At 60.9% G+C, this 57,232-nt stretch carries 52 protein-coding genes and 1 tRNA gene (2 of these 53 cut by a window edge); 22 read left to right on the top strand and 31 right to left on the bottom strand.

The features are described from left to right. Nucleotides 1–3,127 carry the 3' portion of an error-prone DNA polymerase gene (locus EUU22_RS21445; protein ID WP_129334007.1) on the top strand. The gene continues 185 nt to the left of window position 1, outside the view, so the window shows 3,127 of its 3,312 coding nt (coding positions 186–3,312); the start codon falls outside the window, past its left edge; the stop codon is at nucleotides 3,125–3,127. Nucleotides 3,128–3,182: 55 nt separating this feature from the next. Here the strand turns inward: EUU22_RS21445 and EUU22_RS26300 are convergent, their stop codons facing one another. Next, nucleotides 3,183–3,527, bottom strand: a complete 345-nt coding sequence (locus EUU22_RS26300) for a hypothetical protein (RefSeq protein WP_245485214.1) — start codon at nucleotides 3,525–3,527, stop codon at nucleotides 3,183–3,185. Here EUU22_RS26300 and bfr point away from each other — a divergent pair. Continuing rightward, entirely contained in the window at nucleotides 3,505–3,990 is a 486-nt protein-coding gene (gene bfr / locus EUU22_RS21435) for a bacterioferritin (RefSeq protein WP_129334005.1), read from the top strand. The two genes, EUU22_RS26300 and bfr, sit on opposite strands and share 23 nt — an antisense overlap. A 30-nt stretch (nucleotides 3,991–4,020) precedes the next feature. Here bfr and EUU22_RS21430 read toward each other — a convergent pair whose 3' ends face one another. The 14 genes from EUU22_RS21430 to rplU form a co-directional block, all read right to left on the bottom strand. After that, on the bottom strand, nucleotides 4,021–4,545 hold the full coding sequence (locus EUU22_RS21430; RefSeq protein ID WP_129334004.1) for an RNA pyrophosphohydrolase: 525 nt from the start codon (nucleotides 4,543–4,545) through the stop codon (nucleotides 4,021–4,023). A gap of 18 nt (nucleotides 4,546–4,563) precedes the next feature. Then, entirely contained in the window at nucleotides 4,564–5,751 is a 1,188-nt protein-coding gene (locus EUU22_RS21425; RefSeq protein ID WP_129334003.1) for a divergent polysaccharide deacetylase family protein, read from the bottom strand. Between the two features lie 64 nt (nucleotides 5,752–5,815). Continuing rightward, nucleotides 5,816–7,138 carry a S41 family peptidase gene (locus EUU22_RS21420; protein ID WP_129334002.1) on the bottom strand — a complete coding sequence of 441 codons (1,323 nt, stop codon included), beginning with the start codon at nucleotides 7,136–7,138 and terminating at the stop codon, nucleotides 5,816–5,818. Next, nucleotides 7,128–8,537, bottom strand: a complete 1,410-nt coding sequence (locus EUU22_RS21415; protein ID WP_129334145.1) for a murein hydrolase activator EnvC family protein — start codon at nucleotides 8,535–8,537, stop codon at nucleotides 7,128–7,130. The genes EUU22_RS21420 and EUU22_RS21415 overlap by 11 nt, the downstream gene beginning before the upstream one ends. Before the next feature lie 126 nt (nucleotides 8,538–8,663). Next, on the bottom strand, nucleotides 8,664–9,146 hold the full coding sequence (gene rlmH / locus EUU22_RS21410) for a 23S rRNA (pseudouridine(1915)-N(3))-methyltransferase RlmH (RefSeq protein ID WP_129334001.1): 483 nt from the start codon (nucleotides 9,144–9,146) through the stop codon (nucleotides 8,664–8,666). 95 nt (nucleotides 9,147–9,241) lie between these two features. Next, entirely contained in the window at nucleotides 9,242–9,709 is a 468-nt protein-coding gene (gene rsfS / locus EUU22_RS21405; RefSeq protein ID WP_129334000.1) for a ribosome silencing factor, read from the bottom strand. Between the two features lie 54 nt (nucleotides 9,710–9,763). Beyond that, entirely contained in the window at nucleotides 9,764–10,351 is a 588-nt protein-coding gene (locus EUU22_RS21400) for a nicotinate-nucleotide adenylyltransferase (protein WP_129334143.1), read from the bottom strand. A gap of 37 nt (nucleotides 10,352–10,388) precedes the next feature. Next, nucleotides 10,389–11,672 carry a glutamate-5-semialdehyde dehydrogenase gene (locus EUU22_RS21395; protein WP_205687947.1) on the bottom strand — a complete coding sequence of 428 codons (1,284 nt, stop codon included), beginning with the start codon at nucleotides 11,670–11,672 and terminating at the stop codon, nucleotides 10,389–10,391. Next, nucleotides 11,665–12,843 (bottom strand): glutamate 5-kinase, encoded by a 1,179-nt coding sequence (gene proB, locus EUU22_RS21390; RefSeq protein ID WP_129333999.1) that lies wholly within the window; start codon nucleotides 12,841–12,843, stop codon nucleotides 11,665–11,667. The genes EUU22_RS21395 and proB overlap by 8 nt, the downstream gene beginning before the upstream one ends. Next, the gene (gene obgE, locus EUU22_RS21385; protein WP_129333998.1) at nucleotides 12,840–13,907 is read right to left on the bottom strand and encodes a GTPase ObgE; all 1,068 of its coding nucleotides are present in this window, start codon (nucleotides 13,905–13,907) and stop codon (nucleotides 12,840–12,842) included. The genes proB and obgE overlap by 4 nt, the downstream gene beginning before the upstream one ends. Nucleotides 13,908–14,136: 229 nt before the next feature. Beyond that, nucleotides 14,137–14,715: a GNAT family N-acetyltransferase gene (locus tag EUU22_RS21380; protein WP_129333997.1), complete on the bottom strand. Its 579-nt coding sequence runs from the start codon at nucleotides 14,713–14,715 to the stop codon at nucleotides 14,137–14,139. Beyond that, nucleotides 14,712–15,347: a GNAT family N-acetyltransferase gene (locus EUU22_RS21375; protein ID WP_129333996.1), complete on the bottom strand. Its 636-nt coding sequence runs from the start codon at nucleotides 15,345–15,347 to the stop codon at nucleotides 14,712–14,714. The genes EUU22_RS21380 and EUU22_RS21375 overlap by 4 nt, the downstream gene beginning before the upstream one ends. Before the next feature lie 138 nt (nucleotides 15,348–15,485). After that, a complete protein-coding gene (gene rpmA / locus EUU22_RS21370; RefSeq protein WP_112690668.1) occupies nucleotides 15,486–15,758 on the bottom strand; it encodes a 50S ribosomal protein L27 in 273 nt (90 codons plus the stop codon). A 37-nt stretch (nucleotides 15,759–15,795) separates the two neighbouring features. Next, nucleotides 15,796–16,110 (bottom strand): 50S ribosomal protein L21, encoded by a 315-nt coding sequence (gene rplU, locus EUU22_RS21365; RefSeq protein WP_129333995.1) that lies wholly within the window; start codon nucleotides 16,108–16,110, stop codon nucleotides 15,796–15,798. Between the two features lie 299 nt (nucleotides 16,111–16,409). Here rplU and EUU22_RS21360 point away from each other — a divergent pair. From EUU22_RS21360 to EUU22_RS21340, 5 genes are all read left to right on the top strand, one after another. Then, a tRNA-Ser gene (locus EUU22_RS21360) sits at nucleotides 16,410–16,499 on the top strand. A 227-nt stretch (nucleotides 16,500–16,726) separates the two neighbouring features. Beyond that, complete coding sequence (abc-f, locus tag EUU22_RS21355) at nucleotides 16,727–18,349, top strand: ribosomal protection-like ABC-F family protein (protein WP_129333994.1); 1,623 nt, start codon at nucleotides 16,727–16,729, stop codon at nucleotides 18,347–18,349. A gap of 169 nt (nucleotides 18,350–18,518) precedes the next feature. Beyond that, nucleotides 18,519–19,052, top strand: coding sequence for a DUF992 domain-containing protein (locus EUU22_RS21350; RefSeq protein WP_129333993.1), 534 nt, complete (start codon nucleotides 18,519–18,521; stop codon nucleotides 19,050–19,052). Nucleotides 19,053–19,219: 167 nt separating this feature from the next. Beyond that, nucleotides 19,220–19,834 (top strand): GNAT family N-acetyltransferase, encoded by a 615-nt coding sequence (locus EUU22_RS21345; protein ID WP_129333992.1) that lies wholly within the window; start codon nucleotides 19,220–19,222, stop codon nucleotides 19,832–19,834. Nucleotides 19,835–19,872: 38 nt separating this feature from the next. Further along, nucleotides 19,873–20,331 carry an OsmC family protein gene (locus tag EUU22_RS21340; RefSeq protein ID WP_129333991.1) on the top strand — a complete coding sequence of 153 codons (459 nt, stop codon included), beginning with the start codon at nucleotides 19,873–19,875 and terminating at the stop codon, nucleotides 20,329–20,331. Here the strand turns inward: EUU22_RS21340 and EUU22_RS21335 are convergent. Then, a complete protein-coding gene (locus tag EUU22_RS21335; RefSeq protein WP_129333990.1) occupies nucleotides 20,288–20,482 on the bottom strand; it encodes a hypothetical protein in 195 nt (64 codons plus the stop codon). The two genes, EUU22_RS21340 and EUU22_RS21335, sit on opposite strands and share 44 nt — an antisense overlap. A gap of 159 nt (nucleotides 20,483–20,641) precedes the next feature. On the opposite strand from EUU22_RS21335, the gene EUU22_RS25375 reads away from it, so the two are divergent. After that, nucleotides 20,642–20,803, top strand: coding sequence for a hypothetical protein (locus tag EUU22_RS25375; RefSeq protein WP_165351253.1), 162 nt, complete (start codon nucleotides 20,642–20,644; stop codon nucleotides 20,801–20,803). 226 nt (nucleotides 20,804–21,029) lie between these two features. Further along, entirely contained in the window at nucleotides 21,030–22,067 is a 1,038-nt protein-coding gene (gene ftsZ, locus EUU22_RS21330; protein ID WP_129333989.1) for a cell division protein FtsZ, read from the top strand. A 21-nt stretch (nucleotides 22,068–22,088) separates the two neighbouring features. On the opposite strand, the gene EUU22_RS21325 is transcribed toward ftsZ, so the two are convergent. Continuing rightward, a complete protein-coding gene (locus tag EUU22_RS21325) occupies nucleotides 22,089–22,676 on the bottom strand; it encodes an IMPACT family protein (RefSeq protein ID WP_129333988.1) in 588 nt (195 codons plus the stop codon). 499 nt (nucleotides 22,677–23,175) lie between these two features. Here EUU22_RS21325 and EUU22_RS21320 point away from each other — a divergent pair, with 499 nt between their 5' ends. The 5 genes from EUU22_RS21320 (at nucleotide 23,176) to EUU22_RS21300 (ending at nucleotide 28,587) form a co-directional block, all read left to right on the top strand. Then, the gene (locus tag EUU22_RS21320) at nucleotides 23,176–24,771 is read left to right on the top strand and encodes an ABC transporter substrate-binding protein (RefSeq protein WP_129333987.1); all 1,596 of its coding nucleotides are present in this window, start codon (nucleotides 23,176–23,178) and stop codon (nucleotides 24,769–24,771) included. 163 nt (nucleotides 24,772–24,934) lie between these two features. Further along, nucleotides 24,935–25,939: an ABC transporter permease subunit gene (locus tag EUU22_RS21315; RefSeq protein ID WP_129333986.1), complete on the top strand. Its 1,005-nt coding sequence runs from the start codon at nucleotides 24,935–24,937 to the stop codon at nucleotides 25,937–25,939. A gap of 14 nt (nucleotides 25,940–25,953) precedes the next feature. Continuing rightward, nucleotides 25,954–26,877, top strand: coding sequence for an ABC transporter permease subunit (locus EUU22_RS21310; RefSeq protein WP_129333985.1), 924 nt, complete (start codon nucleotides 25,954–25,956; stop codon nucleotides 26,875–26,877). A gap of 1 nt (nucleotide 26,878) precedes the next feature. Continuing rightward, nucleotides 26,879–27,730, top strand: a complete 852-nt coding sequence (locus EUU22_RS21305) for an ABC transporter ATP-binding protein (protein WP_129333984.1) — start codon at nucleotides 26,879–26,881, stop codon at nucleotides 27,728–27,730. Next, nucleotides 27,727–28,587: a dipeptide ABC transporter ATP-binding protein gene (locus EUU22_RS21300; RefSeq protein ID WP_205687946.1), complete on the top strand. Its 861-nt coding sequence runs from the start codon at nucleotides 27,727–27,729 to the stop codon at nucleotides 28,585–28,587. The genes EUU22_RS21305 and EUU22_RS21300 overlap by 4 nt, the downstream gene beginning before the upstream one ends. 47 nt (nucleotides 28,588–28,634) lie before the next feature. Here the strand turns inward: EUU22_RS21300 and EUU22_RS21295 are convergent, their stop codons facing one another. From EUU22_RS21295 to EUU22_RS21275, 5 genes are all read right to left on the bottom strand, one after another. Next, entirely contained in the window at nucleotides 28,635–29,606 is a 972-nt protein-coding gene (locus tag EUU22_RS21295) for an ABC transporter ATP-binding protein (protein WP_129333983.1), read from the bottom strand. Next, nucleotides 29,603–30,589, bottom strand: coding sequence for an ABC transporter ATP-binding protein (locus EUU22_RS21290; protein WP_129333982.1), 987 nt, complete (start codon nucleotides 30,587–30,589; stop codon nucleotides 29,603–29,605). The genes EUU22_RS21295 and EUU22_RS21290 overlap by 4 nt, the downstream gene beginning before the upstream one ends. After that, nucleotides 30,586–31,404, bottom strand: a complete 819-nt coding sequence (locus EUU22_RS21285) for an ABC transporter permease (RefSeq protein ID WP_129334141.1) — start codon at nucleotides 31,402–31,404, stop codon at nucleotides 30,586–30,588. Before EUU22_RS21285 ends, EUU22_RS21290 begins: the two co-directional genes overlap by 4 nt. A 53-nt stretch (nucleotides 31,405–31,457) precedes the next feature. Then, complete coding sequence (locus EUU22_RS21280; protein ID WP_129333981.1) at nucleotides 31,458–32,408, bottom strand: ABC transporter permease; 951 nt, start codon at nucleotides 32,406–32,408, stop codon at nucleotides 31,458–31,460. 115 nt (nucleotides 32,409–32,523) lie between these two features. Then, nucleotides 32,524–34,053, bottom strand: a complete 1,530-nt coding sequence (locus EUU22_RS21275) for an ABC transporter substrate-binding protein (protein WP_129333980.1) — start codon at nucleotides 34,051–34,053, stop codon at nucleotides 32,524–32,526. A 374-nt stretch (nucleotides 34,054–34,427) separates the two neighbouring features. Here EUU22_RS21275 and EUU22_RS21270 point away from each other — a divergent pair, with 374 nt between their 5' ends. From EUU22_RS21270 to EUU22_RS21260, 3 genes are all read left to right on the top strand, one after another. Next, nucleotides 34,428–35,090 carry a FadR/GntR family transcriptional regulator gene (locus EUU22_RS21270; protein ID WP_129334140.1) on the top strand — a complete coding sequence of 221 codons (663 nt, stop codon included), beginning with the start codon at nucleotides 34,428–34,430 and terminating at the stop codon, nucleotides 35,088–35,090. Between the two features lie 10 nt (nucleotides 35,091–35,100). Further along, nucleotides 35,101–36,303, top strand: a complete 1,203-nt coding sequence (locus EUU22_RS21265) for a mandelate racemase/muconate lactonizing enzyme family protein (protein ID WP_129333979.1) — start codon at nucleotides 35,101–35,103, stop codon at nucleotides 36,301–36,303. Between the two features lie 95 nt (nucleotides 36,304–36,398). Beyond that, nucleotides 36,399–37,256, top strand: a complete 858-nt coding sequence (locus tag EUU22_RS21260; RefSeq protein ID WP_129333978.1) for a DMT family transporter — start codon at nucleotides 36,399–36,401, stop codon at nucleotides 37,254–37,256. 64 nt (nucleotides 37,257–37,320) lie between these two features. On the opposite strand, the gene EUU22_RS21255 is transcribed toward EUU22_RS21260, so the two are convergent. The 6 genes from EUU22_RS21255 to EUU22_RS21230 all read right to left on the bottom strand — a co-directional run bounded on the left by EUU22_RS21255 (nucleotide 37,321) and on the right by EUU22_RS21230 (nucleotide 43,765). Then, nucleotides 37,321–38,328 (bottom strand): TRAP transporter substrate-binding protein, encoded by a 1,008-nt coding sequence (locus tag EUU22_RS21255; protein WP_129333977.1) that lies wholly within the window; start codon nucleotides 38,326–38,328, stop codon nucleotides 37,321–37,323. 46 nt (nucleotides 38,329–38,374) lie between these two features. Further along, nucleotides 38,375–39,652 (bottom strand): TRAP transporter large permease, encoded by a 1,278-nt coding sequence (locus tag EUU22_RS21250; RefSeq protein WP_129333976.1) that lies wholly within the window; start codon nucleotides 39,650–39,652, stop codon nucleotides 38,375–38,377. After that, on the bottom strand, nucleotides 39,652–40,185 hold the full coding sequence (locus EUU22_RS21245; RefSeq protein WP_129333975.1) for a TRAP transporter small permease: 534 nt from the start codon (nucleotides 40,183–40,185) through the stop codon (nucleotides 39,652–39,654). The genes EUU22_RS21250 and EUU22_RS21245 overlap by 1 nt, the downstream gene beginning before the upstream one ends. A gap of 5 nt (nucleotides 40,186–40,190) precedes the next feature. Next, nucleotides 40,191–41,357, bottom strand: a complete 1,167-nt coding sequence (locus tag EUU22_RS21240; protein WP_129333974.1) for a fumarylacetoacetate hydrolase family protein — start codon at nucleotides 41,355–41,357, stop codon at nucleotides 40,191–40,193. A gap of 216 nt (nucleotides 41,358–41,573) precedes the next feature. Beyond that, nucleotides 41,574–42,290: a FadR/GntR family transcriptional regulator gene (locus EUU22_RS21235; RefSeq protein ID WP_129333973.1), complete on the bottom strand. Its 717-nt coding sequence runs from the start codon at nucleotides 42,288–42,290 to the stop codon at nucleotides 41,574–41,576. 35 nt (nucleotides 42,291–42,325) lie between these two features. Beyond that, nucleotides 42,326–43,765: an FAD-binding oxidoreductase gene (locus EUU22_RS21230; RefSeq protein WP_129333972.1), complete on the bottom strand. Its 1,440-nt coding sequence runs from the start codon at nucleotides 43,763–43,765 to the stop codon at nucleotides 42,326–42,328. Between the two features lie 135 nt (nucleotides 43,766–43,900). On the opposite strand from EUU22_RS21230, the gene denD reads away from it, so the two are divergent. Genes denD through EUU22_RS21215 form a run of 3 tightly spaced genes read left to right on the top strand, consistent with a single transcriptional unit; the run spans nucleotide 43,901 to nucleotide 47,576 of the window. Then, nucleotides 43,901–44,884 carry a D-erythronate dehydrogenase gene (gene denD / locus EUU22_RS21225; protein ID WP_129333971.1) on the top strand — a complete coding sequence of 328 codons (984 nt, stop codon included), beginning with the start codon at nucleotides 43,901–43,903 and terminating at the stop codon, nucleotides 44,882–44,884. Beyond that, nucleotides 44,881–45,786, top strand: coding sequence for an NAD(P)-dependent oxidoreductase (locus EUU22_RS21220; protein ID WP_280956510.1), 906 nt, complete (start codon nucleotides 44,881–44,883; stop codon nucleotides 45,784–45,786). Before denD ends, EUU22_RS21220 begins: the two co-directional genes overlap by 4 nt. Before the next feature lie 5 nt (nucleotides 45,787–45,791). After that, complete coding sequence (locus tag EUU22_RS21215) at nucleotides 45,792–47,576, top strand: IlvD/Edd family dehydratase (RefSeq protein WP_129333970.1); 1,785 nt, start codon at nucleotides 45,792–45,794, stop codon at nucleotides 47,574–47,576. A gap of 36 nt (nucleotides 47,577–47,612) precedes the next feature. Here the strand turns inward: EUU22_RS21215 and EUU22_RS21210 are convergent, their stop codons facing one another. Further along, entirely contained in the window at nucleotides 47,613–48,380 is a 768-nt protein-coding gene (locus EUU22_RS21210; RefSeq protein ID WP_245485209.1) for an SDR family oxidoreductase, read from the bottom strand. 59 nt (nucleotides 48,381–48,439) lie between these two features. Then, nucleotides 48,440–50,179 (bottom strand): glucan ABC transporter ATP-binding protein/ permease, encoded by a 1,740-nt coding sequence (locus EUU22_RS21205; protein ID WP_129333968.1) that lies wholly within the window; start codon nucleotides 50,177–50,179, stop codon nucleotides 48,440–48,442. A 329-nt stretch (nucleotides 50,180–50,508) separates the two neighbouring features. Between EUU22_RS21205 and EUU22_RS21200 the strand changes: the two genes are divergently transcribed. Together EUU22_RS21200 and pyc are read left to right on the top strand one after the other, a co-directional pair. Beyond that, nucleotides 50,509–51,237, top strand: a complete 729-nt coding sequence (locus tag EUU22_RS21200; protein WP_129333967.1) for a LuxR family transcriptional regulator — start codon at nucleotides 50,509–50,511, stop codon at nucleotides 51,235–51,237. A 111-nt stretch (nucleotides 51,238–51,348) separates the two neighbouring features. Beyond that, nucleotides 51,349–54,810, top strand: coding sequence for a pyruvate carboxylase (gene pyc, locus EUU22_RS21195; protein ID WP_129333966.1), 3,462 nt, complete (start codon nucleotides 51,349–51,351; stop codon nucleotides 54,808–54,810). A gap of 104 nt (nucleotides 54,811–54,914) precedes the next feature. Here pyc and EUU22_RS21190 read toward each other — a convergent pair whose 3' ends face one another. Beyond that, a protein-coding gene (locus EUU22_RS21190) for a GH36-type glycosyl hydrolase domain-containing protein (RefSeq protein ID WP_129333965.1) crosses the window boundary here: on the bottom strand, nucleotides 54,915–57,232 show its 3' portion. 6,184 nt of this gene lie beyond the right edge of the window; only the last 2,318 of its 8,502 coding nucleotides appear in the window; its start codon lies beyond the right edge, outside the window; its stop codon occupies nucleotides 54,915–54,917.

Here is a 57,232-nt window from a genome sequence, read left to right as displayed (position 1 = left end):
CTTCCGGTTCCAGCCGGGGGCACGGCTAGTCTTCGCCGACGGTACGCCGGATATCCTTGCCTATCCGCAAAACCGCCACGGATGGGGAAATCTCTGCCGGCTGCTCAGTTCCGGCAATCTCAGGGGAGAAAAGGGCGTTTGCATTCTCCATGAGGAGGATCTGATTGAATGGGGAGAGGATTTGCTGATTGCGGTGGCACCGACGACGGAGCAGGCCACTGGCGACAGCGATTTGCCTGGCTTGCTTCGACGCTTGGTCTCCCGGTTTGGCAATCGGGCATACTTGGCGCTTGTTCCACGTTATGACGGTCTCGATCGGGTTGCCTTTGCCATACTCGCGTCCATGGCCGAGACGGTGGGACTTGCCCTGATCGCCAGCAATGAGCCGCTTTATCACGAGGCAGCGCGCCGTCCGCTCGCTGATATCGTCACCGCTATCCGTACCCATGTCCCCATCGCCGAAGCCGGTTTCCGTCTGGCCGCGAATGCGGAACGGTATCTGAAAACCGGGGCGGAAATGGCCCAGCTCTTCCGGCATTATCCGCAGGCGATCGCCAATACGCAGCAGTTCTTTAGCCGGCTCTCTTTTTCTCTGGACGAGTTGCGCTACCAGTATCCCGATGAGAGCCTTACCGGTGAAACACCGTCTGAGACGCTCGAGAGATTGGCTCGCTCTGGTGCGGCAAGGCGTTATCCCGAAGGGGTGCCCGGAAAGATCTCAACGCAGATCGACTATGAACTCGCTCTCATTCGCGAGAAGCAATACGAGCCCTATTTTCTGACGGTGCGCAACATCATCGAGTTTGCCCGGAGTGAGGGCATTCTCTGTCAGGGGCGAGGTTCGGCGGCCAATTCCGTCGTCTGCTACTGTCTCGGCATTACCGAAGTCGATCCGGAGAGGACAACGCTGCTCTTCGAGCGGTTCATCTCGACGGAACGCGACGAGCCTCCGGATATCGACGTCGATTTCGAGCATGAGAAGCGAGAAGTCGTCATCCAGCATATCTATGAACGTTACGGGCGCGAGCATGCCGGATTGGCAGCGGCGGTGAGTTGCTATCGGGCGCGCTCGGCAGGTCGTGAGGTCGCCAAAGCTTTCGGACTGTCGGAGGATGTGCAATCGGCGCTCGCAAGCAATGTCTGGGGATGGTCGGCTGCCAATCTTTCCAAGCGCGAGGCCAAGGCGGCGGGTCTGGACATGAGCAATCTGACGACACAACGTGTCCTCACCTATGCTTCCAAGCTCATCGGGTTTCCGCGTCACTTGACCCAGCATGTCGGCGGCTTCGTCATCACGCGCGACAGGCTGGACGAGGTGGTTCCGATCATGAAAACGGCGATGGATGGTCGCTACATGGTCGAATGGGACAAGGATGATCTCGATACACTCGGCATCCTCAAGATCGACATTCTGGCGCTTGGTATGCTGACGTGCCTTGCCAGAGCCTTCAAGCTTCTGGAAAGCCATTACGGCAAGCGTATTACACTCGCCGATCTGTGCCGGGACCATCGGCCGGCGGTTTATGACATGATTTGCCGGGCCGACACGATCGGCGTTTTTCAGATCGAGAGCCGGGCCCAGATGAGCATGCTGCCACGTCTCAGGCCTCTGGAATTCTACGATCTGGTGATCGAGGTGGCGATCGTCAGGCCCGGCCCCATTCAGGGCAACATGGTGCATCCCTATCTGAAACGACGGGAGGACAAACGTGCCGGCCGAGCGGTTAAATATCCGAGCCTTGAACTGGAGGGAGTGCTGGAGCGAACACTCGGCGTTCCACTTTTTCAGGAACAGGTCATGCAAATCGCTATCACCGCTGCGGGCTTCACACCAGGTGAGGCTGACCGTCTCAGACGGGCGATGGCGACGTTCAAAAGAACCGGAACGATCCATACCTTCCGGAAGAAGATGGTCGAAGGCATGGTCAAGAATGGTTATGATGCCGAATTCGCCGAGAGTTGTTTCCGGCAGATCGAGGGTTTCGGCGAGTATGGCTTTCCGGAGAGCCACGCCGCATCCTTTGCCCTTCTGGTCTATGCGTCCAGCTGGCTCAAGGCGTATTATCCAGATGTTTTCTGTGTCGCCATTCTCAATTCACAACCGATGGGATTCTACACTTCGGCGCAATTGGTGCGGGATGCACGGGAACACGGGGTCGTGGTGCGGCCAGTCGATATCAACGAATCCGATTGGGATGCGACCTTGGAAGACGGAGCTTTCGAACGAGATTGCATCCATCCCCGACATGTTTCGATGCAAGGCGTGATTCTAGCGCGGAAGGCGGTTCGGCTCGGATTCCGGCAGATCAAGGGACTGACACGGAAGGATGTTGACCGGCTCCTCGCTTGCCGAGGCAACGGTTACGGTTCCGTCCGGGATCTCTGGTTGCGGACCGGTCTTCCCCGTTCCGTCATCGAACGGCTCGCAGACGCGGATGTCTTTCGCTCGATCAAGCTCGACCGCCGAGCTGCCTTGTGGGAGGCAAAGGCCATCGAGGAAGGACGCGCCGTTGAACATCTGCCGCTCTTTACCGATCATGGCGACCTTCAGTTGGAACCTGAAACGCCGCTTCCACAGATGCGGGACAGCGAGCAGGTGGTCAATGATTATCGCTATCTCTCTCTGTCCCTGAAGGCGCATCCCGTCTCTTTTCTCCGCGAGCAACTGGACGCACTCCAAATACGCCGATGCCGAGATTTGGAGATCGTGGAGAATGGACGGAAGACTACCATCGCCGGGCTGGTGCTGGTGCGCCAACGACCCGGCTCGGCGAACGGGATTATCTTCATGACCATCGAGGACGAGACCGGAATTGCCAATATCATTGTCTGGTCGAAGACCTTCGAGCGTTTCCGGCCGGTGGTCATGGTGGCGCGCTTCGTAAAGGTCCACGGACGAGTACAAAAGGCCGACGGAGTCATTCACGTGATCGCGGAGGAGATCGAGGATTGGTCATCCGCTCTTGGTCTTCTGGAGAGCGATTGCAATGACGGATCGGGCAATGTTGGCGCGACTTCCCATTCGACTATCGAGCAGATGTTCAGGAAGTCCGAACCTCCAAGAGGCATTTCCCCATCCGTCGGGTCCGCGCAGGACGCCATGCCGAAAGGCCGTAACTTCCATTGACTCACGTAGCGATTGTCGCACGTACCAGAAATTTTCTTGACACTAAATCTCTTCTTTAGCAAAAGGAAGGACGAGTACGAGTTCCCGGACAGGCCGCACTATGCTTGTTTGCAGCTGCAACTATATCACCGACACCGAAATCAAGGACGTGATCAATCAGCTTCTCGATGAGGACTGCTGGCAGCTCATTGTGCCTGCAAAGGTTTATCATGCAATGGCCAAGCGTGGCCGTTGCTGCGGCTGCTTCCCAACGGTTGTCGATCTGATTATCAGCACAACCGAAGAATATCATGCCCGTCGCCACTCGACGCAGGCCGACGTTGTTGATTTCATTACACGCCTGAAGACTTTCCACGAAGAAAGAAGGAGAGCGGACCTTGAAAGGCGACACAGGAGTCATCGAGCGGCTTAACGAAGCCCTCTTCCTCGAACTCGGCGCGGTCAACCAATATTGGCTTCACTACCGTCTTCTCGAAGACTGGGGCTACACGAAGCTCGCGAAAAAGGAGCGCGCCGAATCCATCGAGGAAATGCATCATGCGGACAAGCTGGTTGCCCGCATCATTTTTCTCGAAGGCCATCCGAACCTGCAGTCGGTTGCTCCGTTAAGGATCGGGCAAACCGTCAGGGAAGTCCTGGAGGCAGACCTCGCCGGCGAGTATGACGCCCGCACTTCCTACAAAAAGTCTCGCGATATCTGTCATCAGGCGGGCGACTACGTCACCATGGCGCTCTTCGAGGAGCTCCTTGCTGACGAGGAGGGCCATATCGACTTTCTCGAAACCCAGCTGGATCTCCTGAGCAAGCTGGGAGAGGAGCGCTACGGACTCCTGAACTCGAATTCAGCCGACTCGGCGGAGTGACACTGACAAACGCCCGCAAATATGCGGGCGTCATCCTCCGTCAGCGAGATGGCGAAATTCCGCGATCACCTGATCATAGACCGCCCGTTTGAAGGGAACGATCAGGTCCGGTAATTCTTGCATGGGTTTCCATGCCCAGGCATCGAATTCAGCGTGATGGCCGCCCGGGGGTGGGTTGATGGCGATCTCATGCTCATCTCCTTCGAACCGGAAGGCGAACCACCGCTGTGTCTGGCCGCGGTATTTTCCCCTGAGCGCGACGCCAATCAATTGCGGCGGCAGTTCGTAATTGATCCAGCGGCCGGCTTCCGCCAACAGGGACACGGATCTCATTCCGGTCTCCTCGTAGAGCTCCCGCACCGCGGCACTCAGGGCATCCTCTCCGTCGTCGATTCCCCCCTGTGGCATCTGCCAAAGCTTCGGCGAGCCGTCGAACTCTGAATTCTCCGCCGGAATGCGACGTCCGACCCAGACTAGTCCCTCCCGATTGAGAACCATGACTCCGACGCAGGGACGATAAGGCAGATCTTCGGCCCGGACTGTCCGTTCACTCATATGAGGCATGTCGATCCTTCACGGCTGAGGGTTTTCCGCCAGCGCCGAGATCGCTACGATCTCGATGCCGCGACGCGATGCTTCTTCGCTCCACTTGCGAACGGCGTCAATTGTCTCGTCGAAGGCCGAGCCGGCACCGGTTGCACTTCCCTTTCGTAGAGCAATGCGCTCCAGTTCGTCCAGACGGCGCAGGATCGCCTGTTGGTCGAGTTGCCCGTCGATCTGTACATCCGCGAAAGCCTGAGGCATCCCCATAGCCTTTGCCATCTGACCGCTCAGCGACCGAGCGGATGATCCGTCGTCGAAGAACAGCAAACCACGTTTACTGATATCGCGCATTACAGGCTCGAGTGCATTGGCGTCCGCAAGGAACTTGCCGCCCATATAGTTCATGATCCCCGTGTAGTTGGTGATGCTTGCCATCGCCTCGTGAAGATTGGCCATGTTGGTGTCCGCTCCGGCCGTGGTCAGAAGCGTCCCGGGTCCAGGGTCGTTGCTCGGGTAATCGAAAGGTTCGAGGGGGACCTGTAGCAGAATCTCGTGACCGTCCCGCCGTGCTTCCTGCATCCACCGCTGAAGACTGTTGCCAGTCGCCGCGAAGGCAAGCGTAATCTCCCCCGGAAGCTCACGAATAGCTCGCTGCGTGCCCGTCTGGCTGAGTCCCAGGCCTCCGACGACGATGGCGATCCGCGTGCCCCTGGCACCTGACCATGGCCGTGCATACTGATCAATTGGCCGGAGCCCGTCGGGTCCGACCGTCGGCAGCCGGCCCTGGGGACTGTCTTCAAGAAGGAGTTCATTCGGCGTTCCCGCCATGCGCGGATCCTGCCCGATGCGCGGCGTGTCGATCAGTAACGGTCCGCTGTTACCGCGCGCCTTCGGGCTGTACTTTGTGACAACCGTTCCGTTGTCGGTCACCGTCCGCTCGACATCGGCGCCGGCAGCCGGTCGCGTCGCCGTCAACCCGGCGCCAATCGGTGGCTGCTCCGGGATCTCGCCTGTCGCATCTGGGCCAGACGCTCTAGAAGACGGCAGGTTCGGCGTTGAATCGTGCAGCGGCAGTGGCGTCAGGGTGGAAAACAGAGAGAGACCAAGTACAACCGAGACGCCCGCGAAACTTCCAATTGCTCGCCAAGAAACGCGTAATGTTTTGCGGGGACGCCGCCGCTCGCCCTGTCCCAGCGCTTTGTGCAGGTCAGCCCCCAATGCCTTATTCCGTCCCCTCAAGCGGCAGCAAAACGGGCGCCGGAGAACTCCGGCGCCCGCTCATTTACTTGGCAACGACCGCCTTCTCGGGATCGGCCGGGAAGGACGGGTCCGTCTTCTTGCCGCGCAGCAGGTCCAGAGCATAGTTCAACTGAACGTCGTCCTTAGCTTCCGGCGGCACATAGGCAAAGGAGCCGGAACCTTCGTTGGTCTCGTTCTGTCCCTGGATATGTCCAGGCAATGCCGATTCACCTTCCGCCCGGACGCGTCCCTTCAGATCTTCCGGCAAGGGTTGATCGACCTTGATGTCGGGTTCGATACCGGTACCCTGGATCGACTTGCCCGATGGGGTGTAATAGAGCGCCGTCGTCAAGCGCAAGGCACCCTTCTCGCCCATGGGAATGATCGTTTGCACGGAACCCTTGCCGAACGAGCGAGTTCCGAGAACGGTGGCACGCTTCAGATCCTGCAGCGCGCCGGCCACGATCTCCGACGCCGACGCAGAGCCGCCATTCACCAGTACGATAACCGGCTTGCCGTCGGTGAGGTCGCCTGCGCTGGCATTGAAGCGGCGCGTATCGTCGGCGTTGCGGCTGCGCGTGGAGACCACTTCTCCCTTTTCGAGGAAGGCGTCGGAGACGTAGATCGCCTGATCCAGAAGACCACCCGGATTCAGTCGGAGGTCCAGGACATAGCCCTTCAGCTTGTCGGCCGGGACTTCCTTCTTGATTTTCGTGATCGCCGCTTCGAGGTCGTCATAGGTTTTTTCCGTGAAGGAGATCACCCGAAGATAGCCGACGTCTCCTTCGACGCGCGACTTGACCGCCTTGACTGCGATGATCTCGCGCACAATGTTGAACTCGAGAGGCTTGTCGGCGCCCTTGCGCAGGACCGTCAGCTTGATGGGCGTATTGACCGCGCCCCGCATCTTTTCGACGGCTTCTTCAAGCTTCAAACCACGCACCGGTTCGCCGTTGATTTCGGAGATCAGATCGCCGGCCAGAATGCCGGCGCGGGCGCCCGGGGTGTCGTCGATCGGCGTGATGACCTTTACGAGCTCATCTTCCATGGTGACTTCGATGCCGATGCCGCCGAACTCGCCCTTCGTCTGGGTCTGCATATCGGCCGCATCCTTGGCATTCATGTAGCTCGAATGTGGATCGAGCGAGCTCAGCATGCCGTTGATGGCGTTCTCCACCAGCTTTTCTTCATCCGGCGGCGTCACGTATTGCGCGCGGACGCGCTCGAAGACGTCGCCGAAAATCGCCAGTTCCTTGTAGGTGGAGGGCCCGGCGGCCTGCGCGGGAACGCCGGCCGAGTAAATGACGCCCATCGCCGTCGCGCCCATCAACGCGCCGACGAGAAGAAGTGAAACCCTACGTACCATTCTGTGCCTTTCCAGAGTCCTGACCAGTCCACCAGGGACGGGAATCAACAGGTTTTCCATCTTTCCTGAATTCAATGTAAAGCGTCGGACGATCGGTTTCCAGCGTCAATGCCGTGGCGCTTGCTAGTCTCTTCTCACCCATCGTTCCGATGGGCTCGCCGGAGAGAACGAACTTGCCTTGACTGGTACTGACCTCGTCCATCCCGGAGAGGACGACATGATAACCGTCGCCCGTATTCAGAATGATCATCTGTCCGTAGCTTCTGAACTCGCCGGCAAACACGACCCAACCGTCCGACGGCGCCGTCACTAACGATCCCGAGGTTGCGGCGATCGTCACGCCCATTGCAGTGTGGCCGGTACCGTCCGGATCGCCGAAACGGCGCAGGATCTCGCCCGCCACCGGTAGCTCGAGTTTGTTCTTCAGTTCGGAAAACGGATATGCCGGGGCAATACGGTTTTTGTCGGGCAGGCTTTCGGCCAGTTCTCGTGCCTTTTGTCGCTGTTCCTCCGTCTGCTGACGGCGGCGCTCCTCCTCCTGCCTTGCCTTCTCGGCGGCCTCGCGGACGGACGTGATCTCGCCCTCGAGAGAGGCGATGAGTTGTTCGAGATTGGAGGCCTTCTCAGCCAGTTGTTCGGAACGCTGGCGTTCTGCCGCAAGCTCGTCTGCGCGGGAGAGCGAGAGCCGTTCGTTCGCGATCAGGAGCAGGTCCATCCGGCGCTCCTCTTCCTGCCGACTTGCCATGGTGGTAGCCAGCGCTTCCTTTTCCGCACCGATCCTTCTCTTTAGATCCGCCAACTCCTGCAGATCCGTCGCCAGTTCCTCCGTCTCCTTGCGGATGCCCGGAACGACAGCGCCGAGCAGGATTGCGGTTCGCACCGAGGCAAGGGCATCTTCCGGACTGACCAGCAGGGCGGGGGGTGGATTCCGCCCCATTCGCTGCAGGGCGGCCAGCACCTCGGCGAGGACCGCGCGCCGCTCACGGAACGAGCGACGAATTTCGTCTTCCCGAACTCCGAACCCGGCGAGCTTCGCCTCACTGTCGTTGATCTTTCTCTCCAGCTCCTTGCGCCGTTCCGCAGATTCGATCAATGCGGATCGCAAGTCGACCGCATCCTTCTTGAGCGCGGTGATGTCGGCTTCGAGCTCGGCAGCTTTCTCTTCCGAGAGATGGATGGTCCGGGAGAGGTCTTGCAACTCCCGGCTGACCTCGTCTCGCTTCTGGCGCAGGGCAAGATCGGGCGCAGTTTCTGACGCATCACCGGCGGGTGAAGAAGCGGCGTCTCCGGCCGTGTCCTGTGCGAGTGCGCGACCATCATCGCGGATGGGGCATAGGGCAAGGACCAACGCGACGGCACAGGCCGGGAGAAGCGCGTAACGGCTTCCGGCCGGGTCGATGGCGGCAGACTCTGTCTGGATTCTGTGCAGCAAATCGCTTTCCCGATGTTGCCCGGAAAATAAGCTGATTTGTCTAAATGCGCAAAGGCGCAACTACAATCGGACTTTACGTCCGGAGGCAGCGGTTCATGCCCGGTGGTAGGGGTGGCCGGAAAGGATCGTGACCGCACGGTAGAGTTGCTCGGCGATGAGGATACGCACGAGCTGATGCGGCCAGGTCATACGACCGAGATTGAGAACGGCATCAGCCTTTCCGTGAAGATCAGGATCGACGCCATCGGCTCCGCCGATCAGGATCACCAGATCTCGTTGGCCGCGATCTCGATACTTCCCTAGAAAATCTGCGAACTGCTCGCTGTCGAGCGCCTTGCCGTGCTCATCGAGTACGACCAACAGCGACCCGGCCGGCATCGCCTTGATGAGCTCTGCGGCTTCCTCGCGTTTGCGTGTCGCGGCGTTCGACGCACGACTTTCAGCAATCTCCACGGTGCGGGCGAACTCTAGCCCGGTGGCGGGACCCGCCTTGGCAAAGCGCTCGATATAACGGGAAGCAAGTTCCTTCTCCGGGCCGGCTTTCAGTCGCCCGACGGCAAAGATACCAATGCGCATGTCCCTATTCCATTGATTGGCCACAAGGACCAATAGTGGCAACCTTGGCCGTTGCCACTTCAATCGGCACAGCGGATACCGGTGTTATCCGTCTGTTAGTGCAGCTTGCCTTCCTCCATCTCCGGAGCCGCCCACATCTTCTCGATGTTGTAGAACTCGCGGATTTCTGGACGGAAGACATGTACGATGACATCACCAGCGTCAATGAGCACCCAGTCGCCCGTGTCGAGCCCTTCCACACGGGGGCTACCGAAGCCCTCGTCCTTCAGGTCCGAAATGAGATGCTCGCAGATCGCGACGACATGCCGGGTCGAACGCCCGGAGGCGATGACCATGTAATCGCCGAGCGCTGACTTTCCAGCAATGTTGATGGTGACGATGTCTTCTGCTTTCGAGTCCTCGAGACTTGCGAGGACCTGCTCGAGAGCGCGGGCCACGGCAAATGCGCCACGTTCCGTGCTCTTTGGGACGACAACCGGTGTGCGTCCCTTGGTGTGTACTGTTGTCAGAGTCTTTCCTTTCCTTGAAGAACAGCACGTTGCTTTCTGCCAGACTCGGCAGATGCCCTAAAAAGGTGGCATCAAATCCGCGATCTTTCAAGGGTTGTGCCGCAAATGCTATCCCTCAGCCGCCTCTCGCAGCGCTGTGGAACTGAGAGAAGAGCGTGGCCCGTGAATGAACGTCCAGGCTGGCGGCTCCTTCTTCCAGAGGACGGCCGCGTCGTCCTCGTCGATGCGTGTGCGCGAAAAAGTCCGGGCCATCTTGGAGGAGAGATAGGAAAGGGTCGCTCCCGGCCGATCGATCACGGCGATCGGGAACGTCGTTGCGATTCGGCGCCAATGCTGCCAGCGGTGAAAGCTCTTCAGATTGTCCGCGCCCATGATCCAGACAAAGTTCACTTGTGGATTGCGACGCTTTACAAAACTCAACGTCTCCGCCGTGTAGGGTGTCCCGAGTGTCTGCTCGAACGCGGTAACCTTGATGCGGGGATCCCGTACTAATGCCTCGCAGAGTTTCAGCCGGTGGCTCAACGGGGGGAGTGCACTGCGGCTCTTCAGGGGATTGCCGGGGGTGACAATCCACCACAATTGGTCGAGACCGAGGCGCCGAAGCGCGATTTCCGCCACCAACAGATGACCGTCGTGCGGGGGATTGAACGATCCGCCGAACAGTCCGATGGCCATGCCGCGCTCCACGTGTGGCATGAACCGGTAGCGATGGGCGATCGCCTCTTCTCGCACGTCAGGGCCTGACCTGTCCGGTGCCGTGAACCCGATACTTGAACGAGGTCAGTTGTTCCACGCCGACGGGACCTCGAGCGTGCATCTTTCCGGTGGCAATCCCGATCTCCGCTCCCATTCCGAACTCGCCGCCGTCGGCAAACTGCGTGGACGCGTTATGCAGGAGGATCGCGGAATCGACTTCGTTGAAGAACCGCTCGACCGCCTTCGGATCTTCGGCGATGATGGCCTCCGTATGATTGGATGAATACTGGGCGATGTGCTCAATCGCGCCAGACACGCCGTCCACGAACGTGACCGCGATCACGGCGTCGAGATATTCCGTCCGCCAATCCTCTTCCGTAGCCGGCGTCGCAGCCGGAAATAGAGCTCGCACCTCCGGTGAGGCGCGAAGCTCGCAGCCGGCCTGTGCCAGCGTTTCCAGAATCGGAGCGAGGTGGGTGCCGGCGGCGGCACGGTCGACCAGAAGGGTTTCGGCGGCGCCACAGACGCCGGTACGTCGCATCTTCGCGTTGAGCACGATCTTCCTGGCCATTTCCAGATCGGCGGAACGATCGACGTAGACGTGGCAGAGGCCTTCCAGGTGCGCGAAGACGGGCACGCGTGCTTCCGACTGGACGCGAGCCACTAGGCTCTTGCCGCCCCGCGGCACGATCACATCGATCGCGCCGCCAAGGCCGGTCAGCATGGCGCCGACCGCGGCACGATCGGTGACCGGCACCAGCTGGATCGCATCTTCCGGAAGACTCGCCGAGCGGAGGCCTGTAGCGAGGCAGGCATGGATGGCTCGCGAGGAATGGGCTGAATCGGAGCCACCCCTTAGGATCACGGCATTGCCGGCCTTGAGGCAGAGTGCTCCGGCATCGGCCGTGACGTTCGGGCGGCTTTCATAAATGACGCCGATGACGCCGAGGGGCGTGCGCACGCGCTCGATATGAAGGCCGTTGGGGCGATCCCACGCCGCAATGACCTCGCCCACGGGATCCTTGAGCGCCGCGACTTCACGTATGCCTTGGGCGATCGCCGCGACCCGGCTGGCATCAAGCGTCAGGCGATCCATGAAAGAACCTGTCAGGCCAGAAGCCTTGCCATTCTCGACATCGATGGCATTGGCGGCGAGAATCAGCTCCGTGCTGTCGACGATCGCCTGCGCCATCGAGTGCAATGCGCGGTTCTTCTGTTCGGTCGTCGCGATTGCAAGCGGCCGGGCTGCCGCTTTGGCGCGAGAACCAATATCGAGCATCAGCGCTTGAATGTCGTCAGAAGTGGCAACTGCATCAAGCATTGGCTTTGTCCTTGTTTTTCGCGGAGGCGTCAGCGCTCTTGCGTGCGGCATCAGTCATCACGAGATCGTCGCGGTGGATCATCGCGGCACGCCCGGCATAGCCGAGGATCTCCTCGATCTCTCCGGACTTTCTGCCCGTGATCTTGCGAGCCTCGTCAGCGTCGTAGGATACCAGCCCGCGAGCGATCTCCCGGCCCTGTTCTCCGATGACGCTTACGGTGTCGCCGCGGCTGAACTGGCCGACGACCTTCCTTACGCCTGCCGGCAGAAGGCTCTTGCCGGCGCGCAGTGCGGCTTGCGCTCCGGCATCGACATGGAGTTCGCCCGCAGCCTGCAATTGTCCTGCAATCCAGGTCTTGCGTGCCGTGACGGGGGCCGGGGACGGGGCGAACCACGAGTGGCGCGCGCCTTCCACGATCCCGCGGATCGGATTATCGGTCTTGCCGGACGCGATGATCATCGCACAACCCGCCGCAGTGGCGATCTTGCCTGCATCGATCTTTGTGCGCATGCCGCCTCGCGAGAGTTCCGAGGCAGCGCCACCGGCCATCGCCTCGATCTCAGGTGTAATCTCGGCAACGGTTTCGAGAAAGAGCGCATTCGCGTCGAGATGCGGTGGTGCTGTGTAAAGGCCGTCGATATCAGAGAGCAGGATCAGGAGATCGGCGCCTGCCATGGTGGCAACGCGTGCGGCCAACCGGTCGTTGTCGCCGTAGCGGATTTCGGTGGTCGCAACCGTGTCGTTCTCGTTGATGATCGGTACCGCACCGATTTTTAGAAGCTGATTGATGGTGGCGCGGGCGTTGAGATAGCGCCGTCGCTCCTCGGTGTCGCCGAGCGTCAGCAGGATCTGGCCGGCGACGATCGAGAAGTGCGACAGGCTCTCCGACCACGCGCGTGCGAGAGCAATCTGTCCCACGGCTGCGGCCGCCTGGCTCTCCTCGAGCTTCAACGCGCCGGACGGCAGGTCGAGAACGGTTCGGCCGAGCGCAATGGCGCCGGAAGAAACGACGAGTACGTCCACTCCCTTCGTCTTTAGATCGGCGATGTCCTGGCAAATCGCGTCGAGCCATGAAGATTTGAGACCGCTCTTGCGGTCGACGAGCAAAGCCGAGCCTATCTTGATGACGACACGGCGGTAACGTGACAGGGATCTTTCGCCGGTTGTCATTGATTGTCGTCCTCGATCACCTCGTCGTGTTTACGCTTCTTGTGGCTACGCTCGGGGATTTCCGCTTCGGACTCGCTGTCGCCCGTGACGACGTCTCGCAGGGCGCGCAGTGCCTCGGTCATCCCCTTGCCGGTCACTGCCGAAAGCAGCAATGGCGTCTTGCCCGAGGCGCGCTTGAGCGCTGCCGCCTTCTTCTTCAACTCCGCATTGTCGAGCACGTCGATCTGCGAAAGTGCGACGATCTCCTGTTTCTCGACGAGGCCGCCGCCATAGGCTTCGAGCTCGTGCTTCACCGTCTTGTAAGCCTTGCCGACGTTCTCTTCCTGCGCCGACACGAGATGCAGGAGTACGCGGGTACGTTCGACATGGCCGAGGAAGCGGTCGCCGATGCCGACGCCCTCGTGCGCGCCCTCGATCAGGCCCGGAATGTCGGCGAGGACGAATTCCCGTCCGTCGACAGTTGCCACACCGAGGTTCGGATGAAGTGTTGTGAACGGATAGTTGGCAATCTTCGGCCGAGCGCGCGTGCAGGTCGCCAGGAATGTGGATTTGCCGGCGTTCGGAAGTCCAACAAGGCCTACGTCGGCGATGAGCTTCAGCCGCAGCCAGATCGTCTTTTCCTCGCCCTCGAGACCCGGATTGGCCCAGTTGGGGGCCTGGTTGGTCGACGATTTGAAGTGCGCGTTGCCGAATCCGCCATTGCCGCCGGCGGCTAGCCGGAAGCGCTGACCTTCACGCACCATGTCGACGATCAGCGTTTCGTTGTCTTCCTCGAAGATCTGCGTTCCGACCGGCACTTTCAGGGTAACGTCGCCGCCGTTGGCGCCAGTCCGGTTGCGGCCCATGCCGTGCTGGCCAGTCTTCGCCTTGAAATGCTGCTGGAACCGGAAGTCGATCAGCGTGTTGAGACCGTTCACGGCTTCCACCCAGACGTCGCCGCCACGGCCGCCGTCGCCGCCGTCCGGGCCACCGAACTCGATGAACTTCTCACGCCGGAAAGAAACGCTGCCGGCACCGCCGTCACCGGATCGAATGTAGACTTTTGCTTCGTCGAGAAATTTCATCGCACTGCCATGGATCAACTGTCGGAATGGGCGGATTTTGCGGGCCATCGATATAGGCCGTTTATCCGAAGGTCAAAGAGTATCGCGAACTTCGCGACTTACAACATTCAGTTTGGCATCGCCGTCGGTATGAAATTCGATCCGGCTGGAAAGGCATGATCGTTTTCTGCTTCGGCTTGATGTTGCCGGACGGCACCCGACCGTCCGGCAAAGGCCCCTGTCCGCCAATCTACAGGCATGCCGGGCGACGGAAACTCGCCGGGGCAAGCCTGGTTTCGATATGGGGTGTCATTGCTCCCCGTGCGCGGCTGTAGAGGTCGTCACAGCGCATGATCGAGAAGCCGAGCTTCTCCTGAATTTTGAGCGATGCCGTGTTGTCCGCGAACGCACCGGAATGGATGATCGCCTCGGGCATGCGCCGATAGAAGCGATCAATCCCGGCCGCGACCGCCTCGCTCATGAAGCCTCTTCCCCAGAAGTAACGGTTCAGCCAGTAGCCGAGATGCCATCGCCCGTTTCTAAGCTCGATGGCAACCGCCCCGATATGGACATCGTCGCCCGTGGTGATGGCGAATGACCAGTCGGGTGTCGCAATGGCTCCGGTGCGGTTCAGCCAGTCGGTGGCGTCTTGCAGGTCGAACGGCACGGGGATCCGCGCCAGCATGCGTGCGACCTGAAAATCGCCAAGGGATTCGGCAATCGCGGGGGCGTCGCTCATCTTGTGCGGGCGCAGCACCAGCTGCCCGGTGCGAACGACCGGGCAGGGGCCGGGAAGCGAGGCTGCTTCTCTGGGGAGTAGCGCGTTCATCGCATTTCCCCCCAGCTCTTCAGGGACATCCAGGTCTTCCGATCCAGCCGGTACCACTCGACCGGTACCATGCCACCGAGCGCAAGGCTGCCGACCATTCCGGATCCCTGGAACTGGAAGCCGCACTTCTGGATCACGCGCCGGGATGGGATATTCGTCACGCGGCAGCGGGCGTCGATGAAACGGATCTCCCGGGTACGGAATGCCATGTCGATGAGCGCATGTGCTGCTTCGGTCGCATAACCCTGGTTCCAATAAGGCTGACCGAGCCAGTAGCCGATCTCGAGTGTCTCGGGATCGCTTTGATGCGGTTCCAGCCCGCAGCAGCCCAGAAACGCGCCGTTCTCCGTCTTCGTAATCGCGTAGACGCACTTGCCGATCTCGCCGAGATTGGAGCGTCGCACGAAGTCGGCGGCGTCTTTTGCCGTGTAGGGATGAGGCATCCGCGACACCATGGTCGCGACGGCGGCGTTGTTGGCGAGATGAGAAAGGGCGTCGATGTCTTCTTCGTGGGGCGCGCGCATGACGAGCCTCTGTGACAACAGGACAGGACAATCGCTCCTTAACCGATCCGGCCTCAGCCGGTCCTTGGGCGACCGGTACTGGTCGTCCCGTAACAGCTCACTTTGCATGGTTCAGTCCTCCTTCGAGTAAAAAGCGCAAAAGAAAAGGGGAGTTGGGTGGCGCCCCATCTCCCCTTCTGGCTTTTTCTGAACCTGCTAAGTCCAGCCGGGTCGATGCGACGCCGGCTGTTTTAGAGCGTTGCCGGCTTATTCCGCTGCTTCTGCCGTTTTCGGCATTACCGACACGTACACGCGGCCATTGGCCTTCGTACGGTAGGCGACATTACCGGCGGCGAGTGCAAAGAGGGTGTGGTCCTTGCCCATGCCGACGTTGGCGCCGGGATGCCACTGCGTGCCACGCTGACGAACGATAATGTTGCCCGGAATGACGACTTCGCCGCCGAACTTCTTTACGCCAAGGCGCTTGGATTCGGAATCGCGACCGTTGCGCGAGGAACCGCCAGCTTTTTTGTGTGCCATTGGACTTCTCCTTTAAACCTTAAGTACCCGTGAACCGTTAAGCCGCAACGATGTCGGTGATGCGGACGACCGTGTGGTGCTGGCGATGGCCGCGCGAACGCTTGGAGTTCTGGCGACGGCGCTTCTTGAAGGCGATGACCTTCTTGTCGCGGTTATGCTCAACAACTTCCGCCTTGACGCTGGCGCCCTTTACGAAGGGAGCGCCGATCTTGGCGTCGGCGCCTTCGCCGATCACGAGGACTTCGGTAAATTCGATCTTGTCGCCAGCGGCGGCTTCCAGCTTTTCGATGGTCAGCACGTCATTGGCTGCAACGCGGTACTGCTTACCGCCGGTCTTGATGACTGCGAACATTTTTTATCCTTTCATGTTCGTTCCGGCTCTGCCCCTGCGGGACGGCCGTCTTTTTGCCAGTCGGGTGGAGCAGGCTTGTTCGGCTCACGAAGAACCGTTCATACCTGCCGGCGAACTCTGTCCAAAGGGCCAGAGAAATCAAGGCACAGTTAGCCCATGCCTAATTCACCGTCCGCATACGTGAGGCGCAAAAAACTGTCAAGACAAAAGCTCTGGGCGATTTGATATTCACCCTTGTCAGGCCGGACTTTCGTCGCTATGAGACAGCCCGCGCACAAATCGCGCCGACCAATGTGACCGGAGAGGTGGCTGAGTGGTCGAAAGCACCGCACTCGAAATGCGGCATACGGGCAACCGTATCGTGGGTTCGAATCCCACCCTCTCCGCCATCGGCCAACAAGCCAGTAGGCGCGGTTCTTCGAACTGTGTTCCGATTCTGGTTGGTTCTCCCAGATCTACCAAGTATTACGTTTGACTCGCCTGACACGTACCTAGTGACTGATGATCTCGCCCGACGCTATCGCCGCGACAGTGATCAGGTTGCGTCCGTCTGCGTGACAGTTGCGTCTGCCCATGCCATACGGGTGCCCGCAACCAAACAGGCCCGTTCTCCCCAATGATCCGCATCGACAATATCAGCAAATCCAACAGCCACCGCATCCTCTACATCGAAGCCTCGGCAGCGTTGAACCGGGGCGAGAAAATCGGTCTTGTCGGGCCGAACGGGGCGGGGAAGACGACGCTCTTTCGGATGATCACCGGCGAGGAACTGCCTGACGAGGGGCAGGTCTCCGTCGAGAAGGGTGTGACGATCGGCTATTTCGACCAGGATGTCGGCGAGATGACTGGGCGGTCGGCCGTCGCCGAGGTGATAGAAGGGGCAGGGCCGGTCAGCGCCGTGGCTTCGGAGCTTCGCCAGTTGGAGGCGGCGATGTCGGATCCGGACCGCATGGATGAAATGGACGCGATCATCGAACGCTATGGCGAGGTGCAGGCGCGTTACGAGGAACTCGACGGTTATGCGCTGGAGGGGCGCGCCCGCGAGGTTCTGGCGGGACTGAGCTTCAGCCAGGAGATGATGGATGGCGACGTCGCCAATCTGTCGGGTGGCTGGAAGATGCGCGTGGCGCTTGCCCGCATCCTTTTGATGCGTCCGGACGTCATGCTGCTCGACGAACCGAGCAACCATCTCGATATCGAAAGCCTGATCTGGCTGGAGGAATTCCTGAAGGGCTATGACGGCGCGCTGTTGATGACATCCCATGACCGGGAGTTCATGAACCGGATCGTCACCAAGATCATCGAGATCGATGGGGGCACGTTGACGACCTATACTGGCGATTATGGGTTCTATGAAGAACAGCGGGCGCTGAACGAGAGGCAGCAGCAGGCACAGTTCGAGCGCCAGCAGGCGATGCTGGCCAAGGAGATCAAGTTCATCGAGCGTTTCAAGGCCCGCGCCTCTCACGCCTCGCAGGTTCAGAGCCGGGTGAAGAAGCTTGAAAAGATCGACCGCGTCGAACCGCCACGCCGGCGACAGACGGTCGCCTTCGAATTCCTGCCGGCGCCACGCTCCGGCGAAGACGTGGTCAATCTCAAGAACGTCCACAAGGCCTACGGCAGCCGGGCGATCTATGACGGTTTTGATTTCATGGTACGGCGGCGCGAACGCTGGTGCATCATGGGCATCAACGGTGCCGGCAAGTCGACATTGCTCAAGCTCGTCACCGGCACTGCCGCACCGGACAAGGGGAACGTTTCGCTCGGCGCTGGCGTCAAGCTCGGCTATTTCGCCCAGCACGCCATGGACCTGCTCGACGGCGACAGCACCATACTGCAATGGCTGGAGGAGCGCTTTCCAAAGGCCGGGCAGGCACCGCTCCGGGCGCTCGCCGGCTGTTTCGGCTTTTCGGGCGATGACATCGAGAAGCGTTGCCGGGTGCTCTCTGGCGGCGAGAAGGCGCGGCTGGTGATGGCCGCGATGCTGTTCGACCCGCCGAACTTCCTCGTTCTCGACGAGCCGACCAACCACCTCGATCTCGATACGAAGGAGATGCTGATCAAAGCACTCTCGGCTTATGAGGGCACCATGCTATTCGTCTCTCACGATCGCCGCTTCCTGTCGGCGCTGTCCAATCGCGTGCTGGAACTCACACCGGATGGCATCCACCAATATGGCGGTGGGTATGCCGAATACGTCGAACGCACCGGGCAGGAGGCGCCGGGTCTGCGCGTCTGACGGGACGTGTCGGGCCCGAGGATTGCGGTCTCGGCCTCACTATTTCGTGTATCGCCGCGCCGCGGCGTAGCGGATCATTCTTTCGCCATACGCATTCCCCAACACTGTCTGAACGCTTCGGGCAGAGACCCGCTTGCGGGCATCGAGGCCAACAAGAGGAGTAACAGGGATGCAGAAGATTCTTGCCGCGGCTCTTGCCGTACTGCCGGTTGTGACAAGTGCGGGCTCCGCCGTCTCGGCAGATGCGATCGCTCGGTCCGAGCCGGCACCGACTTTTCACGACAGTGGATCGACCGGCGGCGTCCGGATCGGTTATCTTGACTGCAACATCGGCGGTGGCGTCGGCTACGTCTTGGGATCCGCCAAAGATGTGGAATGCGTCTTCACGTCCGCGATCGGGAGCGAGCCGCTCGACCGCTATGTCGGGGTCGTGCGCAAGATGGGCATCGATCTCGGCTTCACGACGCGTAGCCGGCTGGTCTGGGCGGTCTTTGCCCCCACGGCCGGATATCACCTCGGCTCGCTCGGCGGCCTCTACCAGGGGGCCACTGCTGAGGCGACCGTCGGCGCAGGCGTCGGAGCCAACATTCTCGTTGGCGGGACGTCCGGGTCGATCCATCTGCAAACAATCAGCATCACCGGGCAGATCGGGCTCAATCTTGCAGCCACCGGTACCTCCGTCACGTTGACGCCAGCCGGGTGAGCGGCAGAAGGTGCGTCCCGTTCCGCCCGGAACGCACCTTTCCGCGACGGGCGACTGAAGGTTCAGCGAAATTCTCCACGCGGTTGAAGCGGCCTTGTGGTGCCACGATCAGTCACCTAACATTCGGGCTACTTTCAGCCGTCATGTCATCGGAAAGGTGAGTGGGCATGGTGCTTATCCGTCCGGCTCGCGCCGACGATCTCGACGCGGTTTACGGGATCTGTCTCGCCACGGGCGACTCCGGTCGTGACGCATCGGGACTCTATTCGGATCCGCAGTTGATCGGCCATATCTACGCGGCGCCCTATGTCCTCCTCGAACCACGTCTCGCCTTCGTCGTCATCGATGACGAAGGTGTCGGCGGCTATGTCGTTGGCACCGAAGATACTACATCGTGGGAGAAGCGCCTTGAGCGGGACTGGTGGCCACCTTTGCGGCGGCGATATGCCGATCCCGATGAGACGGATCGTCCGACATGGACGCCGGATCAATGTCTGGCACATCTCGTCCATCATCCGACGTCGGACCCCGCGGCGGTGAGCAAACACTATCCTGCACATCTGCACATGAACGTACTGCCGAGGCTGCAGGGTCGGGGCGTCGGATTTGCGCTTCTGGACTACTGGATCACCGCGGCGGCTGCATGCGGCGTTCGTGCGGCACACGTCGGTGTCAGTCCTGCGAATGTCAGAGGCGCCCGCTTCTGGACGCGCGCAGGATTTGCAGAACTGCAAGCGCCGCAAGACGGAAACGATGCCTTGTGGCTCGGACGCCTGCTATAGACCTCCTTACGATCCGACAAAGTGAAGGGTGTAACAGGATGAGCAGCGCCGCGAAGATCAAGGTACGACCCACGGGCGCGACGGCTACTTTGGGGCGCACTGGCTTTCCGCACGTCGTATCGGAGACGGGCGGGGTGATCGATATCAGAACCGGAGCCGCGGAGGCGGGCTTCAACCCGCTCGACTTGCTTTACGCTTCGTTATCGGCATGTCTGGCGATGAGTGCCCGCATCGCGGCGAGCAGGCTCGGTGTTTTGGATCGCCTCACTCACGTCAGTGTGCGTGTCAGTGGTTCAAAGGCGCCGGACGAACCTTCGCGTATCGCGGGGTTCAACGTCGAGTTCGAAATAGCCGGCGATTTCGACGAAGCGATGAGAGGCGAAATCGCCCGTCTTGCCGAGGACGAGATCTGTACGGTGAGCAACACCATCAAGGGGCAACCGGATTTCACGGTCACAGTTGCCGGCGCCGACGGATATCACGATGCCGGGACGTGACCGTAGATCGACCTTCAAATAGAGCCGCCTCGACCATGTAGCTGCCGGCGGTGCACATGCGCGCATCGTCGGAGGCGCGGACGATCTTGTCGCCGATGTCGATGTCGTCGCCGGTCAGGTGCCGCGGGGCACCGTCATGCTGGCGCCTCATACATCTCTCACATAAGCAACAGGTGATTCGCACCTGTCAGCGCCGCCCGATGCGCCGTCGGATCTGCAGCGTTCCGCTTGGCTCAAGCTTTGCGCAAGCGAATTCTCTTACGGACGAAGGGTCAGCCGGGATGTCGACCGGCCTCAAGGGGACAATGATATGTCGAACGAAGCCGATCACTTCTACCACCGCCAGGACCTCGACGTGCAGGTTCTCATCGCCGAAAACAGGGGCGATGAGCTTACCGATATCCTCGTGGAGGCACTCTATGACGCCTTCCGCATCCTGCGCGACGAGGCGGAAGGCGAAACGCTGCACTAGAGAGGTGACCTGACCTCCCACGCAGGATTGCCGATCACCGTCTCGTCTCGCTGCGGGCCGTCGGCAGGTCGATACGATGGACATTCAGCTCCGCCTGCTTCATGCCCTTTTTCGAATGTTACAGTTTGCGCGGTGATTCGCATCGTGCCGGCCGGAGGCCGGACAGTACCAATTCCAGCCGTCGGCGCGCAGCGCTGAGCGGCTTCAACGGCTCCGGGAGACGAGCATGACGGACAACAGGAAACCGGAGATTACCGAAATGCGGCCCAAGATTGCGGTCATCGGTGTCGGGGGCGGCGGCGGCAACGCGGTCAACAACATGATCGCCGAGGGGCTGGAGGGCGCGGAGTTCATCGTTGCCAATACGGATGCCCAGGCTTTGACCATGTCTAAGGCTGCGCGGATCATCCAGCTGGGTGCGACAGTGACGCAGGGGCTCGGCGCCGGTTCCTTGCCCGACGTCGGCCGTGCCGCAGCCGAGGAGTCGATCGACGAGATCATGGACCATCTGGCCGGCACGCACATGTGCTTTGTGACGGCTGGCATGGGCGGCGGCACGGGAACCGGTGCCGCGCCCGTCATCGCGGAGGCGGCCCGCCGTGCCGGCATTCTGACGGTCGGGGTCGTCACCAAGCCCTTCACGTTCGAGGGCCGGCGCCGCATGCAGGCTGCGGAAGAGGGTATCGAACGCCTGAGGGAAAGCACCGATACCGTCATCGTCATTCCCAATCAGAATCTCTTCCGCGTCGCAGACGCCAAGACGACCTTTGCAGACGCCTTCTCGATGGCTGACCGGGTGCTCTATTCCGGCGTCGGATGCATCACGGACCTGATCGTCAAGGAGGGCCTGATCAATCTCGACTTCGCCGACGTCAAGACGGTAATGCGCGACATGGGACGCGCCATGATGGGAACGGGCGAAGCCTCCGGGGAGGCTCGCGCGATGAAGGCGGCGGAAGCGGCAATCTCGAATCCGCTGCTCGACGAAGTCTCGATGAAGGGCGCCCGCGGCGTGTTGATCTCGATCTCCGGCGGAACGGACATGACCCTGTTCGAAGTAGACGAGGCCGCTACCCGCATTCGCGACGAGGTCTACCACGACGCCAACATCGTCGTCGGCGCGATCTTCGACCAGAGTCTTGCCGGAAAGTTCAGGGTTTCGGTGGTCGCGACCGGACTGAGCGATCCCCTCTCGGCAGAAGACGCAGCGATGGTCGGAGGCGAGGGGCACATGAGCGAAGGCATGTCCCGGTTGTTGCAGTAACTGTTGTGGTGGCGCGACGATCTAGATCGATACGAGAAGGATCGAGCGGCCGCTCGTGACATCGCCAACGAGTTGGCGAACGTTCGTGATCTCGCGTTCAGGAAGGGCAAGCGTGAGCTCGGCGCCCTCGGCCGTGAATACCTCCTCCTCAATGCTGAGGTAGGGCACAGAAAGCAGGCGCGTCTTGACGAGCGCCAGGTCGGCAAAGCCGGCCCGTACTTGCGCGTGTACTCGCGGGACGATGAGGCTTTTTGGCGCGGCGCGAAGGCAAGCCGCTGCGGTTCCTCCGTATGCTCGGATCAGGCCACCGCTGCCGAGCAGGATGCCACCGAACCAGCGACTGACGACGACGGCCACGTTATCCAGCGACTGTCCGTCGATCGCCTGCAGGATCGGTTTGCCGGCGGTACCGCTCGGCTCACGGTCGTCATTGAACCGGTATACCGCGCCGAGGCGCCAGGCCCAGCAGTTGTGGCCGGCGGACGGTTCTGAATGGGCATCAATGAAATTCCTGGCCGCCGCCTCGCTCGTAACCGGACCAGAGACGGCCTGAAAACGGCTTTTCCGGATTTCCTGCGCAAAGGTCTCGATGGTCTGAAGCGTGTACATTCGCGATCTCCCGGCACACGGCTTCAGACACCGACGCTAAGAAGGCTAGCGTCCCAATCTCCGGCTGGCCAGACCAACTGGCGGTGGTCTCGTCCAAAAAGCGACCTCAAAACTGCCGAAAAACGCCTCATTTGCAGTTTCGCTCACATTTTTGCGGCAAGTTCGTGTCCTCGGCTCGACAAGCGGTTCGTAATCGCTATGCTGCGCCCCATACCGCTTTGGTGGTAGAAAAATACTAAAATCGTGCCAATTCAAGAAAACACGAATGACGATCGGCTCGACCCGAACAAAATTCTCCCCTTCTCAGTTTCTTCGATCAGCGCAGCCCGGCCGTCGGTCTAGCCTTGATTGCGGAAGAGACCGCCTCGGGCTTTCTCGCGGCGAGGTGGCGAACGCGTGTGTGTAAGGAGTTCGGAGAATGCCGCCATCCCTGGGTGGGTGGCGCGAGCCGTTGAAACAACTCGGGCCGGTGGTCCGGTCCTCAATTGGGAGACACACTATGAAGTACAAACTGGGTATCGCTGCTGCACTGCTTTCGGCGACCTTCTTCGCCAGCGCCGCGAGCGCCAAGACCTTCGTCTACTGCTCCGAAGGGTCGCCGGAAGGCTTCGACCCTGGTCTTTACACGGCCGGCACCACATTCGATGCCTCTGCACATCCGGTCTACAGCCGACTGCTGGAATTCGAACCTGGTACGACCAAGCCGGTCGCGGGTCTTGCCGAGAGCTGGACGGTCTCCGAGGATGGCAAGGAATACGTCTTCAAGCTGCGCAAGGACGTCAAGTTCCATACGACGGACTTCTTCACGCCGAGCCGCACGCTGAATGCGGACGACGTCATCTTCTCGATCGATCGCCAAATCAACAAGAGCAATCCCTGGAACCAGTATGTCGCCGGCGCCGCCTGGGAATATGCGGCAGGCATGGGCTTCCCCGATCTGATCAAGGCGGTCGAAAAGGTCGACGACCTGACGGTCAAGTTCGTCCTCAATCGTCCGGAAGCGCCGTTCCTCGCCAATCTCGCAATGCCTTTCGCTTCGATCGTTTCGAAGGAATATGCCGATAGCTTGGACGCCGCCGGCAAGAAGGAACAGCTGAACCAGATGCCGGTCGGAACCGGACCGTTCGTCTTCGTCGGTTACCAGCAGGACGCCGTGATCCGCTACAAGAAGAATGCCGACTACTGGGGTGGAGCTCCGAAGATCGATGACCTCGTCTTCGCGATCACGACCGATGCAGCGGTGCGCTATCAGAAGCTGAAGGCTGGCGAATGCCACCTGATGCCCTATCCGAATGCCGCCGATGTCGAAACCATGAAGGCGGATCCGGCTCTCACGGTCATGGAACAGGAAGGCCTTAACGTCGCCTACCTCGCCTACAACACGACCCAGGCGCCGTTCGACAAGGTTGAAGTCCGCAAGGCACTGAACAAGGCGATAAACAAGCAGGCGATCGTCGACGCCATCTTCCAGGGCATGGCAACGCCCGCGAAGAACCCGATCCCGCCGACCATGTGGTCCTACAACGACAAGGTCGAGGACGACACGTATGATCTCGACGCTGCCAAGAAGATGCTCGAAGAAGCCGGCGTCAAAGACCTGTCCATGAAGCTTTGGGCGATGCCGGTTTCGCGTCCCTACATGCTGAATGCGCGTCGTGCTGCCGAAATCATCCAGGACGATTTTGCAAAGATCGGAGTGAAGGCTGAAATCGTGTCCTACGAGTGGGCCGAGTATCTCGACCGCTCCAAGGCGAAGGATCGTGACGGCGCCGTCATGCTCGGCTGGACCGGTGACAATGGCGATCCGGACAACTTCCTCGACACCCTGCTCGGCTGCGATGCCGTCGGCGGCAACAACCGTGCCCAGTGGTGCAACAAGGAGTTCGACGAGCTTGTGAAGAAGGCGAAGGTTACGTCCGATCAGGCCGAGCGGACGAAGCTCTATGAAGAGGCTCAGGTCGTCTTCAAGCGCGAAGCGCCGTGGGCCACGCTCGACCACTCGCTGTCGGTTGTGCCGATGCGCAAAGAAGTCAGCGGCTTCGTGCAGAGCCCGCTTGGTGATTTCACCTTCGAGAACGTCGATATCGCCGAGTAAAGGCGTATATTAGAACTTTTGCCGCGGGATGCGTTGCGCCTCCCGCGGCATTCGTACTAATAGACACCCAATTGAAGCAGGTCATGCTTGGCGGCTGAGGTCTGGCCGTTCCGGATGCGTATCCGTCAATCAGATCTTCCGCAGACACAGCGACAGGTTCCCTATGTTCAGCTTCCTTTTGCGGCGCCTAGCCGTGTTGATCCCGACCTTTATTGGGGTTTCGATCATCGCCTTTTCGTTCATCCGGCTGTTGCCGGGCGATCCCGTCGCGCTGCTTTCCGGCGAGCGGGTGATGTCGCCGGAGCGCCACGCCGAAATCAGCGCACACCTCGGCCTGGATAGGCCGCTCATCGTACAGTATCTGGATTATCTCGGCGGGATCGTCACCGGCGATTTCGGGACTTCTATAGTTTCGAAGACACCTATCCTCGAGCAGTTCCTCTCTCTGTTTCCTGCCACAGTTGAACTGTCGTTGTGCGCGATCATCATCGCCGTCCTCCTCGGTATTCCGGCGGGTGTCCTTGCGGCAATCAAGCGAGGTTCATTCTTCGACCAGACTCTCATGGGAATCGCGCTCGTCGGGTATTCCATGCCGATCTTCTGGTGGGGGCTGCTGTTGATCATCCTGTTTTCTGGTATCCTGCAATGGACACCGGTCTCTGGCCGCATCTCGCTGATGTATTTCTTCCCGCCCGTTACCGGTTTTATGCTGATCGACTCCCTCCTGTCGGATCAGAAAGGTGCATTCCTTTCCGCGCTCAGTCATCTTGTGCTGCCGTCGATCGTGCTCGCCACGATACCGCTTGCGGTGATCGCGCGGCAGACGCGCTCGGCCATGCTGGAGGTACTCTCCGAAGACTACGTGCGCACAGCGCGTGCAAAGGGTCTCTCTCCGTTCAGGGTTATCGGTGTCCACGCGCTGCGAAACGCCATGATCCCGGTCATCACGACGATCGGCCTGCAGATCGGCGTCATGCTCGCAGGAGCAATCCTGACCGAGACGATCTTCTCCTGGCCGGGGATCGGCAAATGGATGGTCGATTCCGTCTTCCGCCGTGACTACCCGGTCATCCAGGGTGGCCTGCTGCTGATCGCGGCCATCATCATGATCGTCAATCTCATTGTTGATCTGCTTTACGGGCTGATCAACCCTCGTATCCGGCACTAGAAGGAGAAAATCCCATGGCCGATACCATCAACGATATCGACAACTCTCCGCAGGTCATCTCCACTGCCGCTCTCCGGCGCAAGATGCTCAAGGAGTTCTGGTTCTACTTTTCCGAAAACCGCGGCGCCGTCATTGGGCTCTTCGTCTTTCTCCTACTGGTGATCGTCGCCGTCTTTGCGCCGTTTATCGCCCCGCATTCGCCTTTTGAGCAGTACCGCGACGCGGTGCTTCTCCCCCCGGCCTGGATCGACGGTGGTCGCGGCACCCATCTGCTCGGCACTGATCCTGTCGGTCGCGACATTCTCTCCCGTCTCCTCTACGGCGCGCAATATTCTCTCTTCATCGGTGTTTTTGTCACCACGCTGTCGCTGTCTTCGGGCGTCCTGATCGGGGTCTTCGCAGGCTATTACCGCGGCTGGGTCGACACCATCATCATGCGCATGATGGACATCATTCTCGCCTTCCCGTCACTGCTGCTCGCGCTCGTGCTGGTCGCGATCCTGGGACCGGGCCTGACCAACGGCATGATCGCCATCGCGCTCGTTTTGCAGCCGCACTTCGTGCGCCTTACACGCGCGGCAGTCATGAGCGAGAAAGGCCGCGACTACGTCACGGCGTCCCGCCTTGCGGGCGCCAGCCCGCTACGGCTCATGTTCCGGACCATCCTTCCGAACTGCATGGCACCTTTGATCGTTCAAGGGACGCTGTCTTTCTCCAATGCCATCCTCGATGCGGCGGCACTCGGCTTTCTGGGCATGGGCGCCCAGCCGCCGGCGCCCGAGTGGGGAACGATGCTCGCCGAAGCGCGCGAGTTCATCCTGCGGGCCTGGTGGGTCGTCACCTTCCCCGGTCTTGCAATCCTCATCACCGTGCTGGCGATCAACCTGATGGGCGACGGCCTGCGCGACGCACTCGATCCGAAGATGAAGAGGTCGTGACATGGCCCTGCTCGAAATCCAGAATCTGACGGTCGAGTTCGAAACCGCGACAGGGTGGTTCAAGGCCGTCGACGGCGTATCGCTCTCGGTCGAAGCCGGTGAAGTGCTGGCAATCGTCGGTGAATCCGGCTCGGGAAAGTCGGTATCCATGCTGGCCGTCATGGGGCTTCTGCCCTGGACGGCGAAGATCACCGCCGATCGCATGCTGTTCCAGGGACGCGACATCCAGGACCTCTCGCCAGCGGCCCGCAGGGAACTGATCGGCAAGGACATTGCTATGATCTTCCAGGAGCCGGTCGCAAGTCTCAATCCGTGTTTCACGGTCGGCTTCCAGATCGAGGAAGTTCTTCGTGTTCATATGGGAATGGACAAGAAGGCGCGCCGGACGCGCGCAGTGGAACTGCTCCGCCAGGTCGGCCTTCCCAATCCGGAAGAACGGCTCGGCCATTTCCCGCACCAGATGTCGGGCGGTCAGTGCCAACGTGTGATGATCGCCATGGCAATCGCCTGCGATCCGAAACTTCTGATCGCCGATGAGCCGACTACGGCGCTCGACGTCACCATCCAGAAGCAGATTCTCGACCTTCTGATGTCGCTGCAGGCGAAGAATGGCATGGGACTCATCATGATCACCCACGACATGGGCGTGGTGGCGGAGACAGCCGATCGGGTGATCGTCCAATACAAAGGCCGGAAGATGGAAGAAGCCGACGTTCTGTCGCTCTTCGAGTCGCCGAAGAGCAACTACACCAGAGCGCTGCTTTCCGCGCTGCCGGAAAACGCAACAGGTGACCGCCTGACGACGGTTTCCGATTTCATGACCGGAGCGGAAGCCGCGGGAGAAGACGCATGAGCGCTATGCAGGAAAAGACCAGGCCGATGCTCGAGATCCGCGACATCAAGCGCGACTATCATGTGCCGACCGGTCTCTTCAAACCGGAAAAGATCGTTCATGCAGTGAAGGGAGTATCCTTCTCTCTGGAGACCGGAAAGACGCTGGCGATCGTTGGTGAAAGCGGTTGCGGCAAATCGACTCTCGCCCGCATCCTCACCTTCATCGACGAACCGACCTCAGGCGAGCTCTTTATCGACGGCAACAAGGTCGACACCCGTCCCGGACACCTGACCCACGAGATGCGTCAGAAGGTGCAGATCGTCTTTCAGAACCCCTACGGATCGCTCAACCCTCGCCAGAAGATCGGCGATGTCCTCGGGGAGCCGCTGCTGATCAATACCGGCATGTCGGCGGCCGAGCGGCGGGAGCGCGCGACCGAGATGCTGGTCAAGGTGGGTCTCGGACCGGAACACTACAACCGGTATCCGCATATGTTCTCCGGCGGCCAGCGCCAGCGCATTGCGATTGCCCGCGCCTTGATGCTCAATCCGAAGCTTCTCGTCCTCGATGAACCGGTGTCGGCCCTCGACCTTTCCGTCCAGGCGCAGGTCCTCAATCTGCTCGCCGACCTGCAGGACGAGTTCGGACTGACCTACGTCTTCATCAGCCACGACCTCTCGGTGGTTCGATACATCGCTGACGAGGTCATGGTGATGTATTTCGGCGAGGCCGTCGAATACGGCACGCGCGATGCGGTGTTTTCCAACCCCCAGCATGAGTATACGAAGACGCTGTTTGCTGCGACACCCCGGGCGGACGTCGAATCGATCCGCGCACGTCTCGCCGCGAAGGGTCGGCTGAGGGTTGCGAGCTGACGGTCCACTGCCGGCAGCGACTCGGAGATCGTGGCGCGAGTTCGGCATCAGGTCCCGTCCTGACCCGGACGGTGACAGGCTACGGAGCGTCCGGGTGAAACCGGGCGCAATTCCGGGCGTTCCGTCGCGCATCGTTCGATAGCGCGCGGGCACCTCGTTCGGAACGCGCAGCCATTTTCTCCTGCCGGAGCTCCGAGCGGCGGCCGTACCTGCGGCGCCTTCCGGTGGTGCGATCGGACACTCGGTTCGGCGGCCGCCAGAGCTTGCGAGTAGGGATGAAGTGGCGTCCGAAAGATCTCGTCGGCCGGCCCCGTCTCCACGATCCGGCCGTCATACATCACGCCCACGGTGTCAGCGATGCAATCAACCGCTGCAAGATTGTGGCTGATGAAGAGGAATGCAACGCCGCGGCGCTCGCGCAAATCCATCATGAGATTGAGGATCTGGGCCTGAACCGAGAGGTCGAGCGCGGAGACGGGCTCGTCCGCGATGACCAGCTTCGGCTCGGTCACCAGCGCCCGGGCTATCGCGATGCGCTGGCGTTGCCCACCGGAGAACTCATGCGGGTAGCGGCGCATATGGTCGACGGGCAGTCCGACACTCTCCAGGACTTCGGCCACCCTGTCCTCAATCTGCCGACGACCGAGAGGTGCCGGCAAGGCATGGAGCGGTTCGGCCACGGTCCTGCCGATCCTCTGGCGTGGGTCGAGGGATCCGAACGGGTCCTGAAATACCATCTGGAACGCGCTGCGCCTGTGCATGAGTTGGCGGGCGGGCAACGTGAAAAGGTCGTCACCGTCGAAGATGACCTTGCCGGATGTCGGGCGGTCGAGCGCCGCAACAATGCGCGCGAGCGTCGATTTTCCGGAGCCGGACTCACCGACCAGACCGAAAATGCTCGCGGGCTCCATACGGAGCGACACGGAGTCGAGTGCGCGATGGCGATGTAGGGAAGAGAACATGGCGTGTGAGACGTAGTCACGTGTCACTTCTTGCACGTCGAGAAGGGGGGCTTTCATCGGGAAGTCTCCCGGCCTGGGTCATGGATGCAGCGGCTTCCTCTTCCCTCTGGCAGCGAGATCCAGGGCGGATCCACCTCATGGCAACGCGCTTCACGCTCTGGGCATCGATCGGAAAAGGCGCAACCGCGTGGAAGATGAGCGAAGCGCGGCACCGCTCCCGGAATGGCGGCGAGCCGCTGTCCTCTTTCGAGGCGACGTGGGACGGCGCGCAGAAGACTGCGGGTGTACGGATTGAACGGGTCAGTGAGAACCGCTTGGGTCGCTCCCTCCTCCATCACCCGTCCTGCGTACATGACGATCATGCGCTCGCAGATGCGGGCGACGACGCCGAGATCGTGGCTGACAAAGATGAGCGCCATACCCTGCTCGCGGATGAGTTCATCGAGGATGTCAAGGACCTCCGCCTGCACGGTGACGTCCAGAGCTGTCGTAGGCTCGTCTGCGATCAGCAAGGCGGGCTCCAGCGCGAGGGCGATCGCGATGCCGACGCGCTGGCGCTGCCCGCCGGACATTTCGTGCGGGTAGGTTCTCGCCCGGCGGCCGGCGTCTGCAATCCGCACCCGGTCGAGCAGTCGGAGTGCCTCGGCATGAGCAGCTCGCCAGCTCATTCCCCGGTGCCAGACGAGCCCCTCTGCAACTTGGTCGCCGACCGTCATGGAGGGATTGAGGGCAGTCCCCGGCTCTTGGAAGATCATGCCAATTCTGTTTCCGCGCACCCGGCACATTTCGTCGTCGGAGAGTGCCAGCAGATTCTGCCCCTCGAAGGTGATGCGGCCGCCCGAACTGGCCGTGGTGGGCAGCAAACCCATTATCGCGAGCGCGAGAAGGGACTTTCCGGAGCCGGATTCCCCGACGATTCCGAGCGTCTCGCCCGGTCGCAGGTCGAACGAGACATCGCGTAATACCGAGGACGTCGCGTTGCCGCTTCCGTGGAGCGAGACGGTCAGTCTGTCGACGGCAAGCAGCGTTTCGCCCTTCATCGGCGGCCCTCGGTGCGCGGATCGAGCATATCCCGTAGCCCATCGCCGAGCATGTTGAAGCCGAGGACGGCCGCGGCGATCGCACTTCCGGGCAGAATGGCGAGCCATGGAGCGGTCTCGATATAGGTCTGCGCATCGGCGAGCATGCGGCCCCAGGTTGGTGCAGGCGGCGGCGTCCCGAGTCCGAGGAAGCTCAAGCCCGCCTCGGTCAGGATCGCGAGGCCGAGCTGGACCGCCGCCTGTACGATGATCTGGTTTGCGATGTTGGGAAACACGTGCTCCATGCTGATGCGCAAATCGCCCTTGCCCGCACCACGTGCGGCAAGGACATAATTGCGCGACCAGACCTGTCGTGCCGCACCAGCGGCGACACGTGTGAAGACGGGGACCATGAACACGGCGATGGCAATCACTGCGGTCATCCGTCCCGTCCCGAGAAAGGCGCCGAGCATCATCGCCGACAGGATCGATGGAACGGCAAAGATAACATCTGCCGTGCGCATGACGAGGGCTTCCGGAAGACCACGTCTGGCGGCGGCAAACATCCCGATCAGCGTCCCCGTCGAAGCGCCGGCGGCGACGGCCGCGGCGGCGATCGACAGCGAGTTCCACGCTCCAGCCATCAGCATGGACAGGAGGTCGCGCCCGTATTGGTCGGTCCCGAGCAAACCATGGGATAGCGGCGGCTGCAGCTTGTGCATGATCTGCATCTTGCCCGGGGGGAGGGGTGTCCAGACAAGGGAGATGAGCGCGATGGCGACGAGGGTGGTGGTCAGTACCGCGCCGGCGATAAGTCCCGTGCTCCATCTTGGCATTCGGCGAACCGGCTGCGGGCCAGCCTTTGTCGCGACGATCTCGTCGACACGCCTCATCTCGCCGCCTCGCGTAGTCGCGGGTCCAGAAAGAGGTAGGAGAGATCGACCAGGAAATTGACGATGACGACGAGGCCGGCAAAGAACAGGACGACGTCCTGCAAAACGACGACGTCCCGCTGCATCAGCGCTTGGTAGGCGAGCATGCCCAGCCCCGGCAGGTTGAAGAGGTTCTCGACCAGGATCGCTCCGGCAACGAGGAAGGTGAATTGCAGGCCGAGAATCGTGACGACCGGAACCATGGCGTTCGGAACAGCGTGCCGCCAAAGCGCGACTCTTTGGGGAAGGCCCTTGGCGCGGGCGGTGCGGACATAGTCTTCGTTCAATACCTCGAGGACGGCCGAGCGGGTTACGCGGGTCAGAACGCCGGCCTGCGGGAGGGCGAGTGCGACGGCCGGCAAGACCAGCGATTTCAGCGCCGTCCAAAGGCCGGCTTCCCAACCGGGGAAGCCACCCGACGGCATGATGCGGAGGCGAACGGAAAAGAGGAGAATCAATAGTAACGCGACCCAAAAGCCCGGGACCGCGATGAAGAGCTGCGAGAGAACGCCGACGACATGGTCGAAGGCAGAATTGCGTCCGGCTGCAGAAAGGGCTCCGAGCGGCACGGCGATCGTAACCGAGAGGACGACGGCAATAGCGGCCAGCGGAAGGGTGACTGCGAGACGTTCAGCAAGCAGTTCGGAAACCGGAGCGCCGTAGACATAGGAAGTGCCGAAATCGCCCCGAACGGCATTCACAAGCCACATGAAATAGCGAAGCAGGAGAGGCTGATCGAGCCCGAGCTCGTGGCGGAGGGCAGCAAGCGTGTCCGGGCTCGCCGATGTTCCGAGCATGATTGCTGCGGGGTCGCCCGGCAGCACGTTCATGACGAGGAAGACAAGCCCCGACACGGCAAGAAGGGTCAGCAGCAGGCTTGCCACTCGATGCGTCAGTAGAGATAGCATTGCAGATCTCCCCTACCGGCGCAGGTGGTGAGGCCAAGGCCTTGCTCTGCTTCGCAGCTGGCGCCGACGCGCATTGCGTACCGGCGCTCCCTTGCGGTCCTTCCGAGGGTAGCGTTCATTCTTTCCAACGGACGTCCGTCAACACATTCGAGGGAATCGGCTCATTCCGCCAAAGCCCCTCGATCCTCTTGTTCCAGACTCCGAGCTTGGGCATCACGAACAGGTAGAGCGCAGGCACATCCTCCGCGAGGATTTTCTGGACATCGCCATAGATCGCATCTCGTGCAACCGGATCAGTCGTCTGTTCCGCCTTTGCGATGAGGTCATTCAGCGCCGGATTCCTGTAGTTGAAATAATAGGAGTCGCGACTGTAGATGTCGACGTCCATGGGTTCGGCGTGAGCGACGATCGTCATGTCGTAGTCGGCGTTCTTGAAGACTTCCTGCACCCACTTTGCAGGAAATTCCGTGGGTTCGATGGTCATCGTTACGCCGATTTCCGCGAACATGGCCTGCATTATCTCAGCGCTACGGGCGGCATAAGCCATTTGCGGCGCCCGCATGACGAAACTGAAGCCATCGGGATAACCGGCTTCCGCCAGCAGTGCCTTGGCCTTCCCCGGGTCGTAAGGATAGATGCCGGTCAGGTCGATGAAGCCCGGATCGTTCGGAGTGTAGTGGCTGCCGATCGGGGTTCCGAAGCCGGACCAGGCGCCATCGACCAATGTCTTGCGATCGATCGCCATCATCAGGGCCTGTCGAACACGCTTGTCATCGAAAGGCTTGCGGGCATTGTTCATGCCGGCGACGACCTTGAGTTCCGTGTTGCCGATGACTGTTGTCAGGTCCGCGTCGTCCTTGAAGCTCCCGACGAGTTCCGGCGCGCCGAACTCCGGAAAGGCATCGACGTCGCCTGACTTCAGGGCGGCCGCCTGAGCCTGCGGATCCGATATGAAGCGGAACGTGACCTTGTCCAGTCCGATCGACACGTCCTTGTTCCAATAGTCCGGATTGGCGGCGAGGTCGACCTTGTCGCCCTTCGCCCACCGGACGAACCGGAACGGACCCGTCCCGACCGGTGTCGTCTTGTCGTTTTCAGCGGTCCTGGTTCCCACGATCACGGATGACGGCCATGCGAGCCAGTAGAGCAGACTGCCGGCCGGCTCCCTCAGCTTCAGGACGAGCGTCTCCGCGTCCGGGGTTTCGATTGTAGCTATCGACGCAAAGAAGCGCTTCTGCGGATTGACCGAGTCGGCGCCCCGGGCGCGTTCCAGGGATGCTTTCGCAACGGCAGAATCAAACGTCTCGCCGTCGTGAAAGGTCACGTTGCGCTGCAGCTTGAAGGTATAGGCGAGTCCATCGGCGGAAATGCTCCAGCTCTTTGCGAGTTGAGGCTTGATGTTACCGTCGCGGTCGATGGTGACGAGACCTTCGAAGACGTTCTGCCACGTAACCTGCCCGATCGCGACGGGAGCGGCGATCGTGGGGTCAAGCCCGATCGGCTCGATTGCCATGCCGAGGACCAGCGACCTTTCGGATTTTCCGGCGAGTGCAGACGCCGGCGCTGCAAGGCTCGCCGAGACCAAGAAAGTGAACAGGAGTCCGTTCGACAGACGGCGTCTGGCCGCCTGAAAGGCGTTGATCATCAAAGGTCCCTCTCTGGAGTGTATTGCCGGACGTCGCGCGTCGGCACTCTCGACGGAAATAGTGGCATCTCGCAACCGCTCACACAACGGCGTTTCTGCCATCGTCCTGTCTGTACGATCGCAGGATGTTCGCTTACCCAAGATCGCCAGAAAGCTGCTGCTGGGTGAGTTCTGAAGATCGCCGAAGCTGATGTGACCGCACGGCCACCCGTCTTCTGAGAGCGATGAACATCGGCACTGTTGCTGCAAACATTCGGGCTAGGTTTTTTCCATCCTGTATTATAGCTTTTCCAAAATTATAGGAGACTCATTTGGATCAGGGTACCATCTTGCCACCGGCCACGACATCATCCCGTGACTTTGTCGCTGTCACGATGACGGCGATCACTCGGTTCATCCGGGAGAATGCGTTGAGGCCTGGCGATCGTCTTCCGGCAGAATCCGTGCTTACCAGAGAACTTCATGTCTCCCGTACAGTTGTGCGAGAGGCGCTTCGCTCTCTTGCGGCCCTTCGTCTGGTCGATCTCGGAGCAGGGAAGCGTCCGACCGTCGCGCAACTTGACGACGAGACGATGGCCATGATGATGGCACACGGCGTCATCACTGATCAGATCGGCGTGCAGCACATCTTTGACGCTCGCCGAACTATCGAAGGTCGCACGGTTGCACTCGCGTCGCTTCGCCGCACCGATGCAGAAGCGCGCGAGATACTCACCCACGCCCGGGCGATGGAACAGGATTTCGACGAGCCTTCCTTGGTCATGGAACACGATATCGCCTTCCATCTCGCCATCGCCCGAGCGTCGCGCAACCCGGTTTTTGCACTGGTCGTTGGAGCTTTCCGCGGGGTGATGCGTGAAACCTGGCCCATTGGCTGGCGCAGCCGGGTGCGCGACGAGGATCGGCGGGCCGTGGTCCGCCTGCATGTGGAACTGGCCGAGGCAATCGCCGCCGGCGATCCGAGGATGGCCGTCGATCTCATGAACCGGCACTTCGACGACAGTACAAAGGCGCTTCTGATTGCCGGATTGATCTAAGGAAAATTCGATGAAGATAACGGCACTCGAAACTGTGCGCGTCGCCGAACGCGCCAATTTGCTCTGGCTTCTGGTTCACACGGACGAAGGCATCACGGGTCTGGGGGAGACCTTCTTCGGCGCGGAAACCGTTGAGAGCTACGTGCACGAATATGTCGCGCCCCGGGTCATCGGTCGCGATCCGCTGGAGATCGATCGACTTGCAGCGGATCTCGTCGGGTATCTCGGCTTTCGCTCGTCGGGCGCCGAAGTGCGGGGTAATTCCGCTTTCGACATCGCGCTCTGGGATATATTCGGCAAGGTGACAGGTCAGCCGATCGCCCAGTTGCTCGGAGGCTTCACCAGGCGGGAGATCCGCACTTACAACACCTGTGCCGGAACCGAGTACATTAAGAAGACGACCGGTCAGACCACTGCAAATTACGGCCTGAGCGAGGGGCGCGACTATGACGATCTGAACGGTTTCCTGCATCGCGCTGACGAACTTGCCCACTCCTTGCTGGAGGAGGGGATTACCGCGATGAAGATATGGCCGTTCGATGCGGCGGCAGAGAAGACGCGCGGTCAGTACATATCGATGCCGGACCTCAAGCAGGCGCTGGGACCTTTCGAGAAGATCCGGGCGACCGTCGGCGACCGCATGGATATCATGGTCGAATTCCACTCTATGTGGCAGCTCTTGCCAGCGATGCAGATCGCAAAGGCGCTCACGCCTTTTCAGACGTTCTGGCACGAGGACCCGATCAAGATGGATAGCCTCTCCAGCCTCGTGCGCTACGCGGCCGCCTCGCCGGCGCCGATCTCGGCCTCGGAGACGCTCGGCTCCCGCTGGGCCTTCCGCGATCTGCTCGAAACAGGGGCGGCGGGCGTGGTTATGCTCGACATTTCCTGGTGCGGTGGCCTGTCAGAGGCTCGCAAGATCGCCGCCATGGCCGAGGCCTGGCACCTGCCGGTCGCACCGCACGACTGCACCGGCCCGGTCGTCCTGTGCGCCTCGACCCACTTGTCGCTCAACGCACCGAATGCACTCGTGCAGGAAAGCGTCCGGGCCTTCTATCGAACCTGGTATCGAGATCTGGTTACAGCTCTTCCCGAGGTCCGCAACGGCATGATCACCGTTCCTCCCGGTCCCGGACTTGGAATGGAGCTTCATCCGAATCTTGAGCGAGCCTTCACGGTTTCGCGTCGCCGCTCCAGTGCGGCGAGCATTTGAAGTGCCTTTCCGGCACGAACGCAGAGGATAAAATGTCGACGTCGCCTGTCCTTTCACCCAGCACCCGTATGCCTGCCATTGCAGGGCCTTTGGTCATGCTGCTCGGCATGCTTCTCTTCGGACTGAACGACGCCATGGGCAAGTGGCTCCTCTCCAGCTATGGCTTGGGCCAGGTGGTCCTTATCCGGAGCATCGCTGCCCTTCTCGTGCTCTCGCCGTTCCTTTGGAGGGGCGGGATGCCGTCGCTGAGGAAGGTGGAGCGGCCATCGATGCAAGTCCTTCGCGTGGTATTCTCGACGGTCGAGATACTCTGCTTCTATTACGCCGTCATGTATCTGCCGCTCGCAGACGTGATGACCTACTGGCTTGCCGCACCCATCTACGTCGCGGCCGCATCTCCGCTCCTGCTGGGTGAGAAAGTGGGTTGGCGGCGCTGGAGCGCAATCGCGATCGGCTTCTTCGGCGTCATAATCGCACTGGAGCCGTCACGCGCGATGTTCACACTGCCCGCACTCATCTCGATCATCGGCAGTGCCGCTTTTGCCTTCATGATGCTTTCGGGACGTGGCCTGCGCAATACACCCGACCGCGCACTCGTCTTTTTCCAGATTGTGGGAGCAGGACTCGCCGGTCTCGCCTTCTCCCCGTTCGATTGGGCGCCGGTCTCCTCGATTCGCGATCTTTTCTTGCTCGGGCTGCTGGGTATCGTTGCCATGGCGGCCCACATGCTGGTCAATCGTGCGCTCAAGATCTCCGACGCGGCAACAGTGGCGCCGCTTCAGTATACGCTGCTTCTCTGGGCTGTCGTCTTCGGCTGGATGTTCTTCGGTGACGTGCCGCGTATCAGCATGATGATCGGTGCTGGGCTGATTATCGCCTCCGGCCTCTTCATTTTCTTCCGCGAGCGTCAGCTCAAGAAGCAGGACACTGTCCTGCCCGCGGTCCCTGAATGAGAAGACCCGCGGTTGCCCTCTCGAAGGGCTCCCGCGGGTCCATGCTCCAGGGAGGAGGTCCTATCTATTTCTTGCGCATGTCGGCCAGAATGTTCTGCACCCGATCAACGACTTCGGCGCCGATCGTCTCCTTGTGCTTTTCATAGACCACCTGCGACTTCTCGAGCATGCGGGCATACTCTTCGGGAGACAGCGTGTTGACCTCGACGCCGGCTGCCTTGATCTTCTCGAGCGACTTCTCATTCAGTTCGCGGATGACCTTCCGCTCAACGTCGCGACCGACAACGGCGCACTCGCGAAGCGCCGACTGCTCGTCCGGGGTGTAGGTGTCGAAGATTGCCTTCGAGAAGAGGAACAAGAAGGGCGTATATGCGTGCTTCGTCTCGCTGACGTAGTTCTGCACCTCATAGAACTTCGAGGTGTCGATCGTGACGTAAGGATTTTCCTGCGCATCGATGGCCTTGGTTTCGAGCGCGGAGAAGACTTCGCCGAAGGCCATGGGTGTCGCGTTGGCACCGAAATTCTGGAAGGTGTCGAGGAAGATGTCGTTCTGCATGACGCGGACCTTCATGCCTTCGAGATCTTCCCACTTGGCCACCGGCTTCTTCGAATTTGAAAGATTGCGGAAGCCGTTCTCCCAGTAGGCGAGGTTTACCAAGCCGGCTGCTTCGAGCTTCTGGTTGAGCAGGTCGCCGAATTCGCCGTCCATGACGGCATCCGCCTCCTCGTTGCTGGCGAAGAGGAAGGGCAGATCGAAGACGCCGAGTGCCGGAACGATGCCAACGAGGGGTGATGAGGAGGTTACGACAGCTTCCTGTACTCCCGAACGCAGAGCCTGGGTCGCCTGCAGATCGCCGCCGAGCGCGCCGCCCCAGAAAGCCGTCAGTTTCAGCTTGCCGCCGGACTTCTCATCCAGGCACTTTTGCATCGCTTCGATGCCGTTCCCGACCGGATGGTCGGCGTTGATTCCGTTGGAAACGCGAATATTGCGGTCGTTATATTCGGCGAATGCCGGCGCGGCGGCGGCGCATGCGAAGGCAATGGCAGTCGTGGCAAGTAGCAGTCTTCTCATGGTATCCTCCCATTGAGTTGGATGAAGTCGCAAGTCTTGACCGTAGTCAGTGCAGCCATCGTGCCGGTGCGATGACCAGATCTGGAAACATGACGAGGGTGAAGAGAACGATGACCTGCGCGAGCAGGAAGGGCGCGACGCCGACAGTCACCTTGCCGAGCGGCACGCGGCCGACGCCACTGACGACGTTCAGCACGACGCCGACAGGTGGGGTCAGCAGGCCGATACAGGTATTCATGATGAACAGAACGCCGAAATAGACCGGGTCGATCCCCGCTTGCTTGATGATCGGCATCAGCACGGGCGTCAGGATCAGGATCGTGGGAGTCAGGTCGAGCGCTGTCCCGACGACCAGCACGACGAGCATGATGACGATCATCAGCAGGGTCGGGCGGTCGATGAGGGGCTCGATGTATCCGGTAATCTCGGCGGGGATATTCGCTGCTGTGATCAGCCACGCTGAGACGAGCGCCGCGCACACCAGGAACATGATGACGGCCGTCGTCTTGGCTGCCTGAAGAATGACATGCGGCAGCTCTCTGGGCGGCAGTTCCCGGTAGATAAACATGCCGACGAAGAGGGCATAGGCGGCCGCGACCACGGCCGCTTCCGTCGGTGTCACGATGCCGGCCTTGATGCCGCCGAGAATGATGACCGGCATGCCGAGTGCCCAGAGCGCCCGGCCCGTCGCACGAACGCGTTCCTTCATCGGGGCGCGCGGCAGGGCCTCGATCTTGTCCTTGCGCACCACGAGCAGCCAGGTGACGACCAGCGCGATGCCCATCAACAGCCCGGGGACGATACCCGCCATGAACAGCTGGGTGATGGACACGTTGGCGGAGACGCCGAAGACGATGAAGGCCATCGACGGCGGGATGACCGGGGCAATGACGCCGCCGGCGGCGATAAGGCCGGCGGAACGCGGTACGTTGTAGCCGGCCTTGGCCATCATCGGAATGAGGATGGCGGCGAGCGCTGCCGTATCGGCGGCCGCGGAGCCCGAAATACTGGCCATGATGACTGCGGCCATGATCGCGACAATGCCGAGGCCGCCGCGGATGTGACCGACGCAGGCGATGGCGAAATCAATGATGCGCCGCGACAGACCGCCGGCATTCATCAGCTCACCGGCGAGAATGAAGAATGGAATGGCGAGCAGGGTGAAGGTATCCGCACCGGCGATCATGTTCTGGGCGATGATCTGGGTGTTGAACATGCCCATGGACCACATGAGCACGACGCCGCAGAACATCAATGCGAAGGCCACCGGGACGCCGACCGCCATGGCACCGAGCAGAGAGACAATGAAGACGAGCAAGGTCATCAGGCGCGCTCCGACAGATGCTCAAGCGACATGTCTTCTCCGACGAAGGCGGAGATCTCTTCCTCGGTGACACGGCCTGTCAGCAGCCGGAAAAGGCGTTCGAGCGCGATCAACACGACGCCGGCGCCGGTGAAGAAGCCGATTCCGTAAACCCAGATCATCGGCAGTTTGGTGACCGGCGAGGTCATGCTGGCATTGATAGGTGCCTGTTTCCAGGTGCCCCAGAAGAAGATTGCCGATACCGCAATAATGATGATGTTCGAGAGGATCATGCAGATGATCCGGCCTTTGCGGCCGAACAGCACGACGAGGGTCTCAACGCCGAGATGTGCGTGCTCGCGAAATGCCACGACGGCGCCGACGAACGTCAGCCAGACGAAGAAATAGCGCGAGAGTTCGTCGGAAACGTTGAGGCCGGAATTGAAGCCATACCGCATGACCACGTTGACGAAGACCATCACCGCCATCGCCGACAGAAAGAAGATCAGCAGCACTTCCAGGACGCGATAGAATGTATCAATTATCTTCTGCATCGCCTTCAAACCCTGTCCAGAAGGCCGCGAGCAGCCAGATTACGGATCAAGGCGGTCGTGCCGAAGGTCCATTCCGGACAGGCGTCGCTGCGTTCCACCCAGTTCACCAAGCGGCCGAGCTTTGGTGTCGAAATTTCGACGCGGTCACCGATTTCGTGGGTAAAGCCGAGACCAGCGCCGTGGCGGTCCTTCACAGGTGCGAACATGGTGCCGAGGAAGAGTACCGCGCCGTCCGGGTACTGGTGGCTGCGGTTCAGCATCTGGGACACCAGGTTCTCAGGGGACCGGCTTATTGCTTCCATCGGACTTTCACCTGACATCTGGAAGCCGTCTTCGCCCTCTACCGTGAGTGCTACCTTCACGCGCCGCAGGTCTTCGACCGTGAAAGCTTGGTCGAACAGGCGGATGAACGGCCCGATCGCACAGGAGGCGTTGTTGTCCTTGGCCTTCCCGAGCAGAAGTGCCGACCGTCCCTCGACGTCGCGCAGGTTGACGTCATTGCCGAGTGTTGCGCCGACGATCCGCCCGTCGGCCCGAACGGCGAGAACGACTTCGGGTTCCGGATTATTCCAGGAGGAGATCGGATGAAGGCCGACAAGCGCGCCGCAGCCCACGGCAGACATCGGCTGGGCCTTTGTGAAGATTTCGGCATCGGGTCCTATACCGACCTCGAGATACTGGGACCACAGACCCATTTCCTGAAGCAGAGCCTTCACACTCGCGGCCTGCGGCGAGCCCGCAACGAGACCGCGTAGGCTGTCTCCGAGAACGGGTGCCAGACGTGAGCGGATTTCCTGAGCGCGGAGCGCGTCGCCCTTGGCCTGCTCCTCGATCACGCGCTCCAGCATGCTGTCGGCAAAGGTCACCCCTGCGGCCTTGACTGCCTGCAGGTCGACAGGTGCGAGCAGGATCCCTTCGCGACCAGCCAGGAAATCGTCGACCGATCCGAGGTCGGGGAAGGCCCTCGGCTCGCGCAGTCTCGCAATCAGATCTTCGGCGTCGAGCAAAGTCGCCATGGTGGCTGCCAGCGACGTCAGATCCAGAATTCGGCTGTTCGAGACGAGGACGGGGCAGGGGCCGCCGGCGGCATTCGACCATACGCGACCGACCAGCAAAGCGTCGGCCTCCTCAGGCAGGATGGTTTCCGCGCGAAGGATACGATCAGTGTTCATCCTTGTTCCTCCCCAACTCTCCGTTCCAACGGATCGTCTCCCGTTGCCATATTGTCAGGATGTCAGACAACATTACCGCTGATCTTCTATTACTCTGTGTCACTCATGTCCAGCGGCGAAAGAAGCGGAAGGCGGGAAAATTACCGAGCACCAATATCGGCAGGACCCGACGGGCAGCTTTCTCGATCTGCCGTCTGAGGCTACCGCTCCCGGCGCCTAGAAGGTCTCGAGTGTGAGATCGAGCCGGGAAGCGGCGCCGAGCAGGTGCTGGCGCATAGCGTCGCGTGCTTTCAGAGGATCACGCAGCGCGACTGCGTCGCGGATCACCACGTGCTCGGCGATTGTCACCTCGACAATTTCCTCGAGCACGGCCGCTGCGCGTGCCGCGTTGATCGCATGGCTGATCCGCTCTGCGATAAAGCCGATGAAGAGCGGGAAGTATTCGTTATGGGTCGCGGCGGCGAGAGCGCGATGGAAGGCGAGATCGGCAAGAATGCCCTGCTCTGTCCATTTTTCCGCTCCGGTCATCTGGTCCAGCGCTGCGTCGAGTTGCTGCATGTCCTCGACGTCATGGTGAACGGCAGCGAGGCCGGCGGCCTCGATTTCGAGCGGCATGCGCAGCTGGAACAGGCTACGAAAACTCTCGCGATCGACGAGTTCCTCCTGCTCGATCCGGATCGTCGGACGGGCATGCATATCCCTCACGAAGGCGCCGACGCCCTGACGGGTTTCTACGAGCCCTTCGTTCCGCAGTTGTGCGATCGCCTCGCGCACCACTGATCGACTGACGCCGAAGGCCTTGGCCAGAATGTGCTCGGTCGGCAGCTTGTCGCCCGGTTTGATGCGACCCTCACCGATCTCACGTGCAATGTGGCTCGCAATTCGCGCCGGTAGATGCTCGCTTCGCCTGATTTGGCCGAAGTCTATCGCCATGGAAAACACTGCCTCTCGAACAATCCTCGCTTATTCTACGATAATTCCTTCAAATTCAATTGGCATCCCGGATTCATGACCATTGCCGGGTCGATCGCCTTCTTGATTGCGGCCAGCAGGTGGCGCTGTACATCCGGCAGCCGCTCTTCGAAGTCGGCGCGCTTCAGCCGGCCGATGCCGTGTTCCGCGCTGATGCTGCCATGATAGCGGTCGAGCACGGCGTTGATCACCTTCTTGGCTGTGTGGATGCGATTCGATCTTTCGGCAGCCGCCAGTCCTGCGGGCGGAAGGACGTTCAGATGCACGTTACCGTCGCCGATGTGGCCGTATGACACGCAGACGCAATCCGGCACGGCAGTCGCGACAGCTGCCTCGGCCTCCTTCACGAAGTCGGGAAGACCCGATAGCTGCACCGAAATATCCGTACGCAGATGCGTTCCGCGTCTCGCTTGACCTTCATTCATTCCCTCCCGGAAGAGCCACAGGTTGCGCGCCTGGGCGGCTGACGCGGCGACAACACCGTCGATCACCAGTCCGTCTTCCAGCACATTCTCCAGGAAGCGCTGCATCAGATCGTCCACGTCGACGAGACCCGAGCCGGAGATCTCCATCAATACATAGACCGGGCAATCTCCACCAATCGGCATCGCCAGATCGGGCATGGCCTCCCGGGCGAGTGTGAAGGCGATGGGCGGCATGAATTCGAAGGCGGACATGAGATCACAGCAATCTCGCCGTGCGCGGCGATACAGTCGCATGACGTCTTCAAGCGAGTTCAGTCCAAGCAGGGCTGTAGCCACCCGGTCCGGAAACGGTGTCAGCTTGAGGGCGACAGCGGTGACAATGCCCAGCGTGCCTTCGGCGCCAATAAACAATTGCTTGAGGTCGACCCCGCGATTGTCCTTGCGGAGCGTCGAAAGGGCATCGAAGACGGTTCCGTCCGGCAGGACGACTTCCAGGCCGAGTACCAGCTCCCGCGTCATGCCGTAACGAAGGACGTTTATCCCGCCGGCATTGGTCGATACGTTGCCGCCGATCCGGCAGCTCCCCTGTGCTCCGAGCGCGAGAGGAAAGAACATCCCCTTTGAGGCCGCAACTTCCTTGATTTCGGCAAGAATGCATCCGGCTTCGACGACCATGGAGAAGTCGTCGGGGTCGAGTGAGCGCACGGCCTTCAGCCGCTCCAGACTCAGGATCACCTGACTCTCCGGTCGGTCCGGGATCGCGCCGAGAACCAGTCCGGTGTTGCCGCCTTGGGGAATGATCGAAAGGCCGAGCTCCCGACAGGCGCGAACAGCATCGCACACCTCGGCGGTTGAGCGGGGGCGCAGGACCGCAATGGCATTGCTGGTGACGTCACCGTGCCAATCGCGGCAATAGGGTAGCATTGCGGCCGCCTCGGTGAGGATCGCGGCATCGCCTAGGCGGGCACGGAGAGCAACCTGCAGATCGGCTGTGGTGTGCGGGTTGTGCATTTTCAGGCTTTCATGGTCTTCGGGTCTGGATCGGGGTGTCAAATCGTCTATTCTCAAACGAACCATATAAGGTTATCAGACAACCTTACAACATAATTTCGCGGGGCGATCTGGTGTGCCCTGGAGGGAGGTTTTATGCACGTTCTTATCATTGGTGCAGCAGGCATGGTCGGGCGCAAGCTGGCAGGACATCTCGCTGCGTCGGGCAGCCTCGGAGGTCATCCGGTCGAGGCGATGACCTTGGTGGATGTAGTGAAGCCGGAGGCGCCTGTGGGGTATGGCGGCACCGTCGAGGTCGAGACTGCCGACCTCTCAGCCGCGGGTACGGCGCGTAGGCTTCTCGCCGGCCGGCCCGACGTCATCTTCCACCTTGCGGCGATCGTCTCCGGTGAAGCGGAACTCGACTTCGACAAAGGTTATCGCATCAACCTCGATGGCACGCGTTATCTCTTCGATGCGATTCGGGAGATCAATAACGAGGACGGCTATCGGCCGCGCGTCGTCTTCACCTCGTCGATCGCCGTCTTCGGGGCGCCTTTGCCCTATCCGATTCCTGACGACTTCCACACGACGCCGCTCACCAGCTACGGAACACAGAAAGCCATCTGTGAGCTGTTGCTGGCCGACTACAGCCGCCGCGGCTTTTTTGACGGAATCGGAATCCGGCTGCCGACAATATGCATTCGTCCCGGCAAGCCGAACAAGGCGGCCTCCGGCTTCTTTTCGAGCATTCTGCGTGAGCCTCTGGCCGGGCAGGAGGCCATCCTGCCCGTGAGCGAAGATGTCCGCCACTGGCACGCCTCGCCGCGCTCGGCCGTGGGATTCCTCGTTCATGGTGCGACGATCGATCTCGAAAAGGTCGGCTCAAGACGGAACCTCTCCATGCCGGGCCTGAGTGCGACGGTTGGCGAGCAGATCGAAGCGCTCCGGCGGGTTGCCGGCGACAAGGCGGTAGGACTTATCCGGCGAGAGCCGGACGAGATGATCATGAAGATGGTTTCCGGTTGGGCGCCGGGCTTCGAGGCGAAACGCGCGACAGCTCTTGGCTTTGTCGCCGAAAAGTCGTTCGATGAGATCATTCGCGTTCACATCGAAGACGAAATGGGAGGAAAGCTGTGAGCGACACCAGCCATGATCGGCCTTCGCGCATCGCATTTCTCGGAACGGGCCTGATGGGGGCACCGATGGCCGGGCGGCTGCTCGGTGCCGGCTTCAAAGTGACGGTCTGGAACAGGGACATGTCGAAGGCGGAATCTCTCCGTCCGGCGGGAGCGGCTGTTGCAACAACGCCGAGGGACGCGGTGCGCGATGCCGACGTCGTGTTCACGATGTTGAGCGACGGCAAGGCGGTCGAGGAAGTTCTCTTCACGTCCGGTTGTGCAGACGCCCTTCGTCCCGGAACCGTTGTTGTCGACACGAGTTCGATCGCACCGCTGATCGCGAAAGACCATGCAGTGCGGCTCTCGGTGCGCGGGTTACTCCATCTCGACGCACCGGTTTCCGGCGGCGTCGTCGGAGCACAGGCCGGTACCCTGGCAATCATGGCCGGCGGGGACGCGGCGGTCGTCGAGCGGCTCTCGTCCGTCTTTGCGACACTGGGTCGGGTGACCCACGTCGGCCCCAGCGGTGCGGGGCAAATCTGCAAGCTCGCCAACCAGCAGATCGTCGCGATCACGATCGGAGCGGTGGCCGAAGCCATGGTGCTGGTCGAGGCTGGCGGAGCCTCCCGGGAGAAGTTCCGGGAGGCAATACGCGGAGGGTTCGCCGAGAGCCGGATCCTGGAACTGCACGGTGGCCGGATGATCGCCCGCGACTTCAAGCCGGGCGGTCCGTCGCGGCTGCAGCTGAAGGACCTCGATGCGGTCATGTCGATGGCCGACCAGTATTCGCTCGCGCTGCCGCTGACGGAGCGGGTTCGAAGCGAGTTTTCCGAATTCGTCGCTGCCGGCGGAGGAGAGCAGGACCACAGCGCCTTGCTTCTCCACCTCGAACGGTTGAACGGGCAAAAAGGCATAAGGTGATGACGATGACTGACGACAGGAATACGCGGCGTAGATTGCGCTCGCAGGACTGGTTCGACAACCCGGACCATGCCGACATGACGGCGCTCTACCTCGAGCGTTTCATGAACTACGGCATCACCCCGGAGGAACTGAGGTCCGGAAAACCGATCATCGGGATCGCCCAGAGCGGCAGCGATCTCAATCCCTGCAATCGCCACCATCTCGAATTGGCCCGGCGCGTCCGGGACGGCATTCGCGATGCCGGGGGCATTCCAATCGAGTTTCCGACACACCCCCTGTTCGAAAACTGCAAGCGTCCGACGGCAGCGCTTGATCGCAATCTCGCCTATCTCGGCCTCGTCGAAATCCTCTACGGGTATCCGTTGGACGGGGTCGTCCTGACGACGGGATGCGACAAAACCACGCCGTCCTCCCTTATGGCGGCTTCGACCGTCGATATCCCGGCGATCGTGCTCTCCGGCGGTCCGATGCTCGATGGCTGGCATGACGGTGATCTCGTCGGCTCGGGCACCGTGATCTGGCGCTCGCGGCGCAAGTACGCGGCGGGCGAGATCACGCGCGAGGAGTTTCTGGAGACTGCGCTCGATTCCGCGCCCTCCGTCGGCCACTGCAATACGATGGGGACAGCCTCGACCATGAACGCCATGGCCGAGGCGCTTGGCATGTCACTGACCGGTTGTGCCGCCATTCCGGCCGCGTACCGCGAGCGTGGGCAGATGGCGTACCGGACCGGGCGCCGGGCCGTCGAACTCGTGCTCGAAGACGTGAAGCCCTCGGACATCCTTACCCGTGAGGCCTTTCTCAACGCCATTCGCGTCAACTCGGCGATTGGCGGCTCGACGAATGCCCAGCCGCATCTCGCGGCCATGGCGAAGCATGCAGGCGTCGAGCTCCATCCGGAGGACTGGCAGGTTCACGGCTACGACATTCCGCTTCTTGCTAATGTTCAGCCGGCCGGCGCCTATCTCGGCGAACGTTTCCATCGTGCGGGCGGCGTTCCGGCAGTCATGTGGGAGCTCCTGAAGGCAGGCAAGCTGTGTGGCGACTGTCCGACGGTGACCGGCAAGACGATGGCGGAGAACCTGGAAGGGCGGGAGGCGAGTGACCGAGAGGTCATCCGCCCGTTCGACACACCGCTCAAGGAGCGCGCCGGCTTCCTCGTCCTCAAGGGCAATCTCTTCGACTTCGCGATCATGAAGATGAGTGTGGTCTCGGAAGAATTCCGCGCCCGCTATCTTTGTGAGCCGGAACGCGAAGGCGTGTTCGAAGGAAAGGCGGCAGTATTCGATGGGTCCGAGGACTACCACCGCAACATCAACAATCCCGAGCTCGGCATAGACGAGAACACCATTCTCGTCATCCGTGGTGCGGGGCCACGCGGGTGGCCAGGTTCGGCCGAGGTGGTCAACATGCAGCCACCGGATGCTCTGCTCAAGCGCGGCATCATGAGTCTGCCGACGATTGGCGACGGTCGTCAGTCCGGAACGGCAGACAGTCCCTCGATCCTGAATGCCTCTCCGGAAAGTGCTGCGGGTGGCGGGCTCTCCTGGCTCAGGAATGGCGATGTCATCCGCATCGATTTCAACAGTGGCCGCTGCGATGCGCTGGTGGACGAAGCCGAGATCGCAAGACGCAAGACGGAAGGTTTGCCCGCGGTGCCTCCGGACGCGACCCCCTGGCAGATGATCTACCGCCAGACAGTGACCCAGCTGTCCGACGGCGCGGTGATCGAAGGGGCGTCGGAGTTCCGAAAACTGGCCGAAAAATTGCCACGGCATAATCACTGACCGTTCGCCGGCGGGGCACAGTATCCTTAGCCGGCTTCAGATGACGGCACTCATGCCACCGTCTACGTAGATGATCTGGCCGTTGACGTAATCGGACGCGGAGGAGGCGAGAAAGATCGCCGTGCCGACGAGTTCCTCAGGCTTGCCCCATCGCCGGGACGGAGTACGCGCCTTCACCCATGCATCGAACTGTGGATTGGAGGTCAGGGCCTGGTTCATGTCGGTCAGCATGTAACCGGGACCGATTGCGTTGGCCTGGATGCCGTGTTCCGCCCATTCGGCGGTCATCGCCTGGGTCAGCATCTTGATGCCGCCCTTGGCTGCCGTATAGGGCGCTATGGTCGGCCGCGCGAGGCCGCTCATCAAGGAGCCGATGTTTATGATCTTGCCGCGTCCGCGCGGTATCATGCGCCTCGCCGCCTCACGCCCGACGATGAAAGCGCTCGTAAGATTGGTGTCGATGACCGAGCGCCACTCTTCGAGTGACAGATCGATCATCGGCTTTCGAAGCTGGATGCCGGCATTGTTTACAAGGATGTCGATTTCCAGGCCCCCGGCGTCCAGAGCGGCGAAGGCCCCGGCAACCGAGCCCTCGTTCGTCACGTCGAAGGCGGCGGTTTTAACGGAGAGGCCGTCGTCTCTCAGGCTGGTGGCGCTTTCCTCCAGGCGTGCCGCACTGGTCCCGTTGATGACGAGGGAAGCGCCGGCATGGCCGAGCGCCCGGGCAATGGCGTAACCGAGGCCACGCGAGGAGCCGGTGACGAGTGCCGTCCGGCCGGTCAGATCAAACGAATAGCCTTGCAAGTCGCTCTCCTTGGAATCCTGCGGTACAAGCGAGGCGACCGCCATCGCTTTCTGGCGTATCAGCCCTTCTTTTCTTCCGCGAGCAGGCCACTGGTTTTCAGCAGCGCGGCGAAGCGACCACCACCGGCACTCAGTTCGTCGTATCCACCCTTTTCGACAATTTTGCCGTGATCGAGGAAGAGGACGATGTCGGCTTCGCGAACTGTAGAAAGCCTGTGCGCGATGATGAAGGTCGTCCTGTCCTTGCGCAGTCTGTCGATTGCAGCCTTTACGCGCTCTTCGGTCTCGACGTCGAGCGCGCTCGTCGCCTCGTCAAGTACGAGAATCGGTGCGTTCTTGAGGATAGCCCGCGCGATCGCGATGCGTTGGCGCTCACCGCCCGACAGCCGGTTGCCGCGCTCGCCGACCTGTGTGGTGTAGCCCGCCAGACGGCTGTCGATGAATTCGGCCGCCGCCGCGGCCTCCGCAGCCTTCATGACGTCTTCATCGGTTGCATCCTCCCGCCCTATCCGGATGTTCTCGCTGATCGAACGGTTGAGCAGGCCCGCGTCCTGGAACACGGTCGCGATTGCATGGCGCAGGGACTTGCGGGTGACGGTGGAAATATCGGTGCCGTCGATGAAGATGTGTCCGGCCTGCGGTTCGTGGACCCGTTGGAGAAGATTGATCAGGGTCGTCTTGCCGGCCCCGGTCGGGCCGACGATGGCGATCGTCTGTCCAGCCTTCACCTTGAAGGAAATGTCGTGGACGCCCTGCGTGGTGTTGGCGAAATCGAACGAGACATTCCGAAACTCGACGTCGCCACGGACGTCGACAAGCTCGCCGGCGCCCGCGGGTTCTTCACGTTCCTGAACAGAGTCTTCGAGTTGGTAGAAATCTTCGAGCTTGGCCCGTGCTTCGAAGATTTGGGTTGCGAAGGCGCGCATCTGGTCCAAACGCCCGATGAGAAGGCCAGCGAAGCCGGTAAAGGCGATGATGTCGCCAACCTTGAGCTCGCCTGCTTGGACGAGAATCGTTCCGACGACGAGGATGACAAGCATGGAGACGGTCGAGGCGATGCGGTTGAGGGCGCTCGCGACCGCCCACCAGTCGAGGACGGGGTATTGGGCGGCGAGCAGTTGTTGGGTGTATTGCTTGAGCGCTCGTGTCTCGGCCTCGATGCGGTTGTAGCTGTGTACCACCGAGACGTTGCTGATCGAATCGCTCACATGCGAGAAGACGGTGTGATAATGCCTCTCGACCGAAGCCTGGCCTTCTTTCGTCCGGTTCATCACCGTCTTGCCGATGATCATGTAAAGAACGCCGAGCACCACCAGCACGATCGTCAGGCGGAAGTCCATCGAGAGTGCTGTCGGAAGCAGGAGCGCAAGTGCAACGATTGTCGCGAGGTGCGTGCGCATGAACTCGAGCCAGAGCCCGAACAGCGTCTCGCTCGCGCGGAGCAGCGTATGGAGCGCATTGGACGTTCCGCGCTGGTGATGCCAGTTGAGGGGCATGGAGATGATGCGCCCGAAGGCTTCGGTGAGAAGGTCGGCACGGCGACCATGCGCCAGACGATCGGCTTCGCGGGCAACCAGCACGTAGGCAATGGTGTTGAATACACCGAAGCATCCCCACAATATGAGGATACTCGTGGCATCTCGCTTTTCCGAAATCGCATCAACGATTCGTCCGAAAAGCACCGGTTCCACGATCGTGATGACGGCCAAGATAATGTTGGCGACGACGACCAGCGCGACCTTCATGCGGTAGGTTGCGAGATATCGCAGCGCTTTTATATAGACTTGAAGCAAAGACAATGGTGTTCTCTCAATTCGTGCGCGTTGCCGTATACGTTTGGCTCGCGTCCTTCGGGCGAAGCAAGTTCATTGTGGTGCTTCGTCGAGTGGGTCGCGTCCGTGAGTCCCAGCATAACCGGACCTGTCGGGCGTAATTTCGGCAGGAACCACTATAAGTCAGCGGGTCTGCGCTAGCCAGTTTTCGATTGCATGACAAGATTTTGCATGTCGTAATTAAGGGCATCCTAACCGATTCTGGTAGTCTAGCTTCACCGCACGACACAAGATCTCGTGGAAATATCCGAAGGCATTCCGAAGATGGATGCCGCGGCGCGTCAGAGGGGATACAGATGAGCATAAACCAGATCGTTCAGTTCCTGGTTGTAGCTGACGAATGCAAGAATGCCGAGGATCTGACGGCGGAGCTTGAGAAACTGCTGAACCACTATCAGTTCGACTACTACGGAGTCGTCCGGCAGCCGAAGCCGAACGAGAATCCGATGAGACTGGTGCTGGCGGGCCGTTGGCCGGAAACGTACATCGCCAAGAAATATGTGCTCATAGACCCGACAGTTCGATACCTCGGTCAGGCACAACGCGGTTTCCGGTGGCGCGATACGATATCGGTTTTCCGCGGTGACCCTCATCGCAAGCGCATGGAACGCATGATGGCCGATTCTCAGCGTTTCGGGCTGGAAGACGGCTATATATTTCCGATCCATGGTCGCAACGGCCTCCTCGGCAACATGACGGTTGGCGGCAAGCCCGTCGAGCTTTCACCCGTCGAAATGACGCTCTTCGAAGCCGTTGCGAAAAAGGCGTTCTGGCGACTGATGGAGCTGCGGCGCCAGTCGGGCGAACTCGAGTCCGTCAGCAAGGTCGAAACGCGAATGACGCGTCGTGAAATGGAGGTCCTGAACTATCTGGCCGACGGTCTCACCTCGAACGACATCAGCCGGATTCTCAAAATCTCGAACCACACGGTGGATTGGTACATGAACGGCATTCAGGACAAGCTGAATGCTAAGAATCGCCAGCACGTCGTGGCACTCGCGTTCCGCCTTGGCCTGATAACCTGAGACGCCATATTTTTCTCCCAGTCGGTCGGACAAATTGAACTTCCTGTGACAACAGGATAAGGAGATTTCGCGGTGCAGCATGCCCGTGGCCGATCGACTGAGGAGACCGATTTGACCATTTCCAAGATTCTTGTTGCCAACAGATCAGAGATCGCCATCCGCGTTTTCCGTGCGGCGAACGAACTGGGACTGAAAACAGTCGCGATCTGGGCCGAGGAAGACAAGCTTTCGCTGCACCGGTTCAAGGCGGACGAGAGCTATCAGGTGGGGCGAGGTCCGCACCTCGCGCGTGATCTCGGTCCTATTGAGAGCTATCTTTCCATCGAGGAAATCATCCGCGTCGCCAAGCTTTCAGGAGCCGATGCGATCCACCCGGGTTATGGCCTCCTTTCCGAAAGTCCGGAATTTGTCGATGCCTGCAATGCTGCGGGCATCACTTTTATCGGACCCAAGGCCGACACCATGCGCCAGTTGGGCAACAAGGTTGCGGCGCGCAATCTTGCAATCAGCGTCGGCGTTCCCGTGGTGCCGGCGACCGAACCGCTGCCGGACGACATGGCAGAAGTCGCCCGCATGGCCGAAGAGATCGGCTATCCGGTGATGCTGAAGGCCTCCTGGGGCGGCGGTGGACGCGGGATGCGTGCGATCCGCGATCCGAAGGATCTGGCGCGCGAAGTTACCGAGGCCAAGCGCGAAGCCAAGGCGGCGTTCGGCAAGGACGAGGTCTACCTCGAGAAGCTGGTCGAGAACGCCCGGCACGTCGAAAGCCAGATCCTTGGCGACACCCACGGCAATGCCGTGCATCTCTATGAACGCGACTGCTCCATCCAGCGCCGTAACCAGAAGGTCGTCGAGCGTGCTCCGGCACCCTACCTGAACGCCGCCCAGCGCAAGGAACTCGCCGAATACTCGCTGAAGATCGCCCGTGCGACCAACTACATCGGTGCCGGCACGGTCGAGTACCTGATGGATGCCGACACCGGCAAATTCTACTTCATCGAAGTCAACCCGCGCATCCAGGTCGAGCATACGGTGACGGAGGCGGTGACCGGGATCGATATCGTCAAGGCGCAGATCCATATCCTCGAAGGGCATGCAATCGGCACGCCCGAATCCGGCGTTCCGAAGCAGGAAGATATCCGTCTCAACGGGCATGCGCTGCAGTGCCGGATCACGACCGAAGACCCGGAGCAGAACTTCATCCCTGACTACGGTCGTATTACGGCTTATCGCGGAGCGACCGGGTTCGGTATTCGTCTGGATGGCGGCACCGCCTATTCGGGGGCCGTCATCACCCGCTACTACGATCCGCTGCTGGAAAAGGTGACCGCCTGGGCGCCGACGCCCGAGGAGGCGATCCGGCGGATGGACCGCGCGCTGCGTGAATTCCGCATCCGTGGCGTGGCAACCAACCTCACGTTCCTCGAAGCGATCATCGGCCATCCGAAATTCCTCGACAACAGCTATACGACGCGGTTCATCGACTCGACGCCCGAGCTCTTCGCGCAGGTGAAGCGCCAGGACCGTGCAACCAAGCTGCTCACCTATCTCGCCGACGTCACCGTGAATGGCCATCCCGAGGTGAAAGGCCGTCCGCGCCCGCCGGAGGATGCTGCCGATCCTGTCCTGCCGTTCATCGAAGGGGAGGTGCGAGACGGCACGAAGCAATTGCTCGATCAACTGGGCCCGGTGAAGTTTGCCGCATGGATGCGCGAACAGAAGCGTGTCCTCGTGACTGACACGACGATGCGCGACGGCCACCAGTCGCTGCTGGCGACCCGCATGCGCACCTTCGACATCGCTCGCGTGGCCGGCACATACGCGCGGGCGCTGCCGAACCTCCTTTCGCTGGAATGCTGGGGCGGCGCGACCTTCGACGTTTCGATGCGGTTCCTTACCGAAGATCCGTGGGAGCGGCTGGCGCTCATTCGCGAAGGTGCGCCGAACCTGCTCCTGCAGATGCTTCTGCGCGGCGCCAACGGTGTCGGCTACAAGAACTACTCCGACAACGTCGTCAAATACTTCGTACGCCAGGCCGCAGCCGCTGGCATCGACCTCTTCCGCGTCTTTGACTGCCTCAACTGGGTGGACAACATGCGCGTGGCGATGGATGCCGTTGCCGAGGAGAACAAGCTCTGCGAGGCCGCAATCTGCTATACCGGCGATATCCTGAACGAGGCGCGCGCTAAGTACGATCTGAAGTACTACACGGCGCTGGCAGCAGAGCTCGAAAAGGCGGGCGCCCATATCATCGCCGTCAAGGATATGGCGGGGCTCCTCAAACCCGCTGCCGCGAAGATCCTGTTCAAGGCCCTGCGCGAGGCAACGAGCCTGCCGATCCATTTCCACACCCATGATACGTCGGGAATTTCCGCCGCGACGGTTCTCGCGGCCGTGGACGCCGGCGTTGACGCCGTCGACGCTGCGATGGATGCTCTTTCCGGCAACACCTCGCAGCCCTGCCTGGGTTCGATCGTCGAAGCCCTGCGTGGATCGGAGCGGGATCCTGAACTCGACCCCTACTGGATTCGGCGCATATCCTTCTACTGGGAGGCAGTCCGCAATCAGTACGCCGCCTTCGAGAGCGATCTCAAGGGACCGGCCTCGGAAGTCTACCTGCACGAGATGCCGGGGGGACAATTCACGAACCTCAAGGAGCAGGCTCGCTCGCTCGGTCTCGAGACGCGTTGGCATGAGGTAGCGCAGGCCTACGCCGATGCCAACCAGATGTTCGGCGATATCGTCAAGGTGACGCCATCCTCCAAGGTCGTCGGCGACATGGCGCTGATGATGGTCAGCCAAGACCTCACGGTGGAGGACGTGGTCAGTCCGGAGAAGGATGTTTCTTTCCCGGAGTCGGTCGTCTCCATGCTGAGGGGAGATCTGGGGCAGCCGCCACTCGGATGGCCGGAAGGCTTGCAGAAGAAGGTGCTGAAGGGCGAAAAACCCTACACCGTGCGTCCCGGTTCGCTTCTCGCCGAAACGGACATCGAGGCTGAACGTGCCGTGATCGAGGAGAAGCTCGAGCGCAAGGTCACCGACTTCGAGCTCGCATCCTATCTGATGTATCCGAAGGTCTTCACAGACTACGCACTCGCTGCCGAGACCTATGGTCCGGTATCAGTCATCCCCACGCCAAACTATTTCTACGGCCTGCCGGCCGGCGAGGAGCTCTTCGTCGATCTGGAGAAGGGGAAGACACTGGTCATCGTCAATCAGGCGATCGGCGTCGCCAACGACAAAGGGATGGTTACCGTCTTCTTCGAACTCAATGGGCAACCGCGCCGCATCAAGGTGCCGGACCGTACCCACGGAGCCGCAGCCGGCGCCGTCCGTCGCAAGGCGGAAGCGAGTAATCCGGCACATATCGGAGCGCCGATGCCGGGGGTCGTTTCGACGGTTGCTGTTTCGTCCGGCCACAAGGTCAAGGCAGGTGACGTTCTGCTCTCGATCGAAGCGATGAAGATGGAGACGGCAATCCATGCCGATCGCGATGGTGTCATTGCGGAAGTGCTGGTGAAAGCCGGTGACCAGATCGACGCCAAGGATTTGCTGGTCGTCTTCGAAGGGTAGATCAATCTCGTAATTTGGAGAAACGAAGCCCCGGAGAGTGATCTCCGGGGCCTTTTAGTTCGTATGTCGCGCTTGCGTTCTGGCTCCCGGTGTCGGTGCGGGAGCTATTTGGATTTCGCGAGCTTGAAGCCGCTTACACCGTCGGCCAGCCTCTTTCCATCGACGGTTACCTCGTAGCCGCCGTCCTCCGACCGTTTGACGGCGATGCCATACACGCGCTCGGCGATCGTGAGCGTCGCTTCGAAGCCCTGCCATTCGGGAGGCAGGCACGGACGGACGAACAGCGTGTCGCCCCGTCTGGTCACCCCGAGGATACCCTCGACCGCGAAGCGATAGAGCCAACCCGCCGAGCCGGTATACCAAGTCCAGCCGCCGCGCCCGAGATAAGCCCCGTCGCCGTAGACATCTGCCGCCACGACGTAGGGTTCAACCCGGTAGCGTTCTGCTGCATCCGCGTCGAGGGCGTGTTTCAACGGATTGAGAATATTGAAGCACCGCCAGGCATCGGCATCGCGACCGAGCTCCGCAAGCGCCATGCCGAGCCAAATGGCGGCATGCGTGTACTGGCCACCGTTTTCGCGGACACCCGGCGGGTACGCCTTGATATACCCCGGATCCGCCGCTGTCTTCTCGAAGGGAGGAGTGAAGAGCCGCACGATGCCGGCCTCGTCGTCGACCAGTTTCGCGACGGCAGCGTCGACGGACGCCGTCGCGCGCTCCGGCGGGGCCTGATGCGAGAGAACGCTCCAGGACTGGGCGATCGAGTCGATGCGGCATTCTTCCGATTGGGCCGACCCCAGTGGGGCACCGTCGTCGAAGTAGCCACGGCGGTAGTATTCGCCATCCCACCCGGCACTCTCAAGAGCGGAGGTGAGTTCAGCGAGATGCGTCGTCCACCGCGCGATGCGAGTGCTGTCGCCGCGTTCCTCTGCATAGGTGAGGAATGATTTCAGGGTCCCTGCCAGGAACCACCCGAGCCAGACGCTCTCGCCCTGTCCCTTATGACCAACGCGATTCATGCCGTCGTTCCAGTCGCCGCCGAGGATCAGCGGCAAACCGTGAATGCCGGTACGAGCGACTGCGAGGTCGAGGGCACGGGCGGCGTGCTCATAAAGGCTGAAGCGATCTTCCGTCGGCTGCGGCAAGAAGAACGAGTCGGCTTCACCATCGGGCAACGCAGGTCCTTCGAGGAACGAAATTTCCTCATCAAGGATCGCATTTTCACCGGTCGCAATCACGTATCTGTCAACGGCGTGGGCCAGCCAGACGACGTCGTCCGAGATGCGCGTGCGAACGCCGGCGCCGGTCTGCGGCAGCCACCAATGCTGTACGTCACCTTCGAGGAACTGCCGGGACGCCGCTTGCAGAATCTGCCGGCGGGCCAGGTTCGGATCCACGGTCAGAAAGGCCAGCGTATCCTGCAGCTGGTCGCGGAAACCGTAAGCGCCACTTGCCTGGTAGAAACCAGCACGGGCCAGCAGGCGACAGCTCAGCGCCTGGTAGGGCAGCCAGCCATTGACCAGATAGTCGAACGACTTGTCGCCTGTATTTACCTGCAGTCTGCCGGTGAAATCACGCCAGAACGCCTGCTGTGTCTCCAGGATTTTGGCAGCGCCTTCCTTGCGGACGTCCGCGATCAGCCTGCTTGCCTCGGCCGCGGTAGCACAGTCGCCGAGGAAGAAGCAGAGCTCCTTCGCTGCACCGGCTGGCACTTCGATATCGAGGGCGAGTGCGGCACACGGATCGCCTTCGGTTTCGATCGAGTTCAGGAGCCTCGATTGCCGTGCAACCGCTTGCGGCAGTTCGATCGAGCCGTTCCGTCCGATGAACTCCCGGCGGCTGGCCGTGTAGCTTGCGGCCGGCTCGCTTGCGGCGAGGAAGGCGACGCGGCCCGGATAGTTGATATCATAACGGTTCGTCGCGAAAAGCGCTCCCGTTTCCTCATCGAACGAGGACAGGATGAACGGCGCTGTCTTTTGGGCATTGTTGCCCAGAACCCATTCGGCATAGCCATAAACCCTCAAGGTGCGGACTGCCTTGCCGGTATTGCGTATAACCATCCGCGACAGCTTTACCGGACGCGCGCGGTCTACTGTCTGGGTCAGTTCGAGTTCCAGTCCTTCATGCCGGCTCTTGAACACGCTGTAGCCGAGGCCGTGCCGCGTTTCGTAACGGCTCGTTTCGTCAAGATTGAGGGTTCTGAAGGGCGAGAAGGTCTTGCCGCTCATAGGGTCGGCGACATAGAAAGCCTCGCCCGGCCGGTTGGTGACCGGATCGTTGCTCCATGGTGTCACCTGATAGTCGCGGGAGTTCTGGCTCCAGGTGAAGCCGGAGCCTTCGGCCGATACATGGAAGCCGAACTGTTCGTTGGCGATTACGTTGATCCACGGATGGGGCGTTGTTCCGCTGGCACCGAGACGCA

It is taken from the genome of Ciceribacter ferrooxidans (genome assembly GCF_004137355.1).
Taxonomy (GTDB): Bacteria; Pseudomonadota; Alphaproteobacteria; order Rhizobiales; family Rhizobiaceae; genus Allorhizobium; species Allorhizobium ferrooxidans.
The sequence above is the reverse complement of the archived record's forward strand: the minus strand, read 5'-3'. Positions and strand labels throughout refer to the sequence as shown.

Bases quoted from the DNA above. Each gene is read 5' to 3' on its own strand.
- EUU22_RS26300 (WP_245485214.1), bottom strand. From the start codon at position 3,527: ATGACTCCTGTGTCGCCTTTCAAGGTCCGCTCTCCTTCTTTCTTCGTG.
- EUU22_RS21430 (WP_129334004.1), bottom strand. From the start codon at position 4,545: ATGAGTGAACGGACAGTCCGGGCCGAAGATCTGCCTTATCGTCCCTGC.
- EUU22_RS21420 (WP_129334002.1), bottom strand. From the start codon at position 7,138: ATGGTACGTAGGGTTTCACTTCTTCTCGTCGGCGCGTTGATGGGCGCG.
- rlmH (WP_129334001.1), bottom strand. From the start codon at position 9,146: ATGCGCATTGGTATCTTTGCCGTCGGGCGACTGAAAGCCGGCCCGGAG.
- EUU22_RS21400 (WP_129334143.1), bottom strand. From the start codon at position 10,351: ATGCCACACGTGGAGCGCGGCATGGCCATCGGACTGTTCGGCGGATCG.
- EUU22_RS21395 (WP_205687947.1), bottom strand. From the start codon at position 11,672: ATGCTTGATGCAGTTGCCACTTCTGACGACATTCAAGCGCTGATGCTC.
- proB (WP_129333999.1), bottom strand. From the start codon at position 12,843: ATGACAACCGGCGAAAGATCCCTGTCACGTTACCGCCGTGTCGTCATC.
- obgE (WP_129333998.1), bottom strand. From the start codon at position 13,907: ATGAAATTTCTCGACGAAGCAAAAGTCTACATTCGATCCGGTGACGGC.
- EUU22_RS21380 (WP_129333997.1), bottom strand. From the start codon at position 14,715: ATGAACGCGCTACTCCCCAGAGAAGCAGCCTCGCTTCCCGGCCCCTGC.
- EUU22_RS21375 (WP_129333996.1), bottom strand. From the start codon at position 15,347: ATGCAAAGTGAGCTGTTACGGGACGACCAGTACCGGTCGCCCAAGGAC.
- rpmA (WP_112690668.1), bottom strand. From the start codon at position 15,758: ATGGCACACAAAAAAGCTGGCGGTTCCTCGCGCAACGGTCGCGATTCC.
- rplU (WP_129333995.1), bottom strand. From the start codon at position 16,110: ATGTTCGCAGTCATCAAGACCGGCGGTAAGCAGTACCGCGTTGCAGCC.
- abc-f (WP_129333994.1), top strand. From the start codon at position 16,727: ATGATCCGCATCGACAATATCAGCAAATCCAACAGCCACCGCATCCTC.
- EUU22_RS21350 (WP_129333993.1), top strand. From the start codon at position 18,519: ATGCAGAAGATTCTTGCCGCGGCTCTTGCCGTACTGCCGGTTGTGACA.
- EUU22_RS21345 (WP_129333992.1), top strand. From the start codon at position 19,220: ATGGTGCTTATCCGTCCGGCTCGCGCCGACGATCTCGACGCGGTTTAC.
- EUU22_RS21340 (WP_129333991.1), top strand. From the start codon at position 19,873: ATGAGCAGCGCCGCGAAGATCAAGGTACGACCCACGGGCGCGACGGCT.
- EUU22_RS21335 (WP_129333990.1), bottom strand. From the start codon at position 20,482: ATGAGGCGCCAGCATGACGGTGCCCCGCGGCACCTGACCGGCGACGAC.
- EUU22_RS25375 (WP_165351253.1), top strand. From the start codon at position 20,642: ATGTCGAACGAAGCCGATCACTTCTACCACCGCCAGGACCTCGACGTG.
- ftsZ (WP_129333989.1), top strand. From the start codon at position 21,030: ATGACGGACAACAGGAAACCGGAGATTACCGAAATGCGGCCCAAGATT.
- EUU22_RS21325 (WP_129333988.1), bottom strand. From the start codon at position 22,676: ATGTACACGCTTCAGACCATCGAGACCTTTGCGCAGGAAATCCGGAAA.
- EUU22_RS21320 (WP_129333987.1), top strand. From the start codon at position 23,176: ATGAAGTACAAACTGGGTATCGCTGCTGCACTGCTTTCGGCGACCTTC.
- EUU22_RS21315 (WP_129333986.1), top strand. From the start codon at position 24,935: ATGTTCAGCTTCCTTTTGCGGCGCCTAGCCGTGTTGATCCCGACCTTT.
- EUU22_RS21310 (WP_129333985.1), top strand. From the start codon at position 25,954: ATGGCCGATACCATCAACGATATCGACAACTCTCCGCAGGTCATCTCC.
- EUU22_RS21305 (WP_129333984.1), top strand. From the start codon at position 26,879: ATGGCCCTGCTCGAAATCCAGAATCTGACGGTCGAGTTCGAAACCGCG.
- EUU22_RS21300 (WP_205687946.1), top strand. From the start codon at position 27,727: ATGAGCGCTATGCAGGAAAAGACCAGGCCGATGCTCGAGATCCGCGAC.
- EUU22_RS21295 (WP_129333983.1), bottom strand. From the start codon at position 29,606: ATGAAAGCCCCCCTTCTCGACGTGCAAGAAGTGACACGTGACTACGTC.
- EUU22_RS21290 (WP_129333982.1), bottom strand. From the start codon at position 30,589: ATGAAGGGCGAAACGCTGCTTGCCGTCGACAGACTGACCGTCTCGCTC.
- EUU22_RS21285 (WP_129334141.1), bottom strand. From the start codon at position 31,404: ATGCCAAGATGGAGCACGGGACTTATCGCCGGCGCGGTACTGACCACC.
- EUU22_RS21280 (WP_129333981.1), bottom strand. From the start codon at position 32,408: ATGCTATCTCTACTGACGCATCGAGTGGCAAGCCTGCTGCTGACCCTT.
- EUU22_RS21275 (WP_129333980.1), bottom strand. From the start codon at position 34,053: ATGATCAACGCCTTTCAGGCGGCCAGACGCCGTCTGTCGAACGGACTC.
- EUU22_RS21270 (WP_129334140.1), top strand. From the start codon at position 34,428: ATGACGGCGATCACTCGGTTCATCCGGGAGAATGCGTTGAGGCCTGGC.
- EUU22_RS21265 (WP_129333979.1), top strand. From the start codon at position 35,101: ATGAAGATAACGGCACTCGAAACTGTGCGCGTCGCCGAACGCGCCAAT.
- EUU22_RS21260 (WP_129333978.1), top strand. From the start codon at position 36,399: ATGCTGCTCGGCATGCTTCTCTTCGGACTGAACGACGCCATGGGCAAG.
- EUU22_RS21255 (WP_129333977.1), bottom strand. From the start codon at position 38,328: ATGAGAAGACTGCTACTTGCCACGACTGCCATTGCCTTCGCATGCGCC.
- EUU22_RS21250 (WP_129333976.1), bottom strand. From the start codon at position 39,652: ATGACCTTGCTCGTCTTCATTGTCTCTCTGCTCGGTGCCATGGCGGTC.
- EUU22_RS21245 (WP_129333975.1), bottom strand. From the start codon at position 40,185: ATGCAGAAGATAATTGATACATTCTATCGCGTCCTGGAAGTGCTGCTG.
- EUU22_RS21240 (WP_129333974.1), bottom strand. From the start codon at position 41,357: ATGAACACTGATCGTATCCTTCGCGCGGAAACCATCCTGCCTGAGGAG.
- EUU22_RS21235 (WP_129333973.1), bottom strand. From the start codon at position 42,290: ATGGCGATAGACTTCGGCCAAATCAGGCGAAGCGAGCATCTACCGGCG.
- EUU22_RS21230 (WP_129333972.1), bottom strand. From the start codon at position 43,765: ATGCACAACCCGCACACCACAGCCGATCTGCAGGTTGCTCTCCGTGCC.
- denD (WP_129333971.1), top strand. From the start codon at position 43,901: ATGCACGTTCTTATCATTGGTGCAGCAGGCATGGTCGGGCGCAAGCTG.
- EUU22_RS21215 (WP_129333970.1), top strand. From the start codon at position 45,792: ATGACTGACGACAGGAATACGCGGCGTAGATTGCGCTCGCAGGACTGG.
- EUU22_RS21200 (WP_129333967.1), top strand. From the start codon at position 50,509: ATGAGCATAAACCAGATCGTTCAGTTCCTGGTTGTAGCTGACGAATGC.